Source organism: Psychrobacter sp. 4Dc (genome assembly GCF_002836715.1).
Lineage (GTDB): Bacteria > Pseudomonadota > Gammaproteobacteria > Pseudomonadales > Moraxellaceae > Psychrobacter.
Genome location: NZ_PJAT01000059.1, coordinates 1 through 57,671, shown reverse-complemented (window position 1 = coordinate 57,671; position 57,671 = coordinate 1). Strand labels below are relative to the sequence as shown.

49 protein-coding genes, 2 tRNA genes and 1 riboswitch (1 of these 52 running past the window's edge) are annotated in these 57,671 nt (G+C 42.4%); of the genes, 33 read left to right on the top strand and 18 right to left on the bottom strand.

Annotated elements, in window-relative coordinates; translation table 11 throughout:
- Both CXF61_RS03050 and recN read right to left on the bottom strand, forming a co-directional pair.
- Window positions 1–226 carry the 5' end (the start) of a YqgE/AlgH family protein gene (locus CXF61_RS03050; RefSeq protein ID WP_101204671.1) on the bottom strand. The gene continues 338 nt to the left of window position 1, outside the view, so only the first 226 of its 564 coding nucleotides appear in the window; it begins with the start codon at window positions 224–226; its stop codon lies off the left edge, out of view.
- 166 nt (window positions 227–392) lie between these two features.
- Complete coding sequence (gene recN / locus CXF61_RS03045) at window positions 393–2,072, bottom strand: DNA repair protein RecN (protein WP_165597099.1); 1,680 nt, start codon at window positions 2,070–2,072, stop codon at window positions 393–395.
- A 764-nt stretch (window positions 2,073–2,836) separates the two neighbouring features.
- Here recN and CXF61_RS03040 point away from each other — a divergent pair.
- Window positions 2,837–3,172, top strand: coding sequence for a pyrimidine/purine nucleoside phosphorylase (locus tag CXF61_RS03040; RefSeq protein WP_057757729.1), 336 nt, complete (start codon window positions 2,837–2,839; stop codon window positions 3,170–3,172).
- A gap of 223 nt (window positions 3,173–3,395) precedes the next feature.
- Entirely contained in the window at window positions 3,396–4,166 is a 771-nt protein-coding gene (gene rlmB, locus CXF61_RS03035) for a 23S rRNA (guanosine(2251)-2'-O)-methyltransferase RlmB (protein ID WP_165597098.1), read from the top strand.
- Here the strand turns inward: rlmB and coaE are convergent.
- The 4 genes from coaE to pilB form a co-directional block, all read right to left on the bottom strand.
- A complete protein-coding gene (gene coaE / locus CXF61_RS03030) occupies window positions 4,129–4,815 on the bottom strand; it encodes a dephospho-CoA kinase (RefSeq protein ID WP_102078745.1) in 687 nt (228 codons plus the stop codon). The two genes, rlmB and coaE, sit on opposite strands and share 38 nt — an antisense overlap.
- 141 nt (window positions 4,816–4,956) lie before the next feature.
- Entirely contained in the window at window positions 4,957–5,856 is a 900-nt protein-coding gene (locus tag CXF61_RS03025) for a prepilin peptidase (protein WP_165597097.1), read from the bottom strand.
- A gap of 7 nt (window positions 5,857–5,863) precedes the next feature.
- Window positions 5,864–7,087, bottom strand: coding sequence for a type II secretion system F family protein (locus tag CXF61_RS03020; RefSeq protein ID WP_165597096.1), 1,224 nt, complete (start codon window positions 7,085–7,087; stop codon window positions 5,864–5,866).
- 212 nt (window positions 7,088–7,299) lie between these two features.
- On the bottom strand, window positions 7,300–9,015 hold the full coding sequence (gene pilB, locus CXF61_RS03015; protein ID WP_165597095.1) for a type IV-A pilus assembly ATPase PilB: 1,716 nt from the start codon (window positions 9,013–9,015) through the stop codon (window positions 7,300–7,302).
- A 384-nt stretch (window positions 9,016–9,399) separates the two neighbouring features.
- Between pilB and tpiA the strand changes: the two genes are divergently transcribed.
- The 14 genes from tpiA to pnp all read left to right on the top strand — a co-directional run bounded on the left by tpiA (window position 9,400) and on the right by pnp (window position 23,196).
- Window positions 9,400–10,212, top strand: coding sequence for a triose-phosphate isomerase (gene tpiA, locus CXF61_RS03010; protein WP_165597094.1), 813 nt, complete (start codon window positions 9,400–9,402; stop codon window positions 10,210–10,212).
- A gap of 214 nt (window positions 10,213–10,426) precedes the next feature.
- On the top strand, window positions 10,427–10,735 hold the full coding sequence (secG, locus tag CXF61_RS03005; RefSeq protein WP_021814138.1) for a preprotein translocase subunit SecG: 309 nt from the start codon (window positions 10,427–10,429) through the stop codon (window positions 10,733–10,735).
- 141 nt (window positions 10,736–10,876) lie between these two features.
- Window positions 10,877–10,960: transfer RNA gene (locus CXF61_RS03000), tRNA-Leu, on the top strand.
- A gap of 123 nt (window positions 10,961–11,083) precedes the next feature.
- Window positions 11,084–11,160: transfer RNA gene (locus tag CXF61_RS02995), tRNA-Met, on the top strand.
- Between the two features lie 450 nt (window positions 11,161–11,610).
- Window positions 11,611–12,111, top strand: a complete 501-nt coding sequence (rimP, locus tag CXF61_RS02990; RefSeq protein ID WP_165597093.1) for a ribosome maturation factor RimP — start codon at window positions 11,611–11,613, stop codon at window positions 12,109–12,111.
- 135 nt (window positions 12,112–12,246) lie between these two features.
- Window positions 12,247–13,731 carry a transcription termination factor NusA gene (gene nusA, locus CXF61_RS02985; RefSeq protein ID WP_057757751.1) on the top strand — a complete coding sequence of 495 codons (1,485 nt, stop codon included), beginning with the start codon at window positions 12,247–12,249 and terminating at the stop codon, window positions 13,729–13,731.
- Between the two features lie 148 nt (window positions 13,732–13,879).
- Window positions 13,880–16,606: a translation initiation factor IF-2 gene (gene infB / locus CXF61_RS02980; protein ID WP_165597092.1), complete on the top strand. Its 2,727-nt coding sequence runs from the start codon at window positions 13,880–13,882 to the stop codon at window positions 16,604–16,606.
- Between the two features lie 201 nt (window positions 16,607–16,807).
- The gene (locus CXF61_RS02975; RefSeq protein ID WP_102078739.1) at window positions 16,808–17,197 is read left to right on the top strand and encodes a ribosome-binding factor A; all 390 of its coding nucleotides are present in this window, start codon (window positions 16,808–16,810) and stop codon (window positions 17,195–17,197) included.
- Window positions 17,198–17,206: 9 nt separating this feature from the next.
- On the top strand, window positions 17,207–18,298 hold the full coding sequence (truB, locus tag CXF61_RS02970) for a tRNA pseudouridine(55) synthase TruB (RefSeq protein WP_165597091.1): 1,092 nt from the start codon (window positions 17,207–17,209) through the stop codon (window positions 18,296–18,298).
- 386 nt (window positions 18,299–18,684) lie between these two features.
- Window positions 18,685–19,209: a type 1 glutamine amidotransferase domain-containing protein gene (locus tag CXF61_RS02965; RefSeq protein ID WP_165597090.1), complete on the top strand. Its 525-nt coding sequence runs from the start codon at window positions 18,685–18,687 to the stop codon at window positions 19,207–19,209.
- Between the two features lie 97 nt (window positions 19,210–19,306).
- Window positions 19,307–19,468 (top strand): hypothetical protein, encoded by a 162-nt coding sequence (locus tag CXF61_RS02960; RefSeq protein WP_162799524.1) that lies wholly within the window; start codon window positions 19,307–19,309, stop codon window positions 19,466–19,468.
- Between the two features lie 113 nt (window positions 19,469–19,581).
- Window positions 19,582–19,758 (top strand): hypothetical protein, encoded by a 177-nt coding sequence (locus CXF61_RS14010; protein ID WP_193834171.1) that lies wholly within the window; start codon window positions 19,582–19,584, stop codon window positions 19,756–19,758.
- Window positions 19,759–20,136: 378 nt separating this feature from the next.
- Entirely contained in the window at window positions 20,137–20,403 is a 267-nt protein-coding gene (gene rpsO, locus CXF61_RS02955; protein WP_045443035.1) for a 30S ribosomal protein S15, read from the top strand.
- A 690-nt stretch (window positions 20,404–21,093) separates the two neighbouring features.
- Window positions 21,094–23,196 (top strand): polyribonucleotide nucleotidyltransferase, encoded by a 2,103-nt coding sequence (gene pnp, locus CXF61_RS02950; RefSeq protein WP_165597089.1) that lies wholly within the window; start codon window positions 21,094–21,096, stop codon window positions 23,194–23,196.
- 119 nt (window positions 23,197–23,315) lie between these two features.
- Here the strand turns inward: pnp and CXF61_RS02945 are convergent, their stop codons facing one another.
- The 4 genes from CXF61_RS02945 to CXF61_RS02930 form a co-directional block, all read right to left on the bottom strand.
- Window positions 23,316–23,879 carry a hypothetical protein gene (locus CXF61_RS02945; protein ID WP_165597088.1) on the bottom strand — a complete coding sequence of 188 codons (564 nt, stop codon included), beginning with the start codon at window positions 23,877–23,879 and terminating at the stop codon, window positions 23,316–23,318.
- 34 nt (window positions 23,880–23,913) lie between these two features.
- Window positions 23,914–24,462 carry a hypothetical protein gene (locus CXF61_RS02940; RefSeq protein ID WP_165597087.1) on the bottom strand — a complete coding sequence of 183 codons (549 nt, stop codon included), beginning with the start codon at window positions 24,460–24,462 and terminating at the stop codon, window positions 23,914–23,916.
- Between the two features lie 142 nt (window positions 24,463–24,604).
- Entirely contained in the window at window positions 24,605–24,862 is a 258-nt protein-coding gene (locus CXF61_RS02935) for a YheV family putative zinc ribbon protein (protein WP_101204656.1), read from the bottom strand.
- Window positions 24,863–27,118 (bottom strand): M3 family metallopeptidase, encoded by a 2,256-nt coding sequence (locus tag CXF61_RS02930; protein ID WP_165597086.1) that lies wholly within the window; start codon window positions 27,116–27,118, stop codon window positions 24,863–24,865. It lies immediately after the preceding gene.
- Between the two features lie 496 nt (window positions 27,119–27,614).
- On the opposite strand from CXF61_RS02930, the gene CXF61_RS02925 reads away from it, so the two are divergent.
- The 4 genes from CXF61_RS02925 to CXF61_RS02910 all read left to right on the top strand — a co-directional run bounded on the left by CXF61_RS02925 (window position 27,615) and on the right by CXF61_RS02910 (window position 31,977).
- Window positions 27,615–28,727 (top strand): AOC03_06830 family ribosome hibernation factor, encoded by a 1,113-nt coding sequence (locus CXF61_RS02925; protein WP_160023625.1) that lies wholly within the window; start codon window positions 27,615–27,617, stop codon window positions 28,725–28,727.
- A gap of 208 nt (window positions 28,728–28,935) precedes the next feature.
- A complete protein-coding gene (locus CXF61_RS02920) occupies window positions 28,936–29,691 on the top strand; it encodes an endonuclease/exonuclease/phosphatase family protein (protein WP_102091367.1) in 756 nt (251 codons plus the stop codon).
- A 186-nt stretch (window positions 29,692–29,877) separates the two neighbouring features.
- A complete protein-coding gene (locus tag CXF61_RS02915) occupies window positions 29,878–30,909 on the top strand; it encodes an NADP-dependent oxidoreductase (RefSeq protein ID WP_160023623.1) in 1,032 nt (343 codons plus the stop codon).
- A 195-nt stretch (window positions 30,910–31,104) separates the two neighbouring features.
- The gene (locus tag CXF61_RS02910; RefSeq protein ID WP_165597085.1) at window positions 31,105–31,977 is read left to right on the top strand and encodes an EcsC family protein; all 873 of its coding nucleotides are present in this window, start codon (window positions 31,105–31,107) and stop codon (window positions 31,975–31,977) included.
- Between the two features lie 32 nt (window positions 31,978–32,009).
- On the opposite strand, the gene CXF61_RS02905 is transcribed toward CXF61_RS02910, so the two are convergent.
- From CXF61_RS02905 to CXF61_RS02895, 3 genes are all read right to left on the bottom strand, one after another.
- The gene (locus CXF61_RS02905; RefSeq protein ID WP_165597084.1) at window positions 32,010–32,627 is read right to left on the bottom strand and encodes an alpha-ketoglutarate-dependent dioxygenase AlkB family protein; all 618 of its coding nucleotides are present in this window, start codon (window positions 32,625–32,627) and stop codon (window positions 32,010–32,012) included.
- A 20-nt stretch (window positions 32,628–32,647) separates the two neighbouring features.
- Window positions 32,648–33,538: an alpha/beta fold hydrolase gene (locus CXF61_RS02900; protein ID WP_165597083.1), complete on the bottom strand. Its 891-nt coding sequence runs from the start codon at window positions 33,536–33,538 to the stop codon at window positions 32,648–32,650.
- Between the two features lie 84 nt (window positions 33,539–33,622).
- Complete coding sequence (locus CXF61_RS02895; protein WP_165597109.1) at window positions 33,623–35,539, bottom strand: ABC transporter ATP-binding protein; 1,917 nt, start codon at window positions 35,537–35,539, stop codon at window positions 33,623–33,625.
- 369 nt (window positions 35,540–35,908) lie between these two features.
- Between CXF61_RS02895 and CXF61_RS02890 the strand changes: the two genes are divergently transcribed.
- Together CXF61_RS02890 and CXF61_RS02885 are read left to right on the top strand one after the other, a co-directional pair.
- A complete protein-coding gene (locus CXF61_RS02890; RefSeq protein ID WP_165597082.1) occupies window positions 35,909–36,757 on the top strand; it encodes an EamA/RhaT family transporter in 849 nt (282 codons plus the stop codon).
- A gap of 176 nt (window positions 36,758–36,933) precedes the next feature.
- Window positions 36,934–37,824, top strand: coding sequence for a fructose bisphosphate aldolase (locus CXF61_RS02885; RefSeq protein ID WP_165597081.1), 891 nt, complete (start codon window positions 36,934–36,936; stop codon window positions 37,822–37,824).
- 124 nt (window positions 37,825–37,948) lie between these two features.
- Here the strand turns inward: CXF61_RS02885 and thiC are convergent, their stop codons facing one another.
- A complete protein-coding gene (thiC, locus tag CXF61_RS02880; protein ID WP_227526575.1) occupies window positions 37,949–40,063 on the bottom strand; it encodes a phosphomethylpyrimidine synthase ThiC in 2,115 nt (704 codons plus the stop codon).
- A 248-nt stretch (window positions 40,064–40,311) separates the two neighbouring features.
- Window positions 40,312–40,456, bottom strand: a riboswitch (TPP riboswitch).
- Between the two features lie 292 nt (window positions 40,457–40,748).
- On the opposite strand from thiC, the gene pstS reads away from it, so the two are divergent.
- The 5 genes from pstS to phoU all read left to right on the top strand — a co-directional run bounded on the left by pstS (window position 40,749) and on the right by phoU (window position 45,956).
- Window positions 40,749–41,915, top strand: a complete 1,167-nt coding sequence (pstS, locus tag CXF61_RS02875) for a phosphate ABC transporter substrate-binding protein PstS (RefSeq protein WP_165597080.1) — start codon at window positions 40,749–40,751, stop codon at window positions 41,913–41,915.
- Window positions 41,916–42,124: 209 nt separating this feature from the next.
- A complete protein-coding gene (gene pstC, locus CXF61_RS02870) occupies window positions 42,125–43,078 on the top strand; it encodes a phosphate ABC transporter permease subunit PstC (protein WP_101204645.1) in 954 nt (317 codons plus the stop codon).
- A gap of 61 nt (window positions 43,079–43,139) precedes the next feature.
- Entirely contained in the window at window positions 43,140–44,045 is a 906-nt protein-coding gene (gene pstA, locus CXF61_RS02865) for a phosphate ABC transporter permease PstA (protein ID WP_165597079.1), read from the top strand.
- 172 nt (window positions 44,046–44,217) lie between these two features.
- On the top strand, window positions 44,218–45,054 hold the full coding sequence (pstB, locus tag CXF61_RS02860; RefSeq protein WP_165597107.1) for a phosphate ABC transporter ATP-binding protein PstB: 837 nt from the start codon (window positions 44,218–44,220) through the stop codon (window positions 45,052–45,054).
- Between the two features lie 119 nt (window positions 45,055–45,173).
- Window positions 45,174–45,956, top strand: a complete 783-nt coding sequence (gene phoU, locus CXF61_RS02855) for a phosphate signaling complex protein PhoU (protein WP_165597078.1) — start codon at window positions 45,174–45,176, stop codon at window positions 45,954–45,956.
- Window positions 45,957–46,042: 86 nt separating this feature from the next.
- Here phoU and CXF61_RS02850 read toward each other — a convergent pair whose 3' ends face one another.
- Together CXF61_RS02850 and argH are read right to left on the bottom strand one after the other, a co-directional pair.
- Window positions 46,043–46,333, bottom strand: a complete 291-nt coding sequence (locus CXF61_RS02850) for an oxidative damage protection protein (protein ID WP_057757820.1) — start codon at window positions 46,331–46,333, stop codon at window positions 46,043–46,045.
- Window positions 46,334–46,650: 317 nt separating this feature from the next.
- The gene (gene argH, locus CXF61_RS02845) at window positions 46,651–48,024 is read right to left on the bottom strand and encodes an argininosuccinate lyase (protein ID WP_165597106.1); all 1,374 of its coding nucleotides are present in this window, start codon (window positions 48,022–48,024) and stop codon (window positions 46,651–46,653) included.
- 230 nt (window positions 48,025–48,254) lie between these two features.
- Here argH and CXF61_RS02840 point away from each other — a divergent pair, with 230 nt between their 5' ends.
- From CXF61_RS02840 to CXF61_RS02815, 6 genes are all read left to right on the top strand, one after another.
- Window positions 48,255–49,289: a histidine kinase gene (locus CXF61_RS02840; protein WP_227522887.1), complete on the top strand. Its 1,035-nt coding sequence runs from the start codon at window positions 48,255–48,257 to the stop codon at window positions 49,287–49,289.
- A gap of 329 nt (window positions 49,290–49,618) precedes the next feature.
- Entirely contained in the window at window positions 49,619–50,356 is a 738-nt protein-coding gene (locus CXF61_RS02835; protein ID WP_102078269.1) for a LytR/AlgR family response regulator transcription factor, read from the top strand.
- A gap of 228 nt (window positions 50,357–50,584) precedes the next feature.
- On the top strand, window positions 50,585–51,619 hold the full coding sequence (gene hemC / locus CXF61_RS02830) for a hydroxymethylbilane synthase (protein ID WP_165597077.1): 1,035 nt from the start codon (window positions 50,585–50,587) through the stop codon (window positions 51,617–51,619).
- A 110-nt stretch (window positions 51,620–51,729) separates the two neighbouring features.
- Window positions 51,730–52,728: a uroporphyrinogen-III synthase gene (locus tag CXF61_RS02825; RefSeq protein WP_165597076.1), complete on the top strand. Its 999-nt coding sequence runs from the start codon at window positions 51,730–51,732 to the stop codon at window positions 52,726–52,728.
- A gap of 60 nt (window positions 52,729–52,788) precedes the next feature.
- A complete protein-coding gene (locus CXF61_RS02820; protein ID WP_165597075.1) occupies window positions 52,789–53,814 on the top strand; it encodes a hypothetical protein in 1,026 nt (341 codons plus the stop codon).
- 52 nt (window positions 53,815–53,866) lie between these two features.
- Complete coding sequence (locus tag CXF61_RS02815) at window positions 53,867–54,358, top strand: acyl-CoA thioesterase (protein WP_101204637.1); 492 nt, start codon at window positions 53,867–53,869, stop codon at window positions 54,356–54,358.
- Between the two features lie 142 nt (window positions 54,359–54,500).
- Here the strand turns inward: CXF61_RS02815 and ribBA are convergent, their stop codons facing one another.
- Both ribBA and CXF61_RS02805 read right to left on the bottom strand, forming a co-directional pair.
- Window positions 54,501–55,613 (bottom strand): bifunctional 3,4-dihydroxy-2-butanone-4-phosphate synthase/GTP cyclohydrolase II, encoded by a 1,113-nt coding sequence (ribBA, locus tag CXF61_RS02810; protein WP_057757842.1) that lies wholly within the window; start codon window positions 55,611–55,613, stop codon window positions 54,501–54,503.
- Window positions 55,614–55,963: 350 nt separating this feature from the next.
- Window positions 55,964–57,253, bottom strand: coding sequence for a replication-associated recombination protein A (locus tag CXF61_RS02805; protein WP_165597074.1), 1,290 nt, complete (start codon window positions 57,251–57,253; stop codon window positions 55,964–55,966).
- Window positions 57,254–57,671: the final 418 nt, after the last annotated feature.

Genomic DNA, 57,671 nt, shown 5'->3' with positions numbered 1-57,671 from the left:
CGCCCTCTAATGCCACATCTTCCATCACCTGTGGATTGGTCACCTCAATGTCTAAATCTTCTAGTAGCTTACCTACGCGAGATTGCTCAAGCGGACGATTGACCATCAGACCTAGCGCACCATGCTTGTCATGACGGCAAATATATATAAGTGCCTGCTCAAACCTTGGGTCTGACAACTCGGGCGCTGCAATCAAAAAATGATGGGTCAAATTGGTTTTAGACATAGAAACAAACGCAACCTAATAACAAGGGTGAAAGACCACTATATGGTGATAATCAATAGAAAAGCAAGATTCGTACTAATTGCTACTGACCATTACCGAAATTCAAATAACCATCCGTTTTAATGAAAACGAATGATTATTTAACGTTAGATAGGTCAGATAAGAGTTACTTAACATCAGATAATAAGCTGCGAGCATGATCGCGCGTGACATCGGTGATAATGACACCACCAGACATACGCGCCAACTCGTCTACTTGTGCACTGTCGGTCAGTATGAGTAGCTCGCTTTCGGTCTGTTCTTGATGGTGCTTTTGTACCAAGATATGTTGATGCGCTTGTGCCGCGACTTGTGCTTGGTGCGTGATGGCTAGCAATTGCTGTGTTTGGCCAAGTGAGCGTAGCAGCTCGCCAACCACTTGCGCAGTACCGCCGCTTATACCGACATCGACCTCATCAAATACCAACATAGGCTTGGCAGCATTGTTATCAGCATTGGTCGCTTGTAAGACTTGCATCACGAGCGCCATACGTGACAGTTCACCACCTGAGGCGATTTTGTGTAGAGGCTGCATTGGCATACCGACATTGGCGCTGAATAATAAATCAATATCGAAACAACCTTGGGCATTGTACTGACTAGGTTCAGCTTTTTTGGTAAAGACAAATTCACAGCGAGCATTGGGTAGCGCAAGCGGTTGTAGTTGTTTGATGAGTTGCTTACTAATTATCGGGGCAGCTTTTGTGCGCTCTTTATTTAACTGTGTCGCCAGAGCGAGATAGTCTTTCCAAGCCTGCTCAATTTGTGCTGCCATTGCATCACTACTTGGCTCGTTCTCTAGCTGCTCTAATTGCGCTTCCCAGCCTTTTGCTTCATCAATTAAATCACTCGCTGGCAAGCTATGCTTACGTGACAGACGATGTCCTAAGCTGATTAGGTTGTCTAATGTTTGCAATCGTTCAGGATCAGGGAGCTGCTGTTCGGCATAATCTGATAGCAGGGCAGTTACCTCAGTGATTTGCTGCTGTGCTAGATGCAGCTGCTCAGAGGCTTGTTCAAACGTTTGACTGACGCTTACTTGATTGTCACAGAGTTTGATCGCTTGCCCAAGCAAGGTCATGACGTCTGGCTCATCAGTATCATTGTCGAGCAAATGCAGACCATGACTGGCCTCTTGCATTAAGGCTTCAATGTTGGAGAGCTCTTCGTGTTCAGATTCAACTTCGGCGTAATCCACAGCTAATAACGGGGCAATATCTGCTAATTGGCTCTGCAACAACTGAATACGATCTTGACGCTGGGCTTCGCGGCTCGCGATGTCATCTGCGCGACGTTTTAGCTGCTGATAGGCTTGATAGCTACTGGCAGTTTGGATGGCTAGCGGTGTTATCTGTGCCATCTCATCAAGCCATTGCACCACAAATTGCGGCTTAAGTAATGCTTGCTGAGCATGTTGGCTATGTATATTGACCAGTAAAGCACCTAAACTCTTTAGCTCCGCTAAGCTAACCGGTGAACCATTTAGCCATGCTTTTGAGCGGCCAGTATTGCTTAATTGTCGACGAATAAGTACTTCAGGCTCTTCTAGCGGTCGATCATTTTTGGCAAACCAGTCAGCGACGACGCTGTTATTTTCTACATCAAATTGAGCGTAGATATCTGCATGCGCAGCGCCATGCCTGACCATTGCACTGTCTGCTCGCTCACCGACACATAGTGATAGTGCATCTAGCAATAACGACTTGCCAGCACCTGTTTCACCAGTGATGACATTAAAACCTTCAGCCACGCTCAGCTCATGCTGAGCAATCAACGCAAACTGATGTAAAGTTAACGATACTAGCATCAACGCCTCTCAGGACAGACAATGGACATCATATAAATCTTAGGAAGCCATCTATAAATAGGGTAAATAAGGAATTGAAAATATCTATTTAAACTTGCTAATTAGATAAATATTGTAGGCAAATAGTATGGTGTTAAATGTGCGTAAATACAAACTTTAAGACGAGGTATAACAGAATTTATTATTGGGAGATTACCATAAAACTATTAAAAACTGACAATAAATCATCGACATAATACCTATGATATTAATCATTAGGGTCATTGGATATCCAAAGATAAGCATAGTATGAGAAGAAGTATTTTGACTGATAATGATAAAAAGATACCTAAAATGATGGTCTAGCATCCGCCTAGAAAAATACCAAATGAATATTAAACGAACGGGTAGATACTTGTCATCGAATAGAATTTTCCTCGTCGCTTTAACAAACTTTATAGATATAATGTGGTAGCATAATCTCACATAATGATAAACTCTTCTTATGAGTTTGATGCGCTATGCAACCTGATAACGAGTCATAATTTTGTAAAATTGTAGGCGTATAGTGGTAAAAATATGCCACTCAATCATTACTCAAAAGCGTTTTCATAGAACCTGTGGCTACCTTTAGCGCGCAGATATCTACTATAGAGGGATAAAGTATTTAAAGCAGGCATGTTTGCTTACTGGTCGCGTATTTGAAGCCCAGTGCAACTCTGTCAGTACTTTAACCCGTTACTTATTTTTTAGTTTTGCCATAATTATTTGATAAGGAAGCCACTATGACAGCGGCGCAATTTACTAACGTAACAGTTAATGCCCAAGCGACAGTATCTTATGATGGTCGCTGCTCAAGCCATACCATTATGTTTGAGGATGGTCGTCATAAAACGCTAGGCGTGATCTTACCTTGTGACAACTTGGTTGAGCATTATCACTTTAGCACCAACACTTCTGAGCGTATCGAAATCACTAGTGGTGAGTGTGAAGTGAAGATCAATGGTGATGATGAATTCAGCTACTACCGTGCCGGTCAATCATTTGTCGTTGAAGGCAATAGCGGTTTTAACCTACGTACTGAAGAGATTGTTCAATATGTCTGTCATCTAGAAGGCTGATATTATTAATAGGGCGCTTGAGCTTTATTATTCTAGCGCCTGTTCTATCACACATTAGTGTTTCGAGAAAATAAACAATATCGGATTGGTATTGTTTATTTCTTTTTTGACGTTTGGTTTACTGTTCTCTCATCATCAATGGGTCATGACACGTAAAATCTACGTTATCTTCTTTTATCCCGTCGCCTAGTGCGATATCCACTTTATATTTAGTAGGCCTATTATGGCAAAACCCATTTATTTTTACGGCATTCATGCCATTGATGCGTTACTTGAACATCGTCCTCTTGATGGTCTTAGCTTGTTTGTGCAGCAAGGGCGTGAGAGTGACAGTCATGTACAAGCTATCATGGCCGAAGCGGAAGCAAACGGCATTAGTATTCAACCAACCCAAAAAGACAAGCTAACGCAATTATGTGGCAGTCCGCAGCATCAAGGCGTGGTGCTCAATGCTCGTCCGTTAGGTTTCGCTGATGAAGGTTTGCTTGATACTATTGTTGGCCGTGAACAGTGCTTGTTATTGGTACTAGATCAAATCACAGATGCACATAACTTTGGCGCCTGCCTACGTACCGCAGTGGCTATGGGTGTGGATGCAGTGGTTTGTCCAAAACACCATGCAGCGAGCCTAACGCCAACAGTGGCGAAAGTATCGGTTGGCGCAGCAGAGATGATGCCGATCGTCAGCGTTACCAACTTAGCACGCACGTTGTCGCAAATCAAAAATGCAGGCGTTTTCGTATTTGGTACGGCACTTAGTGAAGAGGCTAAACCAATACATGCCGCTGACCTAACTGGAAAGACTGCTATCATTATGGGTTCAGAAGGAGAGGGTATGCGTCGCCTGACAATGGAAAGCTGTGATGAGTTGGTTTATATTCCAATGTCAGGAAACGAGCATGGTAATCTACAGAGCCTAAATGTGAGTGTTGCTACTGGCATGGCGTTGTACGAGGTTAATCGCCAGCGAACTTTAGCTGCTGGGCAAGCGTAAGGTACTCTTGGTGCAAGGGTTCTAGTTGTAGATACAGAGAGGCAAGGTCGCTCTCATTGAGTATGACATTGTCTGCATGACGATTACGCTCTTCACGACTCAGCTGATTGGTCATAATGGCCTTAATCTTTTGTATGCTTTGATCATCACGCTGACTGGCACGTGCAAGCTGCGTGTCTTCGGTGGCATCCATGACTAAAATACGTTGACATAAATTAGCCAGTCCTGCTTCTGCCGCCTCTATAAGTAGGGGCGCAGACAAGACTATATACGGTGAAGTACTAGCATCTAGCTGTGCCTTTGCTGTCTCACGTATCGCTGGGTGAGTGATAGCCTCAAGCTCAATCAGCGCTTCAGGATTTGCAAATACGTGTGTACGTACAGCAGCCCTATCCATGACACCCTCATCCGTCAGTATCCAATCACCAAACTTTTTCTGGATTTTCTGCAGAGTGGTGCTACCTTTAGCGACAGTCTCATGGGCGATCACGTCTGCATCAATAATATCGATGCCTTGCTCAGCAAACCAAGCACTAGCGGCAGATTTGCCACTACCGATACCACCCGTCAAACCAACCACGAGCTTCTTGTTTTTTGGTTGCGTGGTTTGTGGTTGGTGTGAATAAGAGTGCGATATATTTTTTGACATAATAGTGGCTTATCTGATAGATAGAACAATGAATGCAGCTTTGAACTCACAATCGGCCTTGTAAAGCCTTACTTATGAGTCGCTGCCGAAAATTTCCTACAATGATATTTACTACAATAATCTAATGTGCGCTGTCAGTTATTAGACATACATACCGAGATACCAGCTGACGATATCTGAGCCGTATAATAAGGCAGCAATACCTGCAATAGCGATATAAGGCCCAAAAGCAAAAGGTCGGCTTTCACCCTGTTTTTTCATCAAGATCAGCCCAACGATAGAGCCGAGTAAAGATGATAGTAGAATAATCAAAGGTAACATCATAGGTCCAAGCCAAGCACCTAATACTGCTAGTAATTTAAAATCCCCTTGACCCATTCCATGTTTTTTAGTTATTAAGTAAAACACCTTGACTACTATCCATAGCGATAAAAACCCAAGTAGTAATCCCCATATCGACTGTGTTGGTGTGACAAACCAACTTTGTGAGTTTACCGCCAATCCTAAGCCTGCTAAAGGAAAAGTTAGACGATCAGGTAGTAGCTGTGTGTCAAAGTCGATACCTGTTAGAGCAACCAGTGTCCATACTAAAACCAATGCGGACAAGCCTGTAGTATTTACCCCAAACTTATATATTACTAACACGGATAAGAGGGCAGTTACTAGCTCAACGAGAGGATAACGCAGACCAATAGCCGCTTTGCAGCTTGAACAGCGGCCGCGTAGTAATAGCCAACTTATTAAAGGGATGTTTTCATACCACTTAATTTTATGTGTGCAATGAGGGCAGCGTGAAGCTGGGCGACTTAAAGTAATCGGTTGGTCAGTAGCGACAATATTTGCTATGGGTAGCGTATGCTCGCGTGGCATATCTGCCTGTTCAGACATAAACTGGCTACACTCTTGTCTCCAACCATAGACCATTATCAATGGTATGCGATGAATCACGACATTTAGAAAACTGCCAACACAAAGACCTAATAGGCCAAATACGAATAAAGCTAGGGTACTGTTCTCTTGTAGTAACTGTATAAATTGCATCAAATCATTATCCTACTACTGCGCCCATTTGGAAGATTGGCAAGTACATTGCAATGACTAGGCCACCAATTAATACACCCAATACCGACATAATGAGTGGCTCCATCAAGCTAGTTAGACCATCAACAGCGTTATCAACTTCATTCTCGTAGTAGACAGCGACTTTATCCAGCATTTCTTCTAAGCTACCAGACTCTTCGCCAATGCCAACCATCTGAATAGCTAAACTTGGGAACAAGTTGGTAGATCGTATAGAGAACTGTAATTGCTGACCAGTAGATACATCACTCTTAATTTGCTGAGTTGCATTGTAAAAAACAACATTATTGGTCGCACCAGCAGTAGAATCTAAGGCATCGATAAGCGGCACACCAGCAGCAAAAGTTGTAGATAGCGTACGTGCAAACCGAGCAATAATTGCTTGATAAGCAATATTTCCAAAAATTGGAGCCTTTAGGGTAGCCCGATCCAAAAAGTCACGGAACTTTTTAGAGCGCTTTTTAGCCTCAGTAAAGCTAATAATTGATCCACCAATGACAATAATCAAAATAAACCACCATGCCTGCATCCATTCAGACATCGCTACTACCATCTGAGTAAAAGCAGGTAATTCCGCTCCAAATGATTCAAATAATCCAGAGAATACAGGTACTACCTTTACGAGCAAAATTATAGTGACAATGATAGCAACTACGATAACAGCAATAGGGTACTTCATCGCCTTTTTGATTTTTGCTTTTAGAAGCTCACTCTTTTCTTTGTAAGTAGCGACTCGTTCAAGCATCGTCTCAAGTGCACCTGATTGTTCACCAGATTCGACGAGGGAGCAAAATAAATCGTCAAAATAGCGCGGATGTTTACGCAGTGCAGAAGCAAAGGTACCACCTGCCTCAATATCTGCTTTAATTTGCAATACTAAGTCTTTCATACTTGGATTATCAAGGGAGTCGGCGACAATTTCGAAAGACTGGGTTAACGGTACACCCGCTTTCATCATTGTTGCTAGTTGCCGAGCAAAAATAGCAATATCAATGGCTTTGATGGCTTTTTTAAAGGTATAAAGTGGTTTTGGTTTTTTCTTAATTCCTTTAACCGTGATACCTTGTTTACGTAGGGTCGCTTTCGCTAGCTCTAAGTTGCGACTAGTAGTTTCGCCCTTAACTTTCTGTCCACGTCGGTTCACACCGTCGTAAACAAAATCTAACAACATATCGGTCTTAGCTTTTGCCATATTACTACCCTCAAAATTGTCCAATATATATTGTAAATTTACAATAGAATACCAGACTTAAGATACTAGTCAGGCATACTTTATTTTAGCGTAAAAAACCAGTGTCTATCTGTTTTATTTTTAAAAGTATCTGATAAAGAACATTGCTGGCTTATGAATCAGTTATCAATTAATAGGTGGGATACTAAGATTTATAATATGAATTTTATTTATTATTCAGAAGTCACTCGCATCATTTCCTGAATACTTGTGACTCCTTGCAACACTTTTAAAATCCCAGAACGACGCAAATCGCGGAAACCATTTTTAATAGCAGCGTCTTTGATATCTATTGCGTTACCATCTTCCATAATAATGCGTGAAATATCAGGGCTGACTTTCATCACTTCATAGATGCCCACACGACCTTTATAACCTTCACGGCATTCATTACAGCCGACTGGTTCATAAATAACATTATCAGTGTTATCCAGATCAGTATCAGTAAAACCAATTTCTAATAAGCTCTGACGCGGAATGCTAATAGGTTTTTTGCAGTTCTTGCATAGTCGTCTTGCCAAACGTTGAGCAATGACTAAATTAACTGATGTGGCAATATTGAAAGAGGCCACACCCATGTTACGTAGACGCGTTAAGGTTTCAGGTGCTGAGTTGGTATGCAAGGTAGAAAGAACCATGTGACCTGTTTGCGCCGCTTTAATAGCAATTTCAGCAGTCTCAAGGTCACGAATCTCACCGACCATAACAATATCAGGATCTTGACGTAAAAAAGACTTGAGCGCATTGGCAAACGTTAGACCAACTTTGGCATTAACGTTGACCTGGTTAATTCCTTCAAGGTTAATTTCAACTGGATCTTCAGCCGTTGAAATATTGGTTGCGCCAGTATTCAAGATGTTGATACCAGTGTAAAGGGAGACCGTCTTACCAGAACCAGTAGGACCAGTGATAAGCAACATGCCTTGTGGTTTGTGTAATGCCTCTAAAAACATTTCCTGCTGATCTGGTTCATACCCCAATGCATCAATACCTAACATGGCTGAGGATGGGTCAAGGATACGCAAGACAAGTTTTTCACCGAATAACGTCGGTAATGAGTTTACTCGGAAATCAATGGCTTTATTTTTAGAAATTTTTAGTTTAATACGCCCATCTTGCGGTACCCGGCGTTCTGAGATGTCCATTTGCGACATGACTTTTAAACGTGCTGCAATTTTATTCGCAAGTTGAACCGGTGGATTGGCCATTTTTTGCATGACGCCATCGACACGAAATCGTACTCTGAAAGACTTTTCATATGGCTCGAAATGTAAATCAGAAGCGCCCATACGGATAGCATCGACTAGCATTTTATTAACGAACTTTACAACAGGTGCTTCATCGACGCCGTCATTCAGCTGAGTCTCACCATCCTCTTTATCTTCATCACCGTCTTCAAAGCCAACATTTAAATCACTATCAGAGAAGCTATCAAAGCTTTGCATCGTATCTGCATATGCACTTTCGATACGCTTTTTGAGCTTACTTTCTTCGACAACAATGGTTTCTATCGACAGTCGAGAGTTAAAGGCAATCGCATCAATGGCATCAACGCGTGTGGGATCACTTAGTGCGACAAATAGACGTTGTCCCCGTTTAAAGAGTGGTAAAGCATTAAACTTACGAACGATTTTTTCATCAACCAAGTCTTTTGGAATAACATCAATGTTTAATGCATCGAGATCAAATAGAGGGTCACCGAAAGCTTGGGATAACATTTGGGCAAGTAAATAAGCATCGGCCAGGTTATTGTCTACCAGATAAGGTACCAGTCCTATTTGCTGCTGTTGCGATTCAATTTGTGCCGTCTTCATGTTCGCTTCACTAACGACACCGTCGTTAATCAGTTGCTGCGCTAGACCACCGTACTTACTGGTTGCGATAGACATTATAACCTCTCCTTTGATACAAAATATGCTGTAGACCTGCTTGGTCTTGCCCGCTATATACTTGTCGTTGCTAGTCGATAACTCGCTCGAACTATCTTGCTTTGTTTATCTTATCTACCTGTAAATCTATATATAGAACTAGCAATAATATTTGATTTTATAAACTCTGTAGTATAGAACTTTACTTTAGTTTGAAAAATTTATATATACCATTAGACGACTAGCTCGTAAAAATAACGGTCTATTGATATATTCTCTGTAGATAAGTTTGCAGAAGTGATTCTGCTCATGGTGGCACGCTACTATAGCACTTACGAATTATTTGTTATACTGACGCGCATATTAGCCGAATTGGCATGAATACATGAGACAAGGTAAATAAGTATGCAAGCTTGGGTAATTGGCAATTGGAAACAGAATCCTGCGACTAACAGTGCTGTCAATACACTATTGGACGACTTATTAACTAAAGTTAATACTGAAGAACGAGCCAACTCGCAGGCGTCAAAAAACCGCTGTAAATTAATGGTAGCGCCCAGTTGTGTTCATTTAAGTACAGTGAGTGCGCGTCTAGCAGATAGCTCAATACTCTGTGCAGCACAGGATGTTAGTACTTATAGTGCAAGTACAGGAGCCTATACGGGTGACTGCTCAGCACAGCAGGTAGCAGATGCAGGTGCTACTTGGACGCTACTTGGCCACTCTGAGCGTCGTCAATATCACAAAGAGTCTCATAAATGCCTGATAAGCAAATTGTCTCATGCGTTTTCTCAGAACTTAGGCGTGGTATTTTGCATCGGCGAAACGCAAGAGCAGTATGACAATGGTCAAACACTCGACGTTATCAATGAGCAACTCTCGGTTATTAAGGATTTACTGACTCAACAGCCAGATTTAGCATCATCGTTATCTGAAAAGCTGCTCGTCGCTTATGAACCTGTATGGGCCATTGGTACAGGTAAAGTGCCTACTGTGGCAGAAGTGAGTAAGACTCATCAGTATATTAAGCAAACGGTTGCAAGCTTTGCTGATATAACAAATACAATTACCGTGCTGTATGGCGGTAGTGTTAATGCTGATAATGCCAATAGCTTTGCTTCTGACGCTATGATTGATGGCGCATTAGTGGGCGGTGCTTCATTAAAAGCAGAGAGCTTTCTAGCGATTGCCAATGCATTTAACCAAGCCAATGCTTAAATGAATAAATAACGCTCAGATATCAAGATCATAGCTTATAGAGAGTATGGTTTTATCGGTTGGTAAAAGTAGGTTTAACACTACCCTTGCAATCGTGTACAATGCGCCTTATTTATATAGTCGATTTGGCATTTAATCATGCCGATTGTCATTTTATTAATCTTACGTTTTATTTTCCGTTATCAGTCGTCGTTACGCGGCAAAAGAGGCCACCATGTTTACGTTTATATTAGCCCTGCATATTATTGTGGCCATTGCCATGATCGGCTTGATTCTGATACAGCATGGTAAAGGGGCAGACGCTGGAGCTTCTTTTGGTGCCGGTTCGTCAGGTACCGTGTTTGGCGCAGCAGGCACTGCTAACTTCTTGACGCGTGCTACGGCAGTACTAACGGTCATATTTTTTATTACTAGTATGACACTTGCTGTTCATGCTCGTAAGCAAGCAGAAGATCAGTTTCGTCTAGATGCGCCAGTTTCAGCACCGCAAACGCCGCGTCCATTGACTCAAAATCCTGAGTAAGCCTCTTTTAAGTAGGCAGCGCTTGCTATTTTGGTAGGTTAGATTTACAATGCTTTCCTGTTTTCGCAACTCCTGTTCTATAGATGCCTACCTTAAGCATCATTGATTATAGACTGGACGATAGAGACAGAGCAGTACAATGCGATTGTGGTGGAATGGTAGACACGCCATCTTGAGGGGGTGGTGGCGAAAGCTGTGGGGGTTCAAGTCCCCCCAATCGCACCAAGTTTTACAGACGTAGCATAGCGTCAGGTTGGATTTTTAGCAGATAATACTTCTTTTATAATTAATTTAAAAAAAGTATTGACACTTCTACAAAACCTCCCTATAATATGCGTTCTAGATTGATGCGGGGTGGAGCAGTCTGGTAGCTCGTCGGGCTCATAACCCGAAGGTCGTTGGTTCAAATCCAGCCCCCGCTACCACTTTTTATACTGATGTTTTGTACACTAAATTTTTCAGTACCGATTAGCCCACCATTATGTTTGTGGGTTTTTTTGTATCTGAAGGTCAGTGTTATCGCGGTATCTATCCTACTTATGCTAAGCTCTAAGTCTATAGAGTACGATATTACTCGTCACTGGTCATCATCGGCCGCTACCGGCACGATGCTTCTTAAGCAACACTATCTTTTATTCCTCATACTTTTATCGATAGTAGTGCTTTATAAATAATAAAAGCATTGTTTGGCCGAGCTTGATGTTTTTTACGCTCGTCCCTATATAAATGCACAATATGTATCATATATTTGTGATTTAAAATTATATACTGACCGTGATTCTTATTATTATAAGATTGCTATATAGATAAGAGTCAATCTTTAATACGGTTTACTAAGTACGATAGATAAGTGAATAGGAAAATACAAAGAGATTATGAAGCTTTCGACTAAAGTTGCAGAACTGACTAATATTATTGCCCCTGCCGTGGCCGCTTGTGATGTGTCATTATGGGGTATCGAGTTTGCGCCACAAGGTCGTCGCTCTTTACTACGTATCTATATTGAGGCATTGCCAGAAGAGCAAGCCCAAGATAAACAAGTAACGATTGAAGACTGCGCGGCAGTAAACCATCAAGTAAGCGGTATCTTAGAAGTTCATGATCCTATCGCTGGTGAGTATATCTTAGAAGTATCTTCACCTGGTTTTGATCGTGCGTTTTTCTCAGATGAGCAAATGCATGCGTATGTTGGTCAAACTGTGAGCTTGCGTCTGATTCAAGCTATCGGTACAGGCGATCAAAAACGTCGTAAAGCCACAGGTACTTTAGATAGTATTGATGAAAAATCTTTAAAACTGACGTCAAGTGATGGCGAGCAGTTTGAGATTGCACTAAGTAATATTGATAAAGCCAATTTGATTTATGAAGATGCCTAGATTCGTACTAGGGTAACTGTTTATAGGTAGACAGTTTTATCTTCCAATAGCTTATGTGGCTTATAGCAACTATATAATAGCAGCACCCAAATTATAAAATTTAAGTCAATTAAAAAATGATAGGACAGGTATAGCATGAGTCGTGAAATCTTAACGGTAGTAGAAACTGTCAGTAATGAAAAGGGCTTAAATCCTGAAGATATCTTTGAAGCAATTGAAGACGCTTTGGTGGTATCGACTAAGAAAAAAGTATATACCGAGCAGCCAGAAGTGGCTGTACGGGTAGCGATCGACCGTGCAACTGGCGATTACGATACTTATCGTTACTGGACAGTGGTTGCAGATGAAGACCATGAAATGCCAGCTTGTCAGCTTGCTATCACCGATCTTGATCAGGAAGAATGGTCAATTGGTGATATTAAAGAAGAGCAAATTGAATCAATCGAATTTGGTCGTATTGCTGCTACTCAAGCCAAACAGGTCATCATTCAAAAGATTCGTGAAGCTGAGCGTGCACTAGTTGCAGACGCTTTCGAGCCGCGTGTTGGTGAGATGATGTATGGCGAAGTCAAAAAACAGACTCGTGATGGCTATATCATCGATTTGGGTGACAATGCCGAAGGTTATTTGTCACGTGATCAGATGTTGCCACGCGAACAACTCCGTGCAAAATCGCGTATCAACGCTATCTTGTACCATGTAAACCGTGAAAACCGCGGTGCACAGTTACTGTTATCTCGCACACATCCTGAAATGCTATCAGCATTGATGCAAAAAGAAGTGCCTGAGATTGCAGAACAAATCATCGAAATTCGTAACGTCGCTCGTCTGCCAGGTACTCGTGCTAAAATAGCCGTGAAGACTAATGATCATCGTATTGATCCAGTTGGTGCCTGTATCGGTATGCGTGGTACACGTATCCAAGCAGTACAGCAAGAGTTAGACGGTGAGCGTATTGACGTGGTGGTATGGTCAGATGATCCTGCCCAGTTTATCATTAGCTCTCTAGAGCCTGCTGACGTAAGCAGTATCATTTTAGACGAAGATACGCAAACAGCAGATATTATCTTTAGCACAAATGATCAGTTGGCACGTGCTATTGGCTCACAAGGTCAAAACGTACGTCTAGCGTCTGAGTTGACGGGCTATAAGCTTAATATGATGCTCGAAGAAGAGTATCAGCAACGTCAACAAAACGAATCGAAAGCGTTTATTGAATTATTCTATGAGCGCCTAGAAGTAGATAAAGATTTAGCACAGGCATTGGTTGATATTGGTTTTACCAGTATCGAAGAAGTGGCCTATGTACCAGTTGAGACTTTCTATGATATCGAAGGTCTAGACGATGAAGCGATTGATATGATTCAAGAGCGTGCTAAAGAAGTCGTCATCGCTGATGAACTGGTCAAACAACAGAACATGAAAGAGCCAAGTCAAGAGCTTCAAGAGCTTGAAGGTATGACAGTCAGTTGGGCTTATAAAATGGCGCAAAAAGACATCATTACTGTTGATGACTTGGCAGAACAAGCCGTCTTCGATCTAGAAGATATCGAAGGATTAGACTCTGAAACTGCAGGAAAACTCATCATGAAAGCTCGGGAATCTTGGTTCGATGAATAAGCGGTAACTGCATATCGCTGTCTTTTGGTGATATGCTATTGAGAATAAAGCGCTGATATCTATTTATAAGTATCAGCCTTAACCCAATCATTTGTAGCCAACAACTGAATTGAACATATAGCAAATAATAGACAGTAGGTGATAATAAATGGCAGATAAGACCGTCAAAGAACTGGCAGAAATGGTAGGCAAAACTACAGATGCTGTAAAGCAGCAATTAGTAGATGCTGGCCTGCCTGCTCGCGCAGAGGATGACCTAGTCACCGAGCTTGAGCAAGAAAAGCTGGTGACGTATTTAAAGCAAAGTCATGGTCAACAAGAAAAGCGTCGTATTAGTCTTAAATCTAAGACGACCAGTACTGCACGTGTGACCGGCTCTTCTGGTAAATCTAAGAGCGTCAACGTAGAAGTGCGTAAAAAGAAAGTATTCGAAAAGCCTGATCCAGAAAAAATGGCTGAAGAGCTAGCCGCTCGTGAGCAGGCTCTAATTGAGTCTCAAGAACGTGCAGCAAAAGAAGCTGAAGAACGTGCCGCTACTAAGAAAAAAGCGGAAGAGCGTCAAGCAGCAACGCTAGCAGCAATGCGCGCAAGCTTAGGCTCTAGCAAAAAATCAGACGACAAGAATGATGATATTTCTACATCAGTTGTCGTCAAAAAAGGCGGCAAAGCGACTGCTGAAGTTAAGCCTAAAGAGCAGCCGAAGAAAAAGGTTGCTGCTACTAAGCCTAAAGTTGAAACCGCTGCTGAACGTAAAGCTCGCGAGACTCGTGAGAAAGAAGAATCGCGTCTGCGTGAAATCGAACTAGAAACCCGCCGCACACAAGCTGAAGAAGCGCAAAAGCGTACACTTGAGCAAATGCGCAAAATGGCTGGTAAATATACAGATCGTGAACCTGTTACTGAAGTACGTAAAGATGAGCCATTGGCTGAAGGTCTGGTCGGTGATGCACTAGAAGAGTCTTTCGAAAAAGAACGTCGTGAAATCAAACGCGGTTCGAACAGTACTGGTACTCGTGGTCGTCGTCGTAAGAACCAAGATGAACGCGAAATCAAAAACCGCAAAAACGGTTTGCGTTCAACTCAGGCATCACAGCATAAATTTGAAAAACCTGTCGAAAAAATCGTCTATGATGTCGAGATTAGTGAGCAAATTTCAGTTGCCGATCTTGCTCAGCGTATGGCAGTTAAAGCTCGCGAAGTAACCAAATTACTTATGAAAATGGGTGAAATGGCTCGTGAATCAGATACGATTGATCAAGCAACCGCAAGCTTGCTTGTTGAAGAAATGGGTCACAACCCAGTACCAGTTAGTGATACTAAAGTCGAAGATGACTTACAGTACGCAGTTGATGAGCGTAGTAGTAATATCCAGACTCGTCCACCAGTAGTGACTATTATGGGTCACGTCGATCATGGTAAGACCTCACTACTAGATAAAATTCGTGAAACGAAAGTTGCGAATGGTGAAGCGGGCGGCATTACACAGCATATCGGTGCTTACCATGTAAAAACTGATCGCGGTGTTATTACTTTCCTTGATACTCCAGGTCACGCAGCGTTTAGCGCAATGCGTTCACGTGGTGCTCAAGCGACTGATATCGTTGTATTGGTTGTTGCAGCTGATGATGGCATGATGCCACAAACAGCAGAAGCGATTGATCATGCACGTGCAGCTGGTACGCCGATTATTGTTGCTATCAACAAAATGGATAAGCCGGGCGCTGATCCTGACCGTGTTCTTAATGAATTAACGACGAAAGAAGTTGTTTCGGAAGAATGGGGTGGCGATACACCAATGGCTCGTATCTCAGCCAAAACAGGCGAAGGTATCGAAGACTTGCTAGAGTTCATTAGCTTACAAGCTGAGTTAATGGAACTAGAAGCACCATTAGACGGTGCTGCTCAGGGTGTGGTTATTGAATCGAGACTTGAAAAAGGTCGTGGTCCTGTCGTTAGTGTCCTAGTGAAAAAAGGTACATTGAAACAAGGCGACTTGGTTCTAGCTGGTGAGCATTATGGTAAAGTTCGTGCATTGACTGACGAGCATGGCCAACGTATCAAGTCAGCTGGTCCTTCTATCCCTGTAGAGATTTTAGGTCTGCCTGAAACACCTGCTGCTGGTAGTGAGTTCCTAGTTGTAACGGATGAGAAAAAAGCTCGTGAAGTTGCGGACTTTAGAACCAACCGTGAGCGTGAGCGTCAACTCGAACGTCAAAATGCGATGCGTTTGGAAAGCATGTTTGATCAGATGGGCCAAGGCGATGTGTCATTCTTGAATATCGTACTAAAAACAGACGTACGTGGTTCACTTGAAGCACTACTAGCTGCCCTAAATGAATTGTCTACTGACGAAGTAAAAGTCAGAGTTATCAGTTCAGGCGTTGGTCCTATCTCTGAGTCTGACGTAACCCTTGCCGAATCTAGTGAAGCGGTACTTTTAGGCTTTAACGTTCGTGCAGATGCTACCGCACGTCGCAAAGCAGACACTGCTAACATGGATATTCGCTACTATAGCGTAATCTATGGTTTGATCGATGATGTTAAATCAGCAATGAGCGGTATGCTTGCTCCTGAACATCGTGAGAAAATCCTTGGTGTTGCAGACGTTCGTGAAGTATTCCGTTCTAGTAAGTTCGGTGCTGCTGCTGGTTGTATGGTGGTCGAAGGTACAATCTATCGCAACAAACCTATCCGCGTATTGCGTGATGACCAAGTTATCTTTACTGGTCAATTGCAATCATTACGTCGCTATAAAGAAGACGTTAATGAAGTACGTACTGGTATGGAATGTGGTCTGGCCGTTCGTGGTTATGATGTTGAAGCTGGCGATAAGATCGAAGTCTTTGAAATCCAAGAGTTCGCACGTACTATCTAAAGCTGCTGTTCGATAGCAGAGTATGTATCAATGCAATATGCGTAATCCGCTGAGCTATTTAGATACTTTGCTAATATTCAGCTGTACTTAGGCCTAACAGGTACATCCTGCTAGGCCTTTTTTAGCACATATTAGTGCCACATCTATTAATCAGCAGACTTATACAGTAATAAAATAAGCCCATTAAAGTAAGGTAATAACATGAACCAACGTTTACAAAGATTGTCGGATCAGATTCAGCGTGAGCTTGCTGTTCTTATTCGCGATGAAGTTAATGACCCTCGTCTAACGGGTTTTGTCACAATCTCTAGTGTCAAAGTTAGCCCAGATTTAGGCTATGCGGACGTCTATGTCACTATCATGGAGCCTGAGCTCAATGATGCTATGAACAAAACTAATCATGAAGAGAGCATCAAAGTATTGAATAAAGCAGCAGGGTTTTTGCGTACGGAACTAAGCCATAGCTTAAAAACACGTACTACGCCGCGCTTACGTTTTCATTATGATGAAGTAACGGCTCGTGGTAACTATATGATGGACTTGATTAGTAAGGCCGTGACTAAAACTGAGCAAAACGAGAATGACGAGTAAATTATTATTATGTCTATAGCGTCTAAGCAAGTTGATAAACAAGCCAATAAAGTACCTGATAAAGTAAAAGTTGCAGGTGTCATATTGGTGGATAAACCCAAAGGTATGACCTCGCAGCAAGTCGTGTCAAAAGTGAAGTATTTATTTAAATCACCGATACACGATAGTAAAAAGGCTGGGCATACAGGAACGCTTGATCCGATGGCAACTGGCCTGTTGCCTATTTGCTTGGGTGAAGCTACCAAGTTTAGCCATTATCAACTGGATGCTGATAAATCTTATCAAGCGACTATCTTGTTAGGTAGTCAAACCGATACTGGTGATGCTGATGGCCAAATCGTAACTCAGGCTTCTATCCCAGTGTTTGATGAATCATCATTGGCGACTATTGCCCAGCAGTTTTTGGGTGCTCAGCAGCAGATACCACCGATGTATTCAGCGCTAAAGAAAGATGGCAAAAAACTGTATGAATATGCTCGCGCTGGCATTGAGGTTGATAGACCGCCTAGAGATATCACGATTAAAGCAATCAATCTACAGATGATAGACGATACCCAGATTAATCTAACGGTTACTTGTACGAAAGGTACTTATGTACGTGTATTAGCGGAAGATATTGCAAAGCAGCTAGGCACACTAGGACATCTGACGGCATTACGTCGTACACAAGTAGGGAACTTCAGCATTGATGATGCGATCGCTTTATCATTATTAGAAGAGCATAGTTTAGAGGAGCGTCAGTCTTGGCTACTGCCTATCGATGCTTGTATTGATATCGATGCTGAACTGACGCTGACAGAGGAACAGTGCGCCCGTGTACATATGGGGCAACGCCTAAACGTATTTGATGAGCTAACAGGTAAGCTCAAAGATTATGTTACTAATATGGTTTCTAACCAGCTGTCTAATGATAGTTCTGTTGGTATCGATGATGACGCTAGTACCAATGGTAAAGCTGATACTGATCTTGATGTGCCTCAGCTCCTAGAGCACGAAATACCAGTTGATATATGTCTACTCAATGAGCAGGAAGAGTTTCTTGGTTTGGGGTCTGTGAGCTTAAACGGACGTCTACAACCTAAGAAATTGATTCAACGCTAATAGTAACGTTTTCATCAATGTTACTTAAATAGAGAAACTACCACCTAACATTGACCTGATTTACTAATAGTTTACACTAATCACATACCGTCACATTTTATTGCAGGTTTCGCCTATGGTGAAACCTGTTTTTTTTGTACTCTAGATTCATCAGATAGGGAATGCTGAGCTAAAAAATAAAAAGGATAAACATTATAAAAATAAAAAATTGCCATAAGGTTAATAAATATAATAATAGACACTTAGAAGTAAAAACCAATGCAAAAAGGACGCATTTAAATAAAAACAAAATAGTTCAAAGGAACATTTACTACCGAATAATAATAAAATTAGCTTGTAAAAATATACTGGCTCACAAAAACTAATAGATAAGAAGAAGGAAAGTTATGAAAACGATCGCTTTTTTACTACATAACCACTTCGAACAAGCAGAGTACGAAGATGTCAATAATCAGCTAAAAGACAAAGGCTACAAAACACTTCTCATAACAACAAATGATAAAAAAGAAGTGCAAGCCATGCAGCAAGACGTAGATAAGAGTGATACTTTTACTGCCGATATCTTTGCAGAAGATGCTGACGTTTCTGAGTATGATGCATTGGTTTTACCAGGCGGTACTGTCAACGCAGATACTATTCGTGGCAACGAAAAGGCTCATCAAATTATCAATGCTATTAATGAAGCAGGAAAGCCATTAGCTGTCATTTGCCATGCTCCTTGGGTTCTCATCAATACAGGTATTGCCAAAGGTAAAACCCTTACCGCTTATCCTACATTGCAACTAGATTTAGAAAATGCTGGAGCAAACTATGTAGATGAGACAGTGCAGGTAGATGGTAATCTTATTACTTCGCGTAACCCAGATGATATACCCAATTTTGTTGATGCCATAGATAAAGCATTATCTTAGAATTTTGGCTTCTAACTAAACAAATCTAATTAACTAAGTACTGTTAAATTTCAAATTTTTATAACTAACATTTATAACCATAACCAAGGAAAATACTATGTCAAACTCTAATCCAAATGATACTAAGCTTGAGCAACAACGTTCTGATTCAGCAGAAGCAGCGCTTAAAGGTCAAACTGAAGACAATCATAGTGAAAACAGCGAAGCAGCAGCAGAACGTATCGCAGCTAACTTAGAAAATGCGAAAGAAGATAAGTAGGTTTTTAATATGCCACCTGTAATAGGTGGCATCGATATGTTTATAGTTTGCACGTCTTATGATCGATGAGTGCAACGACAGTTAGTCCACAAAATAATAATTCAGGAGCTAATATGAGTAATTCACCGAACAATATGGACGAGCAAGAAAAAGAGATTGAAAAGCTTGCAGAAGAAATCAATCCAAGTGAGCATACTGCCCCAGACAGCCTAGCGGAAGTGGCTACTGCCGTGCCTCTTGAAGATGATGAACTAGGCGGCAATGCGACAGAGTCTGACGTTAACAAGTAGCCTAGGTAGGCACTTAATAGATAGTTATCTATAGAATACTAGCTACTAGAAATTAAATGTCGCTTTACAAGTATTATGAAAAACTGCTGCTAGTTCAGCAGTTTTTTGTTATAATTACCCCCACATTTAAATTAGGTTTTGAATGATGTACTGTAGTTAGCCCATTACTTTGATTAAGTACTGCTATAGCTAAATGCAATGTACGATTCAAAACATATTAAATGGTTGTTAACTGAGCTTGTCGTACACTAGGTCAACTCTAGTAATGCAGGGTTGTCCTGAATGGCGTACAGGTTATTTTATTTATTATTCTATTGCTTTAATACTGACTCAAATTGCAGCCTGTATTTAAAGTTTTTAGCATTGCCGGAGATATTTATGCTAACTAATACCGATCGTGAACAAATCATCGCTCAATACCAACGTGGCGAAAATGACACTGGTTCTCCAGAAGTTCAAGTAGCTTTGTTGAGTGCTCGTATCAATGATTTGCAGAACCACTTTAAAGCACACAAAGCTGACCATCATAGCCGTCGCGGTCTTATCCGTATGGTTAACACGCGTCGTAAACTGCTTGATTACTTGAAAGGTAAAGACCTTGGTCGTTACACTACTCTAATCAGCCAGTTAGGTCTACGTCGTTAATCTAACGACAATAGTACGAGTGGATGCTGAATTTTTTGCTAAATCGCTTGGAAATTGTTTGTTATTATCGATAAAATAGATTTCTCTAAAAACGGTGTGGAATAGTTTCACGCCGTTTTTTTATGCTTATTCGTTTTAGATACCGTGCTCAAATAGTAAGAGCTATAACTCCTTCTATAAAATAGCTAAGAGGAATATAGGTATAAACTGTATTAACCAAGTCTCAAATACGGTATTTTCTGACGATAATTGCGCTACTGTGCAATTAATTGGTCAATAGCTATAAATCACTGTAAAATAATGCCTTATGATTTTGATAGCGCATCTGCTACAGATATGGCGATTATTGATAAAATACTTATTATTTGGCTTGGTAATCGGCGCGGATAGCTGATATTTGAAAGCCTAGAAAATAGCCTGTAGGGTTTTTAGCATCGAAGTCTTTTGACTTAATGTCTTTTTGATAGTATTTATAGTAAAGCCAAAATTGCACGACCGAATATACATAATAGTACGATGTCTAACTCAGACAAATATATGAGATAACCAAGTAACGTTATTGGCATTGGTTGCGATGATTTCTAATAGAAAACATGTCAACTGATAGCCATATACACAGAATTTTAATGACAGATATCAGCTTTTTTTGACGCTGATATCAGTTTTGTCAGTCAACATTAGGAAGATTATATGACAATGTTCAACACCATTAAGCGTGAATTTCAATATGGCAACCAGCAGGTTGTTATCGAGACAGGCCGTATTGCCCGTCAAGCAAACTCTATTTTAGTACACATGGGCGGCGTAACCGTATTAGTTGCAGCAGTCGTAAAATCAGAAGCTAAAGAAGGTCAAAACTTCTTTCCGCTAACGGTTAATTATCAAGAAAAAATGTATGCAGCGGGTAAAATCCCAGGTGCTTACGGCAAACGTGAAGGCCGTGCGAGCGAATTTGAAACTTTAACTTCACGCTTGATTGACCGTCCGATTCGTCCGCTATTCCCAGAAGGCTACGTAAACGAAATCCAAATTACCGCAACAGTTGTATCATCAGATAAAACTCAGTCTGCAGATATCGCTGCACTAATCGGTGCTTCAGCAGCATTGGCTATTTCTGATGCACCATTTAATGGTCCTGTTGCTGCCGCTCGTGTTGGTTTCATTAACGGTGAATACGTTCTAAACCCAACGTCTGAGCAGCTTGAAACCAGTGACCTAGATTTGGTTGTGGCTGGTACTAAGTCTGCGGTATTGATGGTTGAATCTGAAGCGGCAGAGCTGTCAGAAGACCAGATGTTAGGTGCAGTATTGTACGGCCATCAGCAACAACAAATCGTTATTGATAACATTGTGTCAATGGCTGAAGAGATCGGTACTGCTAAGCAGCAATACTCTGCTCCTGAGCGTGATCAAGCACTTACTAGCAGCATGAAAGAGCAGTTCGGCGAGCAAGTTGCTGACGCTTATACCATTACTGATAAGCAAGCACGTTACACGAAGCTTGATGAAATTAAGCAATCAATTATTGATGCACTTGCTGGTGATGCTGAGTCAGAAACTTATGCTGATACCGTATCTGAGCTTAAAGAAATCTATAACGACCTTAAATATCGTACTGTTCGTGACAACATCTTGTCAGGTAAGCCGCGTATCGATGGTCGTGACCCTGAGACAGTTCGTGCGCTTGACGTACAAGTTGGTGTATTGCCATATACGCATGGTTCAGCATTGTTCACACGTGGTGAGACGCAGGCATTGGTTACTACCACACTTGGTAACAGCCGTGACGTCAACATGATTGACTCACTAGGTGGCACGATTCGTGACCATTTCATGCTGCATTATAACTTCCCACATTTCTCAGTTGGTGAAACGGGCCGTGAAGGTATTCCAAAACGTCGTGAAATCGGTCATGGTCGTCTAGCACGCCGCGGTGTACAAGCGATGTTGCCAGATAGTGAGCGTTTCCCGTATGTGATTCGTGTGGTATCAGAAATCACTGAATCTAACGGTTCGTCTTCTATGGCTTCTGTTTGTGGTGCAAGTCTGGCATTGATGGACGCAGGCGTACCATTAAAAGCACCAGTGGCTGGTATCGCGATGGGTCTGGTTAAAGAAGGCGATCGTTTTGCTGTATTGTCAGACATCTTGGGTGATGAAGATCATCTAGGTGATATGGACTTTAAAGTGGCCGGTTCTAAAAATGGTATCACTGCACTTCAGATGGATATCAAAATCGAAGGTATTACCCCTGACATCATGGAGCAAGCGCTTAAACAAGCCCATGCAGGTCGTATCCATATCCTAGAAGCAATGAACCAAGTATTGCCTGAGAGCCGTACTGAAATCAATGCTCATGCACCAAACTACGCGGTTATCGAAATCAACCCAGACAAGATTCGTGACGTTATCGGTAAAGGCGGCGCAACTATCCGTCAGCTAACGGAAGAAACTGGCGCGGTTATCGATATCGATGATGCAGGTACTATCCGTATCTTTGGTGAAAACAAAGCAGCGACCAAGGCAGCTATCGGCAAAATCGAAGCACTAACTGCTGAAGTTGAAGTTGGTAAAACTTATGAAGGTACCGTTGCTCGTATCGTCGACTTCGGTGCATTTGTAAATGTCTTGCCAAACACTGATGGCCTAGTACATATTTCACAAATCGCAGAAGAGCGCGTAGAGAATGTATCAGACTATCTAAAAGAAGGTCAGGTCGTTAAAGTACTCGTACAAGACGTTGACAACCGTGGTCGTATCAAACTAACTATGAAAGGTGTTGAGCAGAACTAATACTCAATATCTGATGTGGTTTAAGTAATAAAAAACCGCCTTGAAATGCTCGTTATGAGTATTCAAGGCGGTTTTTTTATGTGCTCAAAAAGACGATGACTGGCTAGCTAAAAGGCCATTTATAACTCAATGCTTTTAGGCAGATGTATATCGATACGAAGTTTTGGTAGGTCTTGTAAGTACTCAGTTAGTAATGGCAACGTATCAGCATGCCAGTCTAGGGGCAGAGTATCTGCTGTAGTGCTTTCATTGGATACGATATCACGTGGTTTGCCTGAGATAAGCGGCCGAGCAAGTAATGCAACTCTGCGTATGCCTTGGTAACGTATAAGCGGCATTATTTGCTGTTGCAAATCAATCAAGGCAGCAGTCAGCCAACGTGTGCGCGCTGGATGATAAGGATGGTTTGATATCACAAGGTTGGCAATATAGTTTGGCTGGTTACCGTTACTACTGATACCAAGTCCGACCTGCTCACGTGTACGCTTATTAAGTAAGCAGCTACCAACATTCAGACTACCATCGCGGCACGCGCGATGATAGCGACTATAATTATCAGGAAATAGAGTTTTCGCTCGTGTGAGTACAGGATCTAAAACGACACCAGCATTGTTGACAGGTAAAATAAGCAACTGCGCATTGCTATTTAAAATAGAGGCATGTGTGAATTGCAAAATCGCCATTGTAAGCCTCTCTAAAACCAAATCAAGTATACGGTTATTGAACCGTCGCTTTATTAGAGTCGTTTGCTTCTAACTGAGCAATTTGTTGTTCGAGTAGCGCAATTTGTTCGGCCTTCATATCAGTCAACTGCTTATTCATAGCCACTTGTTCAGCCGCTAACTTTTCTTGTTCGGCCAGTCGCTGACGTTCATCTTCTAAACGATCAATCTCTTCTTTCGCCAAGCTATCATTTTCTGGTAGCGGCGCATCTAATATAGCAGTAGGGTTCGGTATCGCTGTACTGTCATTATTTACTTCTTCAGAGTTTTTATCAGTGAGTACACCATCGTCAATCACAGAATCATCTGTTACTTCCGAAGTGCTTTCTGTGACTAATTCTGTCTGCGTTTGCTCAATTACTGGTGCTGAAGTAGCGTTATCTACAGGAAGTGTGGACTGAGTGCCAGACCTTCCTACAATAAGGTAGACAATGACGATAAGTAGCAATACTGAGATAAATATTGCCAAAATTTTCTGACGTGATTTAGTCTGTTGTTTCTTAGAAGTGTGGGTTGATGAAGGCCGGATGTTGTCTGGTTTCATATTATGATCGATTCATGTCAAGAATATAAGTAGCCATACTATAGCAAACTCAAAATAAAAAGCCCATCTATTGATAGATAGGCTTAATAGACCATTAAATAATAAAGGATTTAATCTGTTTTTGGATATGAGTACTAAATAGTTAAGACTTGAATTTTACAGTGCCGCTGGTGCCAGTCGCCATCGCATCACGAGCCATCTGATCTTCTAAATGGTTCTTGGCACTAATGGCATCAGGATCGGGACGGTGCTCTGTGTGTCCGCACTGAGTACATTCAATATACTCATCTGGGGCAGGAGTCACGATATTAACTTGCACCACAGCGTCCATCTCCTGACATTTCGGACAGCGCACCCCTGCTAAAAATCGGCGCTTAGGACTAGATGACTGATAACGCATTTAAATGACCTCGCAAGTCGTTTGAGTATTTGCGGCATCAATATTTTTAACATCAGTGAAACCATTATGACGTAGCAAGGCGTCGATACTGGCGCTACGACCGCGGAAGTTTTCAAAGTTGGTCTTTGCTGGGAAACTGCCGCCAACAGATAAGATGGACTCACGGAACGCTTTGCCTGTCGCTGGGTTGAAAATCCCGTCTTCTTCAAACTTACTAAACGCATCAGCTGACAGCAGTTCCGCCCATTTATAAGAGTAATAACCTGCAGCATAGCCACCCGCGAAGATATGACTGAAACCATTAGCAAAGCGGTTATAGTCAGGTGTTTGCATAACGGAGATATCATGACGAACAGTATTGAGCGTCTCTAAAATACCATCATAATTAAGTGCTGGCGTATGAGCATGAATTAGTAGGTCAAATAGAGCAAACTCTATCTGACGTAGCGTTTGCATGCCGCTTTGAAAGTTTTTCACTGCTAATAGTGCGTCTAATTTGTCTTTAGGTAATGGCTCACCAGTCTCAACATGACTGCTGATAAGGGCGATACCTTCAGCGTCCCAAGCCCAGTTTTCCATAAACTGACTAGGAAGCTCGACCGCATCCCACTCGACGCCATTGACACCAGCGACATCACCGACCGTCACTTGGGTTAATAAATGATGTAAGCCATGACCAAACTCGTGGAATAAGGTTAATACTTCATCATGGGTCAATAAACTAGGTTTGCCATCAAGTGCTGGCGTGAAATTACCAACCATAAAGCAAACGGGTAGTTGCTGATGGTTCTGTTCTTCGTAGCTATAGCGAGATTGGAAACCACTCATCCATGCACCGCCACGCTTACCACTACGTGCAAATAAGTCAAAGTAGAAGCCACCAAGCAAGCGATCATCAGCATCGAATAATTGATAAAAGCTTACATCGTCATGCCAGCGAGAGACTGAGTCACTTTCTGCATTTTTATGGCTTTGCTCTTGTACTTTAATACCGTATAGACGCTCAACGATAGTGAACAAGCCATTAATCACTTTGGGTAATGGGAAATATGGACGAATTTCCTCTTGCGATAAGCTGAACTCACTTTGCTTTACCTTTTCAGCGATGTAAGCGCTATCCCACGGTTGTAACTCGTCAATGCCATAATCGCTTGCGTATTTCTGTAGCTGTGCCAAATCTGCTTTGGCAGCAGAGGTCGCTTGCGTTGCTAAGTCACGTAAGAATGTTTCAACTTCTAAGACACTGTCTGCCATCTTGGTCGATAGCGATACTTCGGCATAATTTGCAAAACCAAGTAGCTTAGCTTTTTGTTCACGTAATGAGAGGATTTGACTCATATTGTCAGCGTTATTTAATGAGTTGCCTTTTGCATTGGTATGCGTATCAAACTCAGAAGCACGCGTAACATAAGCACGATACAGCGTCTCACGTAGGCTACGATCGTCCGCATGAGTCATAATCGCTAGATATACAGGGATATTTAAACTGGCCACATAGTAAGGAGTAGGAAGTGCATCTACATCAGCTTGGCTAAGTGCACCGCTAGCAAGCTCACGTGCTTTGTATTGCTCGCCTGCATCTGCCAATAGTGCCAAACCACTCTCTGTTAACCCCTTTAACTGAGAGTCTTCTAAAGGCAGGGCAAATGCTTGTGTCGCATCCAAGATATTGTCCGAAAAGGTTGCAGACAGGGTAGATAACTCGCTTTGGATAGCAGCAAATTTTTCTTGCTCAGCTTGAGGTAATGCAACGCCTGATAACTCAAAACTACGTAATGCCAGTTCGATTGCACGTGCACGAGCAGGCTCTAACGTAGCAAAGAAATCTGTGTCATTGACGATAGTTTGATAGCGATTAAACAAAGGCTGATGTTGTCCAACTCGTGTACCGTAGGCAGACAGCTTTGGTAGCAGTTCATGGTGAACATGTCGAATCTCATCGTTGCTCATCACACTATTGAGATGCGACAAAATACCCCAGCTACGATCTAATGCCAAATTTATATGATCAAAGCTCATCACATCTGCCAAAGCTTGTTCAGCGCTTATTTTTTCAGCGCTTATTTTTTCAGCGCTTATTTTTTCAGCGCTTATTTTTTCAGCACTTGCTTTTTCAGCACTGTCGCTTTCTATCAAAGTTAAGGTATCTAAAAAAGCATTGGCAGCATCAATAGCATCAATCACTTGGTTCTGTAACGTATGTGGCGCAGTGTCGGTAAAATCGACAAGGCGTAAATCTAAAGGAGAAGGTGTCATATAGTTATCCGGTATCAATGAATTATTATTAATAAAAATGAGAATGAGATAAGTCTGGCTACTATCGAAATATACAGTGTGTTCTTATTTTATATATAGATTATATAAAAGATGGGTTCGTTTGGTAAAAATACAACCTAAGCACTTTTATACGATTCAACTAATTAGGACAGTGCTAGCAATCTGAAAGTAAATGTCGAGATTCTGATATTTAGATTCAACTTCTCAAGATAATTATCTGAATATGTAGCTATGCTCGTTAAATCAATTCTTTAACAATATAGAGTGCTCTACTTACAAAGCGCTATCATTTGCTTGCAAATTAACCCTACAGGGAGTGGGGTATAGCTGTTAGCATGAAGATAATGGAATTTAAATATTATGCATCGACAGGATGCAAGAAAAACACGGATAGAAATTTCTACACTTATAAAAGTACATGAGTGAAGAAATACATAAAGTTAAAAATGAACGATAATAAAACAAGGAGCAATATATGAAAGCGACTCTTAAAAGTTTACGTGAAACTAAAGCGAATCCTGCTGTAAGTATCTTTGTTAAAACGCATCGTGAACATCCAGCTAATGAGCAAGATCCTATCGCTCTAAAAAACCAATTAAAGGTTGCCGAAGATCGTCTGACAAAAGAGTACGATAAACGAACAGCGACTACCATTCTAGATAATATTCAAAATAAAATAAATGAGCTCAATCACAATTATAACCTTGATACTTTAGCTATATTTGCTAGTACAGATGATGTGCAAGTCATTCGTATGCCAATTGATACAACAGAACGCGTTGTGATCTCAGATAGATTTGCTACGCGTGACTTGGTTCGTGATATGGCAAGTGCGGTTCATTATTATACGGTGGTCTTAACTCGTGATAATGCGCGTTTGATTGAAGCGTCTAACGACCGCGTTGTAAGAGAGTTCGATAAAGATGATGATGCACAAAACAATATGGAGAACATTCAGTTCCCTGTTGAAAACAACGGACTATACACAACAGGCGACGGTGGCTCAGATCGCTCATCAAACAATGAAAGCAGTCACTTAAAAGAATTCTTTAACCAAGTTGATAAAAGTGTCCAAGAATTGTGGGGCGAGCATAAAATGCCTCTTGTTATAGTTGGTGATGCGAAAAATATTGGCTACTATAAAGAAATCTGTGATCGTCCAGACAATATCATCGCTACAGTATCGAATGCGACCAATCTAGAAGACGGTAGTGCTCAGCATATCGTAGATAGCGTGCAAGAAGCCGTAGAAGAGTATCGCACCTCATTACATAAAGCTGCATTGGGCGAAATCGACAAAGCTCGCGGTGCGAATATGTTGCAGACTGACTTGCAGGAAGTATATCGAAGTGCTTTCCAAGGAGCTGGCGAGACACTTTATGTACGACGTGGCTATATACAGTCCGCTAAGATTGATGAAAAGGCACAAACGTTAAGCCCTGCCAATGATGCTACTACGGAAGGCATCACAGATGATGCAATCGGTGAAATCATCGAGCACGTCATTCACAATGGCGGCGAAGCTGTATTTATGCCACAAGACATCATGGGTGAAGATCAACCAATAGCGTTAGTAACTCGATACTAATCTGACGATGACACCTATGCGCGATGTTCATTTATGAATCAGCCATTTATGAATTAGCCATTGATAATACATAGGTGTAATATGAGAGCATTGGTTCAATACGAGCCAGTGCTCTTTTTATGTCTGTCATTACCATCACTATGGGTGCTGTCGTAGCTGAGCTATTGATCTTTACTCCATAAATAATGAGCGTACAACTAACCAAACTATGACTACCACCTCTTTTGTTTTAACCAGCTACAACATTCACAAAGGCATGTCACCGCTGAATCGCCAAGTGAAGATGCAAGGTATTGCTCAGGCGCTAGAGTCTGTGGGTTCAGACGTGCTGTGCTTGCAAGAAGTGCAAGGCCAAAACCTCAAACGCAATATGCAATATAACGAGTACCCAGATCAGTCGCAGCATGAATGGTTCGGCGAGTTTTTAGATTTGCAAAACAGTTATGGTAAAAACTCAGAGTACGAAAACGGCCATCACGGCAATGCAGTATTGAGTCGCTTCCCGCTAGATCCCAAACACAATGTAAATATTACGGTCAATAAGCTTGAGCAACGCGGGGTTCTGCACTGTGAGGTACAACCTATCGGTTGGGAGATGCCAGTTGTGGTGCTGTGCGCACATTTGAACTTGTTTGAGCGGGATCGTATCAAGCAGTATCAAGCGATTAGTGACTATGTTCGAAATGAGATTGCGCCGAATCAACCGCTCATCTTGGCAGGCGATTTTAATGATTGGAAAAAGATGTCTTGTGACAAACTGGCATCAGATCTCGGTATGATAGAAGCGTTCAAACATTGTCATGGTAAGCTGTTGCCAACCTTTCCCGCAAAACTGCCAGTACTCAGCTTAGATCGTATCTACGTGCGCAATTTGCTTGTGAAGGATGCTTGGGTACATACTGGAAAGCCTTGGTCATCGCTATCAGATCACCTGCCTATCAGTGCAGAGCTGATGCTACCCTAATACCTAACTATAATAATTCGTCTAAATGTATTATATTGGCAATCTATCGATATATGAACAATTGTCTTTATTGATCATATTATTGATTAACCATGTTCTCGATGGAAAGTGCTATTAACAGCATAACGTTTCAATAAAATGAAGACCAAGTACAGCCTAATAAACAAAATATAAGGATATTCTACGATGGCAACAGCGTCTACTACCGATAATAATCAACAAGCTAACCACAACATACCTAAGACTCAGCACGCCGTACTCATACGTGAGTTCGGTGAGCCTGAAGTAATGAAATATCAAGATGGTGCTGATGTCCCTGAGCTCCAAGACGACCAAGTACTGGTAAAAATTGCCTATGCTGGGATTAACCCTGTCGATTATAAGACCCGCCAAGGTAAAGGCTGGGGCGCGGAAAACATTCGTAAAGACAAGTTTGAGAATGATCAGCCAGCTATTTTAGGGTTTGATGTATCAGGTGAAGTAGTCAGCAGTAATAGCGATGAGTTTGTTGTTGGCGATAGAGTAGCGGCCTTGACTTTTACCGGTGGCGGCTATGCGCAATATGTGGCAGTAGATGCCAAGCTGCTTGCGAAAGTACCAGACAATGTCAGCTTAGAGCAGGCAGGTGCTTTGCCTTGTATTGGACAAACGGCACTACAGTTTGTAGATTTTGCTGATATAAAAACAGATGAGCATGTTGTAATTAATGCACCAGCAGGCGGTGTCGGTCATTTATTAATCCAATTGCTCATGAATAAGGTGGCACAAGATAACATCAAGGTAACGGTAATTTGCTCGCCAGAAAAGTATGCCAAGCTTGATGAGTTGATAGACGTATCTAAGCTGGCGGGTTGGATAGATTATACCAAAGATGAAGCGTTTCCTGATCTACAAGCCGACGTGCTGCTTGATTTAGTCGGTGACGAAGCAGGTGTCCGTGCACTTAGCGTGCTCAAATCAGGCGCCCGCGTGAATGTGTTACCAACTATCTGGGTTGATAAGCTCAAAGAAGCCGGTCAGCAAAAAAACCTAGCAGTAGCAGGCTATAAAGCGCAGCGTAGTGGTCAAGATATGGCGCGTGTTTTACAGGAAGTGGCCGATGGTAATTTAACTTTAAAAATTCAAAAAACTTATCCACTCTCAGAAGTTGTTGCAGCGCACCATGAGCTACAAAAAGGCGATGCTTTTGGCAAAATTGTCTTAGCGGCAGCTGAGTGAATGTAAAGATTTCCCAAGTATTAGGTAGTGTTTGATAAGGTTTATTAGTAAAGGGATGTCTGTTGAAACCCAGTAAACTTAACTGATGACTTAACAAATCATACAAAAGTTTTATTTTGAACAACAGAACGTCCCTGTAGTCTTTGCTTATTTATCATAGGATAGAAAGCGAACGATACTAATAAAGGAAATAATATGACTATCAACAATAAGACTACCAATAATAAGACCAGCAATGAAAAAACAGATGACCACATTGCTTATGAAGCAAAAGTTCGTGCAGAGATAGAAGCATGGAAAAACCCTGATAAAGGGATTTTGGATAAAGCGCTAGCAGTGCTTAATACCCCTGTGGTAGCAGCCGGCGATGCGTTGATGGAAGCTCCAAAATTTGGTGATTCTCTAAAAAAAGCAACTGAGGAAACGATTACTGCTTTGAGTGATGCAGCCAATTGGACACTAGATACTCAAGACGTTATCGATAGCTATCAAGAGGAAGTAGATATTAACGATTCCTCTATCAAAACGCTTGGTGACATTAAAAGTCTACCTATTGCGGCTGTAGATAAACAAGTTAAGCTTTTTAAAAGCAAATATGTAGCGCTAACCAGTGCGCAAGGGGTGACTACAGGGGTTGTAGGCTGGGCAGGTATCCCTGCTGACGTCGTTGGGCTTATTACAGCCAACCTACGTGCGATTGGAGAATATGCAACGTACTATGGCTTTGATATCAATGATGAAGGCGAACAGTTATTTGCGATGTCTTTGTTGGCTGTAGCAACTTCTGCCTCTGTTGAGGAACGTAAAGCGGCGTTAGATGACACTCATGCGATGATTCAAGATCCAGAAACTCAAGCATTCAATCAGATTAATGAAGAAGTCATGTCTCGTGTACTGCGTCAGACAGCGACTAAAGTAGCCACTAACATCGTTAAGACAAAAGCGGCGCAAATCATTCCAGCGGTGGGTGCAGTAGTCGCAGGTGGTGTTAATGCTAGCTACACTGCCAATGTGTGTGAAGCTGCTTATCAGTGTTACCGTGAGCGTTTTTTAGATCGTCTAGCATAAGAGTTAGATGGCTCGTTAAGTCAGCGATAGTATCAAGATGTAAGCATATGCCGAAACGTTAGACTGATTCGCCCAGCATCGACCGTCTTTGTCTTAGTAATCGTATGCTTCCAAAAGGTCTGTGTGTCACCATGCATCACAACGAGCTGACCAGACTCAAGATAAAGCTCAACTTTGTCTTGAGTTTTTTTATGCTTAAAAACAAATTTGCGTGTGGCACCGAGCGATAAGGAGGCGATGACTGGCTGATGACCGAGCTCATTTTCGTCATCAGCATGGTAGCCCATACCATCAGCGCCAGAAGGATAGTAATTAAGCAGGCAGGTATTAAAATTGGCAGTTACGCCAACCTCTGCTAAAGCTTGTTCGATTTCCTGTTTCACGTGAAACACTATATCTGACCATGGAACAGTTTGGCGCACGTGTCCTGAGTATTGATAGTCTGCATCTGTATCTCCCATCCAGACAATTTTCCGAGTAGTTATATGGGTCTTACCAAATAACGTCACGATGTCTGATTGCCAAGGTAGCTCATTTAGTAGAGTATTATAAAGGGCAGTGGCATCGTCGATAATCACGCCTAGATCATTCACCTTACCATCATAGGGTAGTAAGTTATCCGTGGGTGCAGGAGCAAAGAGGTCAGTCATAATTCAGTCGTTGTAAATCCTTATTTACTGCTTTGGTAGTGCTCGTTGATGATTTGAGCGCATAATTCAGGCGCTTCCATTGGCAATAGATGACCATAATCTGACAGCGAAATAAGACTGCTATCTGGGACAAATTTTTTCCATTGCTTTCGTACTTTGTCATTGATGAACAGAGTAGGCTTGCCTGTAATCAACGTGTAGGGACAGCGTAGTTTTTTGAGTGCGGCATCGATATGAGGTGCGCCAAAATAATTGGCCAGCTCTTGTTCTGGTGCAAACATAAGCGTATAGCTACCATCTGTATTTTTGCTCAGACTTTGCTCAGCAAATACTTGCAAGTGCTTATTGCTAATACGCTTATAAGCACGCTGCGCACGTAGGCTCTCGTAATAACTATGGATACTTGGCCAAGTAGACTGCTTAGTTAACGTGCTTTTGAAAGGCTCGCGGCTCAGTAGGACAGAGCGTGGCAAAAGATTATATAAGGTGGCTTGGTTTTTGGTAAATGTGACAGGCTCGATCAGGTACAACTGCGAAAACAACTCTGGACGTTTGGCAGCTGCCATTGCTGTGGCCGTCGCCCCTTGCGAGTGACCAATACCTACGACAGGCTTGTCTTGGGTCTTTTCTAAAAACTCAATCAGCATGTCGGCATCTTGCTCGCGCGTCAGACGACGGCTCTGCGGCTTATCATACCAGTAGCCACGTAGAGCAAGTGAGCTGATATCAAATTCGGTGGATAGCTTACTCAATAGTGGTATATAAGTGCCAACGGTAAAACTATTGCCACTATAAAAATGTGCTGGCGCGCGGGGAGTAGAGCTTGAATCTAGCGGCTGATTAAATTGGCTAAGGTCATAATAGCGAGCCTGTTTTCCGCCAAGATTAATACGGTTTGTGAATGCTTCCATAAAATAAACACTTCCTTGTGACTTATTTTGAGTGATTTGTTTTTTGTAGTTTTGCTTTTTATGATTGAGCTGACTTAATGAATCCTAGTTGTCTTCACCTAAGAAGCCACCGCTTTGACGTTGCCACAGTCGAGCGTAGACACCATTCAATGCTAATAGTTCATCATGACTACCTTGCTCAATGATGCGACCTTGATGCATAACGACCAGTCTATCCAGTGCCGCAATAGTAGACAGGCGATGGGCGATAGCAATAACGGTCTTGCCAGTCATGATGTCATTTAAGCTTTCGGTAATGGCATATTCAATCTCAGAATCTAGCGCACTGGTCGCTTCATCTAAAAGTAAAATCGGCGCATTTTTTAGCATAACACGTGAGATAGCAATACGCTGACGTTGACCGCCAGATAGTTTGACTCCGCGTTCACCTACTTGGGTATCAAGTCCTGTATTGCCTTTATCATCGTATAGATCTTTGATGAAATCCCATGCCTGAGCTTGTTTGGCAGCGATCATAATTTCTTCGTCGGTAGCATCAGGACGACCATAGGCGATGTTTTCACGCACGGTACGATGTAGCAATGAGGTATCTTGAGTCACCATACCAATCTGTTGACGCAACGACTCCTGCGTAACCGCATCAATAGCCTGACCATCAATCAGAATCTTACCGCTATCGACATCAAAAAAGCGCAATAGCAAATTAACCAAGGTCGATTTACCAGCACCTGAACGCCCAACCAAACCAATCTTTTCACCCGGCTTAATATCTAAGTGGAAGTTGTCCAACAGTTTGATATATGAGTTAGGAGCGCGTTTAGCCATGTTGGTACTATCAACAGGCTCGCCAGTTTGTTCATTGTCTTCTTCGTCATTTTCATAACTGAAGTCAACATGGTCGAACACGATACGTCCGTCCGTGACGGCTAGGGCTGGCGCGTCAGGTTCATCAATGATTGTCTGCGGCGCTGATAACGTACGCATACCGTCTTGAACTGTACCGATACTCTCAAACAAACTGGCTGTCTGCCACATAATCCAACGCGTCAAACCATTTAGACGCAATGCCATAGCTGTCGCAGCAGCAATGGCACCAACACCAACTGCGCCTTGTTGCCATAAGTACAATCCAATACCTGCCGTACTACTGACCAAGATCACGCTGATAAGATGGGTCGATACTTCTAAATAGCTGACCCAGCGCATCTGCGCATGTACCGTACCTAGGAATTGTCCCATGGCATTTTTGGCATAACCGAGCTCACGACGAGAATGGCTAAATAGCTTGACGGTCATGATATTGGCATAAGCATCAGTGATTCGTCCTGTCATTAAGGCACGGGCATCCGCTTGCACAATCGCTGTCTCTTTGAGTTTGGGGATAAAGTACCAAATGGTAATGGCAACCAAGACCAGCCAAATAATAAAAGGAATGAGTAGTAAGCTGTCTAAATTAAACAAAATCACCCCTGAGGTGATAAAGTAGACAGAGACATACATAAACATATCGGTGACGGTCATCACAGTATCGCGTACTGCTAGGGCTGTCTGCATTACCTTAGCTGAGACACGACCCGAAAACTCATCCTGATAAAACTGCATGGATTGCCCAAGCATTCGCTGATGAAACCGCCAGCGCATCTGCATAGGAAACACGCCTTGCAAGGTCTGAAAATGGATAAACGATGACAAGGCGATCCACAATGGACTCACTATCATGACAGCGAGCATGATGAGCAACATGTCGCCTTTTTCTACCCATAAGTTTTGCGGTGTATAAACGCCCAACCAATCGACGATATTACCTATCCAAGCAAACAGCATGGCCTCGTAGATACCGATACCAGCGGACAAAATCATAAAGATTAGTAGCCAGCCGCGTAGGCCATTGGTACATGCCCACAAAAACTTCAGCATGCCATCGCGAGGTGATGGCAATGGCATAGGGGTGTCTGGAAAGGCGGGTAGGCGGTTTTCAAAAAAGCGAAATAAAGCATTCATAGGCATTAATAAAACATCAATAGCAGTACGTCAAGATGAACGAGAGGACTCGTTATCTAGAATCTTTACTTTTGTGATTGGGATTAGGTGCTATTTTAGCAAAATTACTAATCATACCTGCATGCTAATTGTAATTTGCTTAAGAATAGCTGTGTCTTTAGTGCCTTAGTCACAACTATAATAAATAGATTGCTGTAGAAAACATATTTTGTTACATTCTACATCCAAACTTATTCATGGTTTAAATATTGCTTTTATAAGTATGATTTTATTGCAAATATCGGCTGATTAGCAGGCATTTTATTTAATGGTTTTGATCAATATACGAACAGTAATAACTCAACATTGAAGTTCAAAAGGTAGCAGTGAATGATGTATTTAATAATAGCGGTACTATGTAGCGTCGCCGTCTCAGTACTTTTGAAAATATTGCGCCAGAAAAATATAGATATTCGTCAGACCATCGTGGCAGGCTATCCTGTGGCTTTTTTACTGACTTGGGTATTACTAAAACCTGATGTAGGTGCCATTCATGCGCTTGATAGCGCTTGGGCAATCATCATTGCGCTTGGAGTACTATTACCTGCTGTATTTATCATTCTCGGACGAGCTATTGAAGCGGTGGGGATGGTAGCAACCGACGCCTCTCAGCGCTTGTCACTCATTATCCCCATCGTAGCGGCTTTTTTGCTATTCGGTGAGGTGCTGACTGGTACACGTATACTTGGATTGGCGTTAGGTTTTCTGGCATTAGGTGCGCTCGTCTATCGACCACAGCATAACGATATTACTCGCCAAGCAAAGCATACGCCACTATGGTTATTCGGGGTATGGGCAGGCTACGGCATTATTGATATTTTGTTCAAACAAGTGGCAAAACAAGGGGCGGCCTTTCCGTTGACTCTACTGGTAAGTTTTGGCGTAGCAGGTGTATTGCTTTTAATCTATTTACTGGTCACACGGGTACGTTGGCAAAAACAAGCGCTTATGACAGGTCTACTGCTCGGCACATTGAACATGGGCAATATTTATGCCTATGTGCGGGCACACCAAGTGCTGCATGATTCTCCTAGTATTGTTTTCACTGGTATGAATGTCGGTGTTATTGCCGTAGCGACATTGATTGGCGTAGGTGTATTTAAAGAGCAGCTGAACCGTATCAACATAATAGGATTAGTATTGGCAGTCTGCTGTGTAGGGGTACTGTTTTTGGCGTAATGCGCATTGTCTAAAAGTATTGGTTTCATGATTTTTTGGCTATATTGTCACGTATCCTATATAGGCATACAAATCATCCTATGATAAGGTTATCTACAAATAACACGGCTTGTATGGAATAAAAAAGCTTAGTTTATGATATTTAATTTAACCAATAAAAATAGGATGCAGGCTCAATGGAATACGATAAGCAATTACAGCGTATAAAAAATGGTTCAGGTTTTATTGCTGCGCTTGATCAAAGTGGCGGCAGCACACCGAAAGCGTTAGAGACTTATGGTGTCAGCAGCGATGCTTATGATAATGATGAGGCCATGTTTGATTTGGTTCATGAAATGCGTGCTCGTATCATGACGTGTGACTGTTTTGATAGTGAGCGTGTACTTGGTGCAATCTTGTTTGAAGATACCATGGAGCGCGAAGTTAATGGCAAGTCGACGGCCAATTATCTGTGGGAAAATAAAAATATCGTACCATTTTTAAAGGTAGATAAAGGTCTGGCTGAGCAAATGAGCGGCGTGCAAGTTATGAAGCCAATCCCGAATCTAGATCTATTATTAGATAAAGCAAAAAACTATCCTGTATTCGGTACTAAAATGCGCTCAGTCATTTATGAGCCAAACGTCGATGGTATCGAGCTTGTGATACAGCAGCAGTTTGATGTGGCGAAGCAGATTATTTCAAAAGGTTTGATGCCTATCGTCGAGCCAGAGGTCAATATTGATAGCACTCAAAAGCATGAGTGCGAGTTACTGTTGAAGGCAGATATCCTGCGCAATCTGGAACGCTTAAGTGAAAAACATCAAGTGATGCTTAAGCTGACCCTGCCAGAAGAGGCGGGGTTTTATCAGGAGCTGATTGATCATCCTAAAGTGCTCAAAGTAGTGGCGCTGTCTGGTGGTTATAGTCGTAGCGATGCTTGTGCCAAGCTCAAACAAAACCCAGGTATGATTGCGAGCTTCTCGCGTGCCTTTACTGAAGGCTTGAGTAAACAGCAAAGCGACAGCGAGTTTGCTGAGACCATTAATGCTTCAATTGAAGAGATTTATGAAGCGTCAAAAGTGTAAACGTAGTAAATAAAACTTCGCACATAAATCATGAGTAAATAAGCCAAAAAAAGCCCTACTAGATAAGTGTGCAAATACTTAAATAGTAGGGCTTTTCTTATTTCAAAAGTATAGGTTATTAACTCTACACCTCTTTATATAACTGGCGTCCTTCGTTGTTATATTTTTTAGTCATCTCGGCCATGCCTTGGCGAATTTCCTCAGCAGTGGCTTCACCCACTTGTCCGACGAGCTCTGTATTTACTTCTTTGATTAGGTGACCGGCATCGGTTAAGTCGCCCGTTTGTGGCGTTACTTTTTGGTTAGCGGCCTCTTTATCCAGCCCTGCTGCATATTCACGCACGTTTTGAGTGATTTTCATTGAACAAAACTTAGGGCCACACATGGAGCAAAAGTGTGCCGATTTGTGTGCGTCTTTTGGCAATGTCTCATCATGATATTCACGTGCAGTATCAGGATCGAGTGCTAGATTGAACTGATCATCCCAGCGGAATTCGAAACGTGCTTTAGATAGTGCGTTATCACGTGCCTGTGCTCCTGGATGACCTTTAGCAAGGTCAGCAGCGTGTGCAGCGATTTTGTAAGTGATAATGCCGTCTTTAACGTCTTTTTTGTTTGGCAAACCTAAGTGTTCTTTTGGCGTGACATAGCACAGCATCGCTGTACCAAACCAACCAATCATTGCAGCTCCGATGGCGCTGGTGATGTGGTCATAACCTGGAGCGATGTCTGTGGTTAATGGCCCTAAAGTATAGAAAGGCGCGTCCGCACAAAGCTCAAGCTGCAAGTCCATGTTTTCTTTGATGCGGTTCATCGCCACATGTCCAGGGCCCTCGATCATTACCTGTACATCGTGCTCCCATGCCACTTTGGTCAATTCACCAAGCGTGCGTAGCTCACCGAACTGCGCTTCATCATTGGCATCTTGCAAGCAACCAGGACGTAGGCCATCACCTAGACTAAATGCTACATCGTACTGCTTCATAATCTCGCAGATGTCTTCGAAATGCGTATATAAAAAGCTTTCTTTGTGATGGGCTAGACACCACTGAGCCATGATAGAGCCGCCGCGTGAGACGATACCTGTCAGACGTTTTGCGGTAAGTGGTACATAGCGTAATAGCACGCCAGCGTGAATAGTAAAGTAATCGACGCCTTGCTCTGCTTGCTCAATCAACGTATCACGGAATATTTCCCATGTAAGGTCTTCAGCAACGCCATCTACTTTTTCTAATGCTTGATAAATCGGTACGGTACCAATCGGCACAGGAGAGTTACGGATTAGCCATTCACGGGTTTCATGAATGTGATTGCCCGTTGATAAATCCATAATAGTATCCGCACCCCAACGTGTTGCCCACGTCATTTTGGACACTTCTTCATCGATAGATGAACCCAGCGCTGAGTTACCGATATTGGCATTGATTTTCACCAAGAAATTGCGCCCGATGATCATCGGCTCAGATTCAGGGTGGTTGATGTTGTTTGGAATAATTGCACGTCCAGCCGCCACTTCATCGCGAACAAATTCAGGGGTGATGATTTGAGGCGTATTGGCACCGAAGCTTTCACCATCATGTTGACGCATATCGGTCAGTTCATGTTGCTTCTGCGTTTCGCGTATGGCGATATATTCCATCTCAGGCGTGATGATACCACGGCGCGCGTAGTACATTTGCGTGACGTTCTGTCCTGCTTTGGCGCGACGCGGTTTATCAATATGAGCAAATCTAAGGTTGGCAGTGCTGATATCGCGAGCACGTGCTTGTCCATATGAGCTAGATAGGCCGCTTAACTGCTCAGTATCATCGCGTTCTGCGATCCAGCTTTCACGCAACTTTGGCAATCCACGTGTGAGGTCGATATCGACATTAGGGTCGGTATATACACCTGAGGTGTCATACACATAAAACGGCGGATTATGCTCACCGTCTTTATCTCCAGTACCGCCAACAGGCGTATCAGCCAAGCTGATTTCACGCATCGGTACTTGGATGTCAGGTCTTGAGCCTTCGATATAGACTTTTCGTGAGGCAGGTAAAATACGGTGTAGGTCGCGCGCATCTTCTTCGAAACGGGCATCGCTTGCGGCACGGTGAGCAGGGGTTTTTAACGCATCTGCTTTTTTATCTGCTTTGACGTTAGTCGTGTCAGCAGCATTTGAAACAAGCGTTGAGTTGTCGGCTGGGTTATGCGTTTGGGCTTTCGGTGCAATTGAGGTGGTGTCTGCAGTAGTCATATGCTGTCCTAGCGTGTTGGTTTTTGAATAAAATCAACACCGCCAGTATCTGCGGGGGTAGGCATCCATCATCTAGACAAGTTTATATCATGAACCCACAACTTCGACCAAAGAATATCGTCGCGCATGGTGCTCATCAAATATTGGACGCAGCTTTATATCCTCTCTTCTTATCTGGCTATGCATCACGCATATTAAGACAGTAGTGACGATAAAAATGTATTTCTACGCGCCCTTTGTCATAAATAACAAAGTGCTTAAGACTTCCCTGCGTCGGTACTAACCGCATCAGGTTCGGCGGGTGATCTCTCAGCGAATGTATCAAGGCAACTACTTTAATAAAACAAGTTTAATAAAGTGAGCCAAAAATACACCGCACCCCGAGTCTGTCAGTGTTGTAAATCAGCCTTCATACTAACAAAATTCTGTACCAACGGCTAATAGTATTTGGATACAAATATTCTGTGTCACACATACTATTCAATATTTTTGTGAATAATTTTTTAAGTGCTAAGAGATGAGGGTGCTTAGTATTACTAGGCTGTAGACAAATTATTCAAATATTATGTAAAGCGAATGAAGGATTCTAGAAGTTGTCATTAAACTGTCATAAAGATTTGGCAAGATAACACGCATATCACAAGCAATGCTTTTTTATACCGTTGTTAAACTTCAGGAGTCCTACATGCGTTATTCGTTATTAGCAGTGGCCGTCAGTTGTACATTAATGCTTACGGCGTGTAATAAGTCAACAGATACGGCGGAGCCAACTGCTGATACTAGCAGTAGCGCTGTGACAACAGCTGAAACAACCTCTCAGACAGCATCTTCTGCTACGTCAGATTTTAAATCTGCTGAAAATATCGCTATGAATATTACAGGTGCAGGAGCGTCGTTCCCGCAGCCTATCTATGCGAAATGGTCATATGATTACAATGCTGCGACCGGTGGCCAAGTCAACTATCAGTCGATTGGCTCATCTGGTGGTATCAAACAAATTCAGTCAAAAACAGTAGACTTTGGTGCTTCTGATGCACCGATGACGCCTGAAGAGTTAGACGAAGCAGGTCTGATTCAGTTCCCAACAGTCATCGGTGGTGTTGTACCAATCGTCAACATTGATGGCGTTGAGCCTGGTGCACTGAAGCTAGACGGTACGACTTTAGCTGATATCTATTTGGGTAAGATTAGCAACTGGAATGACCCTGCGATTAAGGCGATGAACCCAGATTTGACCTTGCCAGATGCCCCAATCACAACAGTATTCCGCTCAGATGGTTCAGGTACGACCTTCAACTTCACTGACTATCTTGCCAAGGTTTCACCAGACTGGAAAGACACTGTTGGCGTTGATAAAACCGTCAAATGGCCGACCTCTGCTACTGGTGCAGGCGGTAAAGGTAACGAAGGCGTTTCAAGCTACGTAAACCGCATGAAAAACTCTATCGGTTATGTTGAGTATGCTTACGCTAAGCAAAATAAAATGTCACATACTGCGCTGAAAAACGCAGCTGGTAACATCGTACAGCCATCTGCTGAGACGTTTGCTGCGGCAGGTGATATCGACTGGTCACAACAAGAAGGCTTTTATAAAGTCATCACCAACTCTGAAACTGACCAAGCATGGCCTATCGCTGCTGCGACCTTTATCTTGGTACATAAGCAACCAGAAAATCCTCAGCAAGTCGCTGGCGTATTGAACTTCTTTGACTGGGCTTATACCCAAGGTGATGACAGCTCCATGGAACTAGACTACGTACCATTCTCTGACACGGCAGTAGCCTTGTTCAAAGAGAAGTGGAACGAAGTGAAAGGTAGCGATGGACAGCCTGTCTACAAGCCAGCTCAGTAATTTGTTTCTGCTAAATACGATTTAGCAACCGACAAGTTATCCTCTCGAATAACTATTCTCCGGTAGTTGTTTGAGAGGTTTTAACACAGTAAATTTGATGAATACATCTCGATAGATATGCTTACTCATACTGTTTAAGTTTGTTGTGTTAAAACCTGAGATACATCTTTTTAATATTTCGATTCATCCCATTCAATGCTGAGACACTTATGACAGACTTAAGGTCCCAACTGGCTAAACAAAAACGTTACGACGCTTTATTTGTTAATTCTACCAAAGCGTTTGCCATACTCGTCCTCCTATCTCTAGGGGGCATTTTGGTGTCTCTAATTGTTGGAGCATGGCCGAGTATTCAAGAGTTTGGTTTGGGATTTTATACCAGTAATAACTGGGATACAGTCGCCAATGAATACGGGGCATTAGCGCCTATTTACGGCACCTTAGTCACGTCATTTATCGCTATTGTTATCGCGGTTCCAGTCAGTTTCGGTATTGCGATATTTTTAACCGAGATGTGCCCTAAGTTCCTCAAAAAACCACTTGGTATCGCCATTGAGTTGTTGGCTGGTATCCCATCTATCATTTATGGTATGTGGGGATTATTCGTATTTGCGCCATTTTTTGGTGATCACATTCAGCCATGGTTCATTGAGCACGTCGGTCCTTTGCCTATTATCGGTAAGCTGTTTGCAGGTGCACCTATGGGACTGGGTATGTTTACCGCTTCCCTAGTACTTGCCATTATGATCATACCGTTCATCGCTGCCACCATGCGCGATGTTTTCTCTGTCGTACCCGATTTACTGAAAGAGTCAGCCTATGGCATGGGAGCGACGACTTGGGAAGTGATGTTCAAAATTATCCTGCCTTATACCAAAGCTGGTGTCGTTGGCGGCGTAATTTTGGGACTGGGTCGAGCATTGGGTGAGACGATGGCAGTTACTTTCTTGATTGGTAATGCGTTTAATATCAGTCCAAGCCTATTCACTTCTGGTGTGACAATTACCTCGGCCTTGGCCAATGAGTTTGCTGAAGCGTCAAGTGAGCTACATCTTGCGTCTCTACTACATTTAGGCTTAATCTTATTTGTCATCACCTTCATTGTGCTGTCTTTAGCAAAACTGATGCTCATGCGCATGGATCACAAAGCAGGTAATCGATAAGTCTGTTACCGATTTATTGAACCTTGATAGATATTGATAAAAGATATGGGAAATAAATATTATGCCTGCTAACAATGCGATCAATGCACCACTACCTACTAAGCCAAACGGCGCTACCCGCTACAATCAAAGCCTGTATAACAAGCGTCGTTTGACCAACAAGTTAGGTCTAGGCTTTGCCATGTCAGCGATGGTTTTTGGCCTGTTTTGGTTGTCATGGATTTTGGTGACTTTGTTTGTTGAAGGCTTCCAAGGCATGGTGCAGCTGCCAATCTTTACCGCCGATACGCCGCCACCGATGAGTGCAGGCGGCTTACGTAATGCTATCGTTGGTTCGGTCATGTTGGCGTTTTCAGGATTGTTTATCGGTGCACCTATTGGCCTTATGACAGGTATTTACTTATCTGAGTTTTCTAAAGGTAGTATGCTTGGCAAGGTCACTCGCTTTTTAAATGATATTCTATTGTCAGCGCCATCGATTGTCATTGGTCTATTTATCTACGCACTGATGGTAAAAGGTCAAAGTTTCTCTGGTTGGGCAGGCGCGTTGGCATTGGCACTGATTGTTATTCCAGTGGTCGTACGTACGACAGAAAATATGCTGAATCTGGTACCTAATAGTCTACGCGAAGCAGCCTATGCGCTAGGTACTCCTAAATGGAAGCTGGTCACTCAGGTTACGGTAAAAGCTGCACGAGCGGGACTGACCACAGGTGTGCTATTGGCTTTTGCTCGAATCACTGGTGAGACAGCGCCGTTACTATTTACCGCACTTAACAATCAATACTTCAGTACAGATATGGGTCAGCCCATTGCTAACTTACCCAATACCATTTACCAGTTTGCGATGAGTCCTTATGACAACTGGCATACATTGGCTTGGGCGGCAGCACTACTTATCACCGCATCTGTCCTAGTATTGAATATTTTGGCAAGATTTATCGGTGGTAGAGGTCAGACCAAATAAGGGCTGAGAGCAGACCAGACTGTAGTACGCTGCACGCTAAGCATTTACTTAAACTTATATGAAATTAATTGAGCTAGGTTGAAATATTATGAATGATGTCCTAAGCAACGTCCGTACGAACACGACTGCTGACAACTTTAATACGGCAACAGGCAGCCTATTAAATAGACCCATGTCTACTAGCGCCCAAGCTCAGCAACCAAACACTGCTGATTTTAATAAACAAACGATTCAAGATATTCCTAAGAATATGCCTGCTGCCAAAATGGAAGTTCGAGATCTAAACTTCTATTACGATGATTTTCAGGCATTGAAAAACATCAATATCGATATTGCTGATAAGAAAGTGACTGCTTTTATTGGTCCTTCAGGTTGTGGTAAGTCTACGCTACTGCGTACCTTTAATCGCATGTACGATCTATATCCAGGTATGCGCGCAGAGGGCAGCATCAATCTAGATGGCAAAAACATCTTAGGTAAAGACATCGATGTGAATTTACTGCGTGCACAAGTTGGTATGGTTTTTCAGAAGCCAACGCCATTTCCGATGTCAATCTATGACAATGTCGCTTTTGGTGTAAGACTGTATGAAAAATTAAGTAAGGCTGAGCTGGATCATCGCGTCGAGTGGGCACTGAAAAAATCAGCGCTATGGCCAGAAGTGAAAGACAAGCTAAAAGCATCAGGACTGTCGTTATCAGGTGGTCAGCAGCAACGCCTGTGTATCGCCCGTAGTGTGGCGACCAAACCTGAAGTGCTGCTACTCGATGAGCCGACATCAGCACTGGATCCTATCTCAACGGGTGCTATCGAAGATTTGATCGAAGATCTGAAAAACGACTATACCATCGCCATCGTCACTCATAATATGCAGCAGGCGGCACGCGTATCTGACTACACTGTCTATATGTATCTAGGCGATATGATTGAGATGGGTGAGACCGATCAGATATTCACCAAACCTACCCAAACCGCGACGGAAGACTATATTACAGGTCGTTATGGCTAACATTGATTGAGATTGAAATCGGTACAAGCAGACAAAGCTGATTAGCATGTCATAAGCCGACTTTCTAACTTCACAAGCACACCGCGCTATTAAAATATAGATTCTAGGGAATACCTCTCATGCAAAGTGATAAGCATATCTCCAAAAGTTTTGACCAAGATCTTGATGAAGCCATCCGTTTATTTTTATATATGGGTGATAGCGCGGCTAACCAAGTGGCCAAAGCTATTCATGCTCTTATCGATAAAGATGAAACACTGGCGCAAGAAGTCATCGATATGGATTTCGATATCAATCGAATGGAAGTTGAACTCGACGAGCATATTTTGTTATTGGTCGCCAAACGCCAGCCAGCTGCCAGTGATTTGCGTTTAGTCATGTCAATCAGTAAAGGTGTGGTTGATTTGGAACGTATCGGTGATGAAGCGGTAAAAATTGCGCGAATGGCCAGTAAAATAGCGGCAGAAGGCAAATCAGCATACGGCTATGCTGAGGTTCAGCATTTGAGCAATCAAGTTCGTCTAATGCTAAACAACTCGCTAGAAGCTTTCAGTCAATCAAATGCGGAGCAAGCGTTTGAAGTGATGCGTAATGACAGCGTGGTCAATACCGAATATCAGTCAGCCATTCGTGCTTTGATGACCTATATTATGGAAGACTCACGCCATGTATCAAAAGTCATTAATATTATGTGGATATTACGATCGCTAGAGCGTATTGGTGACCATGCACAAAATGTCGCAGAGCTAGTGATTAATTATGTCAGTGGACAAGACGTACGTCATTCAGACTATGCCATGGTCGAAAAAGCGGTGCAAGAAGCCAATGATCGCTTAGCTGCTCGTCAAGTTAGTACATTGTCAGCCAATGAGCTTGAAACGTCAGATAGTGATGAAGGCTGATAAGAAAGACATTGATTTTCACCCTATAATAAAAAACGCGCTATAGTAAGCGCGTTTTTTTATGATTATTAGAAGGTAAGTACATCCTAGCTTTCAGGTGTCCAACCTTGTGCGCGCTCATAGTCTTCATTGTCTAAGAACTTATCACGCTGCTCTGTTAAGAACTTTTTAGCAGCAGGATCCATCATGCTTAGATGATTCTCATTAATAAGCATAGTTTGATGCTCAAGCCATTCTTTCCACGCTTTTTCAGATACGGTCTCTTGCAGCTCTTGGCCTTTCTTATTAGGGAAGGGTGGATGCGGCATCTTTGGTAAATCTTGCTTATATTTACGGCAAAACACAGTATTTGCTTGAGGGTTAAAAGTCTCAGTCATAAGGCATTCCTTATTCATTATATTAAGTGGTTAAATCAAATATCATATGAGTCTATGATAACGGTCTTGGTAGATTTAGCAAAGGGTACTAATGTATATCGTCAAGCCTCTATCCATTTGTTATAAAGTCTCTGGTAGTTGATGTATAACAAATATTGTCTGCGTTTAATTTTTTTATTGAAATTTCCAAAGCTATTGATATTTTGAAAACGACACTGGCTAATCCAGTAGAGGTCATAGAACAAATAAAAACACCCGCATGGATAGCGGGTGTTAAGTTTAGATTGGCAAGTTGGCTATTGTTTGTAATTTACTGATTAGGCAAAGGCTTTTAAGCGAGCACGGCCATTGACCACCGCTTGCTTGACTTGGTTTGGCGCAGTGCCACCCAAATGGTCACGAGCTGCCAATGAGCCTTCTAGCGTTAGATAGTCAAAAACATCCTCACCGATGGCATCGCTAAATTGCTGTAGCTGTGCCAATGATAAATCACTTAGATCAACACCTTCTTTGATGCCTAAAGCAACAGCGTTACCAACCACTTCATGGGCATCACGGAATGCCACGCCTTGACGTACTAAGTAATCTGCCAAGTCAGTTGCAGTTGCATAGCCTTTCATCGTCGCAGCACGCATGGCATCGACGTTTGGTGTGATGTTTGGTAGCATATCAGCAAAGGCAAGCAGCGAACCTGTCAACGTATCAACGCAATCAAACAAAGGCTCTTTGTCTTCTTGATTGTCTTTGTTGTAGGCGAGTGGCTGGCTTTTCATTAGGCTAAGCAAAGTCATCAACTGACCAAAGACGCGTGCCGCTTTACCGCGTACCAACTCAGGTACGTCAGGATTTTTCTTTTGCGGCATGATCGATGAGCCCGTACAGAAGCGATCTGGTATCTGCACAAAATTAAATTGTGCTGACATCCAAAGAATAATCTCTTCGCTCATACGCGACATATGCATCATCAGGATAGATGCTGCTGAAGTAAACTCAATCGCAAAATCACGGTCCGAAACAGCATCGAGCGAATTTTGGCAGATACCTTCAAAACCTAGCAATTCAGCAGTGATGGTACGATCGATTGGGAAAGTCGTACCAGCAAGCGCTGCACTACCAAGTGGCATCTGATTGATACGGCGACGTGCATCGACAAGACGCTCGGTATCGCGATACAACATCTCAAACCATGCCATCACGTGATGGCCAAAGCTAACAGGCTGTGCCGTTTGCAAATGAGTAAAGCCTGGCATGATAGTATCAGTATGCTTCTCAGCTAAATCAAGCAAGCCGCTTTGTAAGCGTACTAATAACTCAATAATATTATCAGTCTCTTCGCGCAACCATAGGCGAATATCTGTGGCTACCTGATCGTTACGGCTACGACCAGTATGTAGCTTTTTACCAACGGCACCTATAATATCAGTCAAACGCGACTCTACATTCATATGCACGTCTTCAAGGGCGATCGACCAGTTAAACTCACCTGCTTCAATCTCGCGCAATACTTGCTGAAGGCCATCAATAATAGTGGCGACTTCATCAGCAGTTAAAATATCACATTCTTTCAGCATCGTTGCATGCGCAATTGAGCCTTGAATATCGTGACGAGCAAAGCGCTGGTCGAAGCCTACAGAAGCAGTAAAGGCGGCAACGAAGCTATCTGTCGCTTCACTAAAGCGCCCGCCCCACATTTGTTGGCCTTGGCTACTAGCAGGCGCAGTCTGCGTTGTGGTACTTGTTATAGAAGCATCTGTGCTAAAATCAGAGTCAGATGAACTTTTACTTGATTCAGGATTACTAGGTTTTGAAGAATTGGCGTTCATATCGGTACAAGACAAGTCAAGAGAATAAGAACTCGAGTATAGCAAATGATGAGGTTGCCTTACTAGCTACACGCTTAGAGTTTTTTATTCCTAAACTCATGGAAATCATGAGGCCTTGGCAGTGGCTGACATATATCTTTTTTTGGTCACTGTTTTTGACGGTGATTGAGCGCCATGGTCTATCAGGCTGGTCTGATTTTATTATCAAGTTTTTTTCTCGCGTGATACAAAATGCACTGACAGTTATTCCCGCACTATATTTGGTCGATTATTTGCGTCCTGTCTTCAAAAACGCGAGCATTCCTAGTGTGAGTTTGCGTATTGTCATGCTCATGATGTTTTCTGCCACGGTCTCTATGGTGTTGGTGGTTTTGGTTATGATCAATCTAGGGTGGATGGAGTATAACCGTCAAGCTTTTGTCATTAATTTGCTTTTCAACACAGTGCTTACCGGTGGTTTTACTGCTGTGTTCTTATTATATTTTCTGCGCAGCTACCGTGAGCTTAATGCGCTAAAGCTGTCTTTTGAATATAAACTGACTGCACAAAACGACCTGATAAAAGCCCGTACGGCACCGCACTTCTTCTTTAATACTATCAACACACTCGTATCACTGATTGAATCAAACCCGCCAAAAGCCGCTGACTTATTACAGCACGTCTCTGCACTATTCCGCGCTAGTTTTAGTGGTACACGCGAGATTAGCTTTGAAGAAGAGGTTGATCTTTGTGAGCATTATTTGGCAATCGAATCTAGTCGTTTAGCAGACAAGCTCGAAGTCAATTGGACGTTACCTGAAGAAGATATCATGTATGACATGGTTATCACTGCACTAACGCTACAAAGCGTGCTAGAGAAAATACTGCTCAATGTGGTAGAGATGACGACAGAAACTATCTGCATTAATATCGAAGTCACGTGGGAACAACACCGAGTTAAAATCATGATTGATGTTGCGCTTCCCAAAAAAACACTAATCATCAATCATGACTTGCGCCAACATATGAATTTCTATATTCAAGCTGATCGTTTGCGCGCCCATTTTGGACAAAGTGCTGATATCCAAAGTTCGGTAGCCAGTACTCAAATTATCACCATCATCGACTATCCTCTACAAGACGTTGGTTTATAACCTACTGTTCTTTATTAGCTTTCTTCGTTTTTTCAACTCTTAAAAGCCTATGTGGCATATTTATTGCATTGCCATGTATAGGTATCACAATTTGTGTTTGATAAATAATGATTACGAATCAGTAATATCATAACTACCGTGAAACACAATTACACCATATAAAATCTACCGATAGCAGGAGTATATTGTCCGCTATAAAAACTGGTAGTTTTCGTCAAAATCTTATTAAATAATTTAGATTTTATATTCTAAGTGATTGATAATGAGTGCTAATATAGCCGTAATACTATTGAAAAAAATATTAAGTATGTCCTTGGATGGGAGTTTGCATGCGTATCGTAGTTTGTGATGATGAGCCGCTAGCGCGTGAGCGCTTGGTGAGAATTGTACAGGAGTCAGGCCATGAGGTAGTTGCTCAAGCCACAACAGGTGCAGAAGCCATCGTCGCTGTAAAAACCCAGCAGCCAGATATTATATTATTAGATATCCGAATGCCTGAAATGGACGGCGTGCGCTGTGCTCAAGAACTTGCCAAACTTGAGCATCCACCAGCGATTATATTTGTGACGGCATACGACCATTATGCGATCGCAGCATTAAAAGCCAATGCAATTGGCTATTTGCTGAAACCTGCAAACAAAGATGAGCTATTAGAGGCATTAAACAAAGCAAAGAACCTAAATGCTGCTCAACTAAACGAAATTCGCAAGCTTGAAGACCCGACAGCACGTCCGATACGTGAACATATCGCTGCTCGTACGCATCGCGGTGTTGAATTGATTAAGCTAAAAGATATCTACTATTTTGCAGCAGATCAAAAATACGTCAAAGTACGTCACAAAGATGGCATGGTATTGATTGATGAAACGCTAAAAGAATTAGAGCAAGAATTTGATGATCGTCTGTTCCGAGTACATCGCAATGCCATCATCAACCTTAGTTATTTGGACTTTTTAGAAACTCTAGATGCAGGCCAGTATCAGATACGTTTTAAAGGTATTGATGAGACGCTAGCGGTCAGTCGTCGTCACTTACCTGCCTTACGTGATAAAATCCAAAGCATGTGATAGGCTGTCCTGATAGCGACCAATCATTCCATATCATCAAACCCTTATTTATGCTTAAATAGGGGTATTTTTTTGCGTCAGCATCTACTATTAATCATTTGAGTCGCCTAAGCTTTGGCAAATTTGCCCTATCGAGTAATATCGATATTATTCAGTATAAAGATGAACAGTACTGACATTGGGAATATAGCCATTATAGTATTAGTATCGAACTTATTGAGGCCCTTTATGAGCAATCCGCAGCAACCTGTTTTGACTACTCTAAATATCGCTACACGTCAAAGTCCTTTAGCCTTATGGCAGGCCGAGCATATTCGCGATCGTTTATTGGCGTTGTATCCCAATCTGACGATTAATTTACTAAAAATTGTCACTAAGGGTGACAAGATTTTGGACACGCCTTTGGCCAAAATCGGTGGTAAAGGATTGTTTGTAAAAGAGCTTGAGCAAGCGCTGTATGACAAGCAAGCCGATATTGCAGTGCACTCGCTAAAAGATGTACCGATGCAGCTTCCCGAAGGCCTCACATTAGGCGTCTACTGTAAACGCGCCTCACCAACAGATGCCTTTGTCTCAAACACTTATAATAGTATTGATGAGCTACCACAAGGTGCAGTCGTTGGGACATCAAGTTTACGTCGTCAATGCCAGATCAAAGCCTATCGTCCTGACCTGCAGATCAAAACATTGCGCGGCAATGTCGGCACTCGTTTGGGCAAGCTAGATGCTGGTGAATACGATGCCATTATTCTGGCAACGAGCGGCTTGCAGCGTATTGAGCTAGACGAGAGAATACGCGGTGAGCTTGATATCGCAGCTTGCTTGCCTGCAGTTGGACAAGGTGCCTTAGCAATCGAATGCCGTGAGGGCGATGAAGAAGTACTCAAATTACTTGCACCACTCAATGATGATAAAGCCCGTATTCGACTTATCGCTGAGCGTGCTCTGAACCGTCATTTAGAGGGCGGCTGCCAAGTACCGATCGCCGCTTATGCAGTTCTGCAGACAGCTGAAGAAACCAGCGTTAATAATGATAACAATGGTGATAACGGCAATAACGACAGCGGGAATGTGCTATGGCTACGCGGTCGAGTGGGTCAGGCCGATGGTAGCGAATTGTTGAAGGCAGACAAACGAGCTACGTTGGTTGGGACACAAGCTGAGCAAGAATCCCAAGCCAACCAACTGGGTATCGATGTCGCAGAAATGCTACTTGCCGATGGTGCAGGCGCTATTTTGTCAGCCATTTATCATCCTGAGTAGTACAAGTACAGTCGATATAGGTTTGATTAACCGCAAGATAGGCTGATCTAAGCATCAGCCATTTTTGTATACTTAAGCCTTTTTCATTCGTTTTTTGTCATGGTATACCTATGTCATCAATGCCAAATCAATCTACATACACAACTTCTCATAAAAATTACTCTAATGAGAAGTTAAAAGTCGTGCCGCAAATTGTCATCAATACTCGCCCAGTAGAGCGAGCAGCATCGTTGACGCAGCATTTGCAAGCGGCAGGATTGGTAGTGATTGAGATGCCAATGTTGACGCTACGACCACGACCAACAACTGATCTAGATATTGCATTAATGCATCAGTGGTTGGCGGGGGCGTACAAAGCACTTGTTGTCGTTAGCCCAACTGCAGCGGCTTCAGGGTTAGCCGCTTGGCAGTCACTTGAAAATGAATTTAAAGAGTGCGAATACAAAACGACAGACAGTTATGCGCAGAGATTGTCAGAAGGTTTATCATTACCTAGTCCTCTGGTTGCGGTTGGTGAAGCAACGGCGGCAGAGTTCAGTCAGGTGCGTATAAATACAACAGACTATCAAATACTTCAGCCTGAGACTGCCAATAACGAAGGCATGCTAGCAATGCCTGAAATTGATAACTTACAAGCAGGCGATAAATTGCTGATATGGCGCGGGCTTGGTGGACGACGATTATTGGTTGATACATTGCAGGCGCGCGGTGTACATATCGATAGTATTGCTTGGTACGAGCGTATAATGCCTATCGATGCGATTGCCGAGTATCAGCAGTGGCAACAAGCATTTCTTACTCATAGTACTACGTCGGATATTGCCCTACTGAAGCAGCCAAAGCCAATTGTCGTCATCAGCAGTGCGGCAGCTTTTGAGCATTGGTCAAATATCGTCAATGACGAGCAACTGAAGACGTTAAAAAAAGAGCAAAATACGGATGCAGTGGCTAATACAACACAGCGTCTATCGCTTACGCTAAAAGACTTTTCTTACGTTGTGTTGGGTGAGCGTCTTGCCAATATGGTTGCCGCACAGCAGTTGAGCTACTGGCGAGTAGAGGATTTGTCGCCACATACAATTCTCTCAGCCATTCATTCTAAAATATAATACTTTAAACTTTCCATTTGCTTTAAACATGTTTATCTATACCAATAACGGTACTGCCTTATGTCAATGAATTCTGAGTCCTTATCTAAGGATCCTTCAACTGTTCAGCAGCGCCGGCAAGCAAATATTTTGCTGCTACGGATGCAATGGCTGGTTATCTTATTGCTGATCGCTGCATTATTGTGGCTATATATTAGTCAGCAGCGCTTTCAGCATAGTGTCAACGATCGTTTGCAGAGCAATGAGCAAGTAATCAGTCGACTAAACGAAATGGACGATCGTCTATTTGCCATGAGTCAGCAGACGCTGCCAGAGCCTAGAGTTAAGGCCAGTAGCCAAGCGCAGAATCAGTTGGACCTGTTGCGTATCCAAATCAAAGCTGCTGATAGACTGTTGGCGGATAGTAATGACAGTGCCGCGATTGAGTTATTGCGAGGTCTACATTGGCAATTATCGCAAAGCAGTAATGAGATTGCGCCTGCGCTAACTATCGTTATCAAGCAAAGTTTGCTCAAAGATATTGAGCGTCTGCAAGCGCAAAGCTCGCAGCCAAGCCCATGGCAAATACAAAATCTTGCGATTCAAAACATTCAGGAATTTTTGCACAGTCATGAGCGTCTTGGCAGTTATGAAGGTACGGATTTACAGCGTCGAGAGCTGGTAGATGCAGCTACTGAAAATAAACAGCCACTCAATGTTGCTGATAATTCAGCGGCTAGTGATACAAATTTAACGCGTCGTCAGCTCACTATCCATGAAGTCATCATGACGTTGAATTTAGCAAGCCAAGCCAGCAATATGCGTAAGCAGGATCAACTTGTCAGCTATTTGACGCAAGCACGCAAACAGTTAAAAACGTTGGTGCCTAAGGCTTCAACTAGCGATAATAAAAAGTCAGCACAAGCTGGCGCGATTGGCATTGTACAAGCTGATAAAAAACCAATCGATGGTCAAAGTAATCTTGAGACAATGAAAGCACCGAGTGACATACCAGAAGTAATTGTATGGCTAAATCAGTTGATTGCTCATGCACCAAAACCAACGCCATTATTGACGACAGAAATCTTAGACAAGCCGCAACGTTAATGAGAGCTAGTCACAATAGTTAATACAGAAAATATAAAATGTAAGGTAAGCAATGACCCACTCTAATGAAAAGTCAGTATCTATATCTGATGCAGCAAACGAACACCGCCCTGAATTACTAGCTCATTATCCCGTTATTCATCATCAACCTATCCAGTGGGGAGAGATGGATGCCTTCAATCACCTGAACAATGTGGTTTACTATCGTTACGCTGAGTCAGCACGTATTAGTTATCTGCATGCGCTAGGTATGTTTGATGGCAGTATGGTCACTGTTTTAGCCCAGTCTAGCTGTCAGTATTTACGCCCAGTTACCTATCCTGATACATTATTATTAGGAGTTCGTTGTAAGCGTTTAGGCAATACGAGTATGGCGATGGAATATAGTTACTATAGTACCGCACAAGAAACAATCGTTGCTATGGCAGAAGCAGTCGTAGTACGTCTGGATAGTGATGGTAAAGGTAAGTTGCCATGGACAGCAGCAGAGCGTCGACAGCTGCTAGCATTAGAAGCCGAGTTTGGTCATACGCCTGAGCTTTAGGTCAGTTTCTATATGAGTCGATGGTTTATTTTTTCAAAAAAGCTATCTTGAATTAAAAGCCAAAAACAAAAAAAGGCACGCTAACATAATGTCAGCGTGCCTTTTCTATAACTCATTCTTCAACTAATCTCTTAAACAGTTTTTAGTCTTGTTGCGGCGCATGAACAAAATCAACCACGTTTAGATCAAAACCTGACAATGCAAAAAACTTCATTGGTGATGACAATAAGCGCATATCACGAACACCTAAGTGGCGTAATATCTGTGCACCAACGCCAATACTACGATAAGGTTGCTGCGTGATGGTAGATTGCGACTCGTTGTCCGCGGCTTTATCCAACGCATCTCCCAAATCAACTGGCTGATTGCTACCAATCCATACCAACACACCGCGATCTGAAGCACTGATTTCTTCTAGTGCTGACTGTACGCTCCAGCCACTACGGCCAGTCATATCGTTTTTAGCTGCAAATAAATCGCGTAATGGGTGGAAGCCATGCACGCGTACAGTGCTGACGCCTTCGCTAACATCACCTTTTACCAAGGCTAAATGTGTTTCTTCAGCCCCAAACTCACGGAAGCGATGTAGCGTAAAAGTACCGTGTTCAGTTTCAAAAGGATGTGACTCAATCTCTTCTACCGTTTGCTCATTAGCGATACGATAATTGATAAGGTCAGCAATCGTGCCTATCTTGATGTCATGCTCTTTTGCAAATATTTCAAGGTCGTCACGGCGCGCCATCGTACCATCTGCATTGATAATCTCTACAATCACCGCTGCTGGCTCTAGACCCGCTAAACGTGCTAAATCACAACCCGCTTCTGTATGGCCTGCACGGTGAAGAACACCACCGTTTTGGGCCATAATTGGAAAAATATGTCCAGGCTGAACGATGTCTTCAGGCTTTGCTGATGAAGATACCGCTGCCTGAATAGTACGTGCACGATCACCAGCAGAAATACCGGTGGTGACGCCTTCAGCCGCTTCAATTGAAACAGTAAAGTTGGTGCTAAATTTAGCCTCGTTACGATCTGACATCAGTGGCAGTGCCAATTGCTGGCAACGTGCTTGTGATAAGGTCAAACAAACTAGACCACGCGCGTGAGTAATCATAAAGTTAATATCTTCAGGGCGCACATGGGTCGCTGCCATGATGATATCACCTTCGTTTTCGCGGTCTTCGTCATCCATCAAGATAACCATTTTTCCAGCACGAATGTCTTCGATAATCTCAGGGATTGCATTTAAACTCATAGTAAATCTCAATATTTTATTATTTATAAATAGGTGTCATTTAGAATATAAGGCTCTATCTGCTTATTGTAGCAGTAGATAATACAAAGCGCTGTTACGGTCAAGCAAAGCGCTACTACGGTCAAGTAAATCGCGCTATAAGCAATATAATTTGATATAAAAGTAACTTGCTTAATTGCTTGTATATATCATTATGAGGTTATTTTAACGCTTTTCAGCGTCACGTGCTGCGTCATCTTCCCACTATATCGTTCAGTATGTCAAAAATAGCCATAAATATTATCAATGAATATTAAAACTGACTCATAAATCTGTGCGTTAACTTTTTTATTAACTTAGATTTTACGCGATTACTCATTACTTGCTGCTTGGCTTTTCAGCCAGTCCATAAATTGTTTGCTGTGCTGCTCACGTTGATTGTCTGCAAACTCATAAAATCTAGTACCAACCAAATTATCTGGTAAGTAGCTTTGAGGATAGTAATGGTTGGGATAGTCGTGCGGGTAAGCATAACCTTGACCATAGCCTTGACTACGCATCAGTTTGGTCACGCCATTGCGCAAATGTAGCGGTACAGGTGAAGCATCTTTTTCAGCCAACGCCATCGCAGCATTGATTGCTCTATAAGTGCTATTGCTTTTGGCACTGGTCGCTAAATACACCACAACTTGCCCTAAAATAATACGTGCTTCTGGCATACCAATAGATTGCACACTACGTAATGCTGCATCAGCTAGGAGTAAAGCATTAGGATTGGCATTACCGATATCTTCACTGGCCAAAATCACCAAGCGCCGCGCAATAAAATCAGCAGGTTCGCCGCCTACGAGCATACGTGCCATCCAATACAATGCCGCATCCGGATCTGAGCCACGGACTGACTTTATCATTGCTGAGATAATATCGTAATGCTGCTCACCATCTTTGTCATATCTTAACAAAGCAGTCTGTGCCACTCGACTGACCAATTCATCATCGATAATCACTGGCGACTGTTTGGTATCAGCGGTCTGAATCGCTAACTCTAATAAATTTAGCGCTTTTCGAGCATCACCATGGGCCAGCTGGCTGATGGTATCTTTTGCTTGTAAATCGACGGTCAACTTTTTGAGTATATTGTCTTCCGAGAGTGCTCGTTGCAGCACGGTACTTATCTGCTCAGGTGTTAACGGCTCTAAACGATATACTTGGCAACGTGATAGTAGAGCGTTGTTGACACTAAATGATGGGTTTTCAGTGGTAGCGCCAATTAAAGTAATATCACCAGACTCTACTGCGCCCAATAGTGCATCTTGCTGTGCTTTATTAAAGCGATGAATCTCATCGATGAAGACTACAGGTGACTCAAATGCCAGTGAGTCTTTATTATCTAAAACTTCACGTAACTGTTTGACACCAGTATTTAATGCGGAGAGCGCATGAAAAGGTCGATTAACGGCATCAGCTAACAACATCGCAATGGTTGTTTTGCCAATACCTGCTTCACCGTGCAGGATAATAGATGGCAGATGCCCTTGCTCTACCAAGCGTCGTAGCGGTGCACCAGTTGCCAGCAAGTGCTCTTGACCAATAATATCGGTAAGAGAAGTAGGGCGCATACGCTGAGCAAGTGGGGTATCGGCATGGAAGTTAGGTGACATAAGACTCTCTATCGAAAAATGAAAAAGCTATTTACTAGCTGCAAAGGTAGTAACGGCAAGGTCTTTATAGTTAAATTTAAATAACAGCATACTAGGCTAACTCCACCATTCTCATTGGATTTTAACACTCGTATACGTTTGGCATGATTTTCGCAGCAATTTTATAATGGCAATGAGTATTAGACATCAGCAGTAAAAGTAGGCTAGTTTATAAGTATGGTACTTTTTATAGGTTATACACGCTAGGCTAACGCAAAAATATGTTAATGAAAGCTAACTAAGCGTATAGCTTGTGTCCGGAGTACTTTTGTTTTCATCATTCATCTATATTAACGGCTCTACTATTAACAGTTTTACCGTATCGATGGGAAAAGTTGGCCAATTGCGACTGTTAACTATTAACTATTAACTATTAACT

Excerpts from the sequence above, each read along its gene's own strand:
- CXF61_RS02975 (WP_102078739.1), top strand. The coding sequence starts at position 16,808 with ATGAACCAACGTTTACAAAGATTGTCGGATCAGATTCAGCGTGAGCTT.
- CXF61_RS02895 (WP_165597109.1), bottom strand. The coding sequence starts at position 35,539 with ATGAATGCTTTATTTCGCTTTTTTGAAAACCGCCTACCCGCCTTTCCA.
- CXF61_RS02960 (WP_162799524.1), top strand. The coding sequence starts at position 19,307 with ATGTCAAACTCTAATCCAAATGATACTAAGCTTGAGCAACAACGTTCT.
- CXF61_RS02930 (WP_165597086.1), bottom strand. The coding sequence starts at position 27,118 with ATGACACCTTCTCCTTTAGATTTACGCCTTGTCGATTTTACCGACACT.
- pnp (WP_165597089.1), top strand. The coding sequence starts at position 21,094 with ATGACAATGTTCAACACCATTAAGCGTGAATTTCAATATGGCAACCAG.
- pstC (WP_101204645.1), top strand. The coding sequence starts at position 42,125 with ATGACAGACTTAAGGTCCCAACTGGCTAAACAAAAACGTTACGACGCT.
- ribBA (WP_057757842.1), bottom strand. The coding sequence starts at position 55,613 with ATGAGTTTAAATGCAATCCCTGAGATTATCGAAGACATTCGTGCTGGA.
- recN (WP_165597099.1), bottom strand. The coding sequence starts at position 2,072 with ATGCTAGTATCGTTAACTTTACATCAGTTTGCGTTGATTGCTCAGCAT.
- CXF61_RS03025 (WP_165597097.1), bottom strand. The coding sequence starts at position 5,856 with ATGCAATTTATACAGTTACTACAAGAGAACAGTACCCTAGCTTTATTC.
- CXF61_RS02815 (WP_101204637.1), top strand. The coding sequence starts at position 53,867 with ATGACCCACTCTAATGAAAAGTCAGTATCTATATCTGATGCAGCAAAC.
- CXF61_RS02840 (WP_227522887.1), top strand. The coding sequence starts at position 48,255 with ATGGAAATCATGAGGCCTTGGCAGTGGCTGACATATATCTTTTTTTGG.
- CXF61_RS02825 (WP_165597076.1), top strand. The coding sequence starts at position 51,730 with ATGTCATCAATGCCAAATCAATCTACATACACAACTTCTCATAAAAAT.
- pstB (WP_165597107.1), top strand. The coding sequence starts at position 44,218 with ATGTCTACTAGCGCCCAAGCTCAGCAACCAAACACTGCTGATTTTAAT.
- rlmB (WP_165597098.1), top strand. The coding sequence starts at position 3,396 with ATGGCAAAACCCATTTATTTTTACGGCATTCATGCCATTGATGCGTTA.
- CXF61_RS02910 (WP_165597085.1), top strand. The coding sequence starts at position 31,105 with ATGACTATCAACAATAAGACTACCAATAATAAGACCAGCAATGAAAAA.
- pstS (WP_165597080.1), top strand. The coding sequence starts at position 40,749 with ATGCGTTATTCGTTATTAGCAGTGGCCGTCAGTTGTACATTAATGCTT.
- CXF61_RS02920 (WP_102091367.1), top strand. The coding sequence starts at position 28,936 with ATGACTACCACCTCTTTTGTTTTAACCAGCTACAACATTCACAAAGGC.
- CXF61_RS02900 (WP_165597083.1), bottom strand. The coding sequence starts at position 33,538 with ATGGAAGCATTCACAAACCGTATTAATCTTGGCGGAAAACAGGCTCGC.
- CXF61_RS02885 (WP_165597081.1), top strand. The coding sequence starts at position 36,934 with ATGGAATACGATAAGCAATTACAGCGTATAAAAAATGGTTCAGGTTTT.
- CXF61_RS02925 (WP_160023625.1), top strand. The coding sequence starts at position 27,615 with ATGAAAGCGACTCTTAAAAGTTTACGTGAAACTAAAGCGAATCCTGCT.
- CXF61_RS02915 (WP_160023623.1), top strand. The coding sequence starts at position 29,878 with ATGGCAACAGCGTCTACTACCGATAATAATCAACAAGCTAACCACAAC.
- CXF61_RS03040 (WP_057757729.1), top strand. The coding sequence starts at position 2,837 with ATGACAGCGGCGCAATTTACTAACGTAACAGTTAATGCCCAAGCGACA.
- CXF61_RS14010 (WP_193834171.1), top strand. The coding sequence starts at position 19,582 with ATGAGTAATTCACCGAACAATATGGACGAGCAAGAAAAAGAGATTGAA.
- CXF61_RS02945 (WP_165597088.1), bottom strand. The coding sequence starts at position 23,879 with ATGGCGATTTTGCAATTCACACATGCCTCTATTTTAAATAGCAATGCG.
- secG (WP_021814138.1), top strand. The coding sequence starts at position 10,427 with ATGTTTACGTTTATATTAGCCCTGCATATTATTGTGGCCATTGCCATG.
- coaE (WP_102078745.1), bottom strand. The coding sequence starts at position 4,815 with ATGTCAAAAAATATATCGCACTCTTATTCACACCAACCACAAACCACG.
- CXF61_RS02805 (WP_165597074.1), bottom strand. The coding sequence starts at position 57,253 with ATGTCACCTAACTTCCATGCCGATACCCCACTTGCTCAGCGTATGCGC.
- pstA (WP_165597079.1), top strand. The coding sequence starts at position 43,140 with ATGCCTGCTAACAATGCGATCAATGCACCACTACCTACTAAGCCAAAC.
- tpiA (WP_165597094.1), top strand. The coding sequence starts at position 9,400 with ATGCAAGCTTGGGTAATTGGCAATTGGAAACAGAATCCTGCGACTAAC.
- CXF61_RS02890 (WP_165597082.1), top strand. The coding sequence starts at position 35,909 with ATGATGTATTTAATAATAGCGGTACTATGTAGCGTCGCCGTCTCAGTA.
- CXF61_RS02835 (WP_102078269.1), top strand. The coding sequence starts at position 49,619 with ATGCGTATCGTAGTTTGTGATGATGAGCCGCTAGCGCGTGAGCGCTTG.
- truB (WP_165597091.1), top strand. The coding sequence starts at position 17,207 with ATGTCTATAGCGTCTAAGCAAGTTGATAAACAAGCCAATAAAGTACCT.
- hemC (WP_165597077.1), top strand. The coding sequence starts at position 50,585 with ATGAGCAATCCGCAGCAACCTGTTTTGACTACTCTAAATATCGCTACA.
- rimP (WP_165597093.1), top strand. The coding sequence starts at position 11,611 with ATGAAGCTTTCGACTAAAGTTGCAGAACTGACTAATATTATTGCCCCT.
- phoU (WP_165597078.1), top strand. The coding sequence starts at position 45,174 with ATGCAAAGTGATAAGCATATCTCCAAAAGTTTTGACCAAGATCTTGAT.
- pilB (WP_165597095.1), bottom strand. The coding sequence starts at position 9,015 with ATGTCTATCGCAACCAGTAAGTACGGTGGTCTAGCGCAGCAACTGATT.
- CXF61_RS02905 (WP_165597084.1), bottom strand. The coding sequence starts at position 32,627 with ATGACTGACCTCTTTGCTCCTGCACCCACGGATAACTTACTACCCTAT.
- CXF61_RS02850 (WP_057757820.1), bottom strand. The coding sequence starts at position 46,333 with ATGACTGAGACTTTTAACCCTCAAGCAAATACTGTGTTTTGCCGTAAA.
- infB (WP_165597092.1), top strand. The coding sequence starts at position 13,880 with ATGGCAGATAAGACCGTCAAAGAACTGGCAGAAATGGTAGGCAAAACT.
- rpsO (WP_045443035.1), top strand. The coding sequence starts at position 20,137 with ATGCTAACTAATACCGATCGTGAACAAATCATCGCTCAATACCAACGT.
- CXF61_RS02940 (WP_165597087.1), bottom strand. The coding sequence starts at position 24,462 with ATGAAACCAGACAACATCCGGCCTTCATCAACCCACACTTCTAAGAAA.
- argH (WP_165597106.1), bottom strand. The coding sequence starts at position 48,024 with ATGTGGGGCGGGCGCTTTAGTGAAGCGACAGATAGCTTCGTTGCCGCC.
- CXF61_RS02935 (WP_101204656.1), bottom strand. The coding sequence starts at position 24,862 with ATGCGTTATCAGTCATCTAGTCCTAAGCGCCGATTTTTAGCAGGGGTG.
- nusA (WP_057757751.1), top strand. The coding sequence starts at position 12,247 with ATGAGTCGTGAAATCTTAACGGTAGTAGAAACTGTCAGTAATGAAAAG.
- CXF61_RS02820 (WP_165597075.1), top strand. The coding sequence starts at position 52,789 with ATGTCAATGAATTCTGAGTCCTTATCTAAGGATCCTTCAACTGTTCAG.
- CXF61_RS03020 (WP_165597096.1), bottom strand. The coding sequence starts at position 7,087 with ATGGCAAAAGCTAAGACCGATATGTTGTTAGATTTTGTTTACGACGGT.
- thiC (WP_227526575.1), bottom strand. The coding sequence starts at position 40,063 with ATGACTACTGCAGACACCACCTCAATTGCACCGAAAGCCCAAACGCAT.
- CXF61_RS02965 (WP_165597090.1), top strand. The coding sequence starts at position 18,685 with ATGAAAACGATCGCTTTTTTACTACATAACCACTTCGAACAAGCAGAG.